Below are 56489 nucleotides of genomic sequence, written 5' to 3' on the forward strand. Positions count from 1 at the left end.
CTCGGTGAGGGCGTAGCGCAGCACGGCCGCCATGCCGGTCTCCGACAGGCCCTTGCCGCGGAATTCGGGGGCGACCCAGACGCCCTGGATCTGGCAGGCCCGCTGTGTGGCGGCGCCGATCTCGGCCTTGAAGACGACCTTGCCGTCGTCGATCCGGGCGAAGGACCGCCCGGAGCCGACCAGTTCGGCGACGCGCGCCTGGTAGAGCAGTCCGCCGTCGCCGGCCAGCGGCGAGATGCCGACCTCCTCGGTGAACATCGCCACGCACGCGGGCATGATCAGGTCCATCTCGTGCTTGCCGATGCGCCGGACGTACGGGTCGGGCTCGACCTCGGTGGCGAAGGAGGACGTGACCATCAGCGGCTGGTGGGCGCGGACCTCGCGGGCCGGGCCCCAGGCGGGCTCCAGGAGGGACCACAGCTCGGCGGTGGGTCCGGCCGGGCCGACGATGGAGGAGCAGCGCCGTCCCTGGCGGCGGGCCCGCTCGGCGAAGCCGCGTACCGCTTCGGGGGTGGCGCAGACGGGGACGAGGTTGGCGCCCGCGTAGCACAGCGACTCCAGCCGGCCGTCCGCGTACCAGCCCCACATCTCGCCGCCGAGCCGCCACGGGTCGAGCCCGGCGATCTGCACGCGGGCGGCGACGAAGGCGTTGGCGACCGGGTCCCGGTCCAGCACCGCCAGCGCGTCGTCGAGCTCCCCCGGTTCGAGAACCTTGGTGGTGGTGGTCGTCAGCACGTGTCGGAAAGCCTCACCTTTACGGGCCTGGGAGGCCAGGCGATAGCAGGTCCTGGAACTTTACCTCCCCGGCAGCGGAGCAGCGGATTCCCTGCGGGTACCCCGCTTCCGGCGCAGGTTACGCACGAGCCCCGCCACCGGTGTGGTCCGGTGGCGGGGCTCGGGAGGTGTGCGGGGCGCCGGGGCCGCGGGGGTCAGCCGGCGATGGCGACGGTGGGTTCGCCGGAGGCCACGCCGTCCTTCTCCATCTGCTCGGCGATCTTCATGGCCTCTTCGATGAGGGTCTCGACGATCTTCGACTCGGGCACCGTCTTGATCACCTCGCCCTTGACGAAGATCTGGCCCTTGCCGTTGCCGGACGCGACACCGAGGTCGGCCTCGCGGGCCTCGCCGGGGCCGTTGACGACGCAGCCCATGACGGCGACGCGCAGCGGCACCTCCATGCCCTCCAGGCCCGCGGTGACCTCGTCGGCCAGCTTGTACACGTCCACCTGCGCCCGCCCGCAGGACGGGCAGGAGACGATCTCCAGGCGGCGGGGCCGCAGGTTCAGCGACTCCAGGATCTGCAGGCCGACCTTGACCTCCTCGGCCGGCGGCGCCGACAGGGAGACGCGGATGGTGTCGCCGATGCCCTCGGAGAGCAGCGCGCCGAAGGCGACCGCGGACTTGATCGTGCCCTGGAAGGCCGGCCCGGCCTCGGTCACGCCCAGGTGCAGCGGGTAGTCGCACCGGGCGGCGAGTTGCCGGTAGGCGTTGACCATCACGACCGGGTCGTTGTGCTTGACCGAGATCTTGATGTCGCGGAAGCCGTGCTCCTCGAAGAGGGACGCCTCCCACAGGGCGGACTCGACGAGCGCCTCAGGGGTGGCCTTGCCGTACTTCTGCAGCAGACGGCGGTCGAGCGAACCGGCGTTGACGCCGATCCGGATCGGCGTGCCGGCGTCGCCGGCCGCCTTCGCGATCTCCTTGACCTTGTCGTCGAACTGCTTGATGTTGCCCGGGTTCACGCGGACCGCCGCACACCCGGCGTCGATCGCGGCGAACACGTACTTCGGCTGGAAGTGGATGTCGGCGATGACCGGGATCTGCGACTTCTTCGCGATCACCGGCAGCGCGTCGGCGTCGTCCTGGGTCGGGCAGGCGACGCGCACGATCTGGCAGCCGGACGCCGTCAGCTCGGCGATCTGCTGGAGGGTCGCACCGATGTCGGAGGTGCGCGTGGTCGTCATCGACTGCACCGAGACCGGTGCGTCCCCGCCCACGGCGACCGGACCGACCTGGATCTGGCGGCTGACCCGGCGGTCGGCCAGCTTGGTCGGTACGTCCGGCATTCCCAGTGAAATGGCAGTCATCTGGCGAGCAACCCCAAGGTATGGATCTAGGTCCCGAGATCGGCGGGCTCCAACCACCGAGATTACGGCACGAGGGTTGCCGCGGGCACATCGAACCCCTCCTGCCCCTCGCAGGGAGGCGGAGGAGCACCCGTGTGCGCGGTTCAGGGGGCCGGTCGCCCGGCCCCCTGCGCACCGTCTACGTCAGCTTCACCGGATTCACCACGTCCGCCACCAGCACCAGGAGCGTGAAGCAGATGAAGATCCCGGCGACCACGTACGCGACCGGCATGAGCTTGGCCACGTCGAAGGGACCGGGGTCGGGGCGCCGGAAGACGCGGGCGAAGGCGCGGCGCACGGACTCCCACAGGGCGCCGGCGATGTGGCCGCCGTCCAGCGGCAGCAGCGGGAGCATGTTGAACAGGAACAGGGACAGGTTGAAGCCCGCGACCAGGAAGAGCATGGTCGCCACCCGCTGCTCCGGCGGGATGTTCAGCGAGAAGACCTCGCCGCCGACCCGGGCCGCGCCGACCACGCCCATCGGGGAGTCCTGCTTGCGCTCCCCACCGTTGAAGGCCGCGTTCCACAGGTCGGGGACCTTGGCGGGCAGGTTGACCAGCGACTGGACGCCCTGTTCGACCATGCTGCCCATGCGGTCGACGGACTGGCCGAAGGACTGCGGGACGATGCCGGTGGCCGGGGTGAAGCCGAGGAAGCCCGCGGTGACGTACTCGCCCGGCACGTAGGAGCCGTGGCCGTCGGTCTTGGCGACCTTGTTCTCGATGAGGTCGGCGTTCAGTTCCAGCCGCTTGCCGTCCCGCTCGACGGTGATCGTCGCGGGTCCCGTGGTGTCCCGGATGCTCTGCTGGAGGCTGGCCCAGTCGGGTACGGGCTTGCCGTTGAACGCGACGATCTTGTCGCCGGGGCGCAGGCCGGCGGCCTTGGCCGGGGAGTCCTTGGCGCCCGCCGTGCACTTGTCGGTCTTGGCGGAGGCCGCGATGACGCAGTCCGAGACCGAGCCGACCTGGGTGGTCTGGGTGTTGATGCCGAAGCCCATCAGCACGCTCATGAAGATCACGACCGCGAGGACCAGGTTCATGAACGGCCCGGCGAACATCACGATGACGCGTTTCCAGGGCTTGCGCGTGTAGAACAGGCGCTTCTCGTCGCCCGGCTGCAGCTCCTCGAAGGCCGCCGAACGGGCGTCCTCGATCATGCCGCGCCAGGGGGAGGTGGACCGGGCCGTTATGGCGCCGTCCTCCCCCGGCGGGAACATCCCGATCATGCGGATGTAGCCGCCGAGCGGTATGGCCTTGATGCCGTACTCGGTGTCGCCCTTGCGGCGGGAGAAGATCGTCGGCCCGAAGCCCACCATGTACTGCGGCACCCGGATGCCGAACATCTTGGCCGTGGACAGGTGCCCCAGCTCGTGCCAGGCGATCGAGAACAGCAGGCCGACGACGAAGACGACTATGCCCAGAATGGTCATCCAGGTCGTCATGCGCGAGCCTCCGATGTCGTACGGGCCGCTCGGGCGGCCAGCTCACGGGCGCGGGCGCGCGCCCAGGTTTCCGCCTGCAAGACGTCCGCGACCGTCAGGGAGGTTCCCCTGGCCGGCTCGCCGTGCTCCGCGACCACCTCGGCGACCGTATCGACAATCCCTGTGAACGGCAGCCCGCCCTTCAAGAACGCGTCGACGCATTCCTCGTTGGCCGCGTTGAAGACGGCGGGCGCGGTGCCGCCCAGGCCGCCGACATGGCAGGCCAGCGGCACGGACGGGAACGCCTCGGTGTCCAGGGGCAGGAACTCCCACTGGTGGGCCTTGGTCCAGTCGACGCCCGGGGCGGCGTCCGGCACCCGGTCGGGCCAGCCGATGCCCAGCGCGATCGGCATCCGCATGTCGGGCGGGCTGGCCTGGGCCAGGGTGGAACCGTCGGTGAACTCCACCATCGAGTGGATATAGGACTGCGGATGGACGACGACCTCGATGCGCTCGAACGGCACGTCGTACAGCAGGTGCGCCTCGATGACCTCCAGGCCCTTGTTGACCAGGGTCGCGGAGTTGATGGTGATGACCGGGCCCATCGCCCAGGTGGGGTGCGCGAGGGCCTGCTCCGGCGTGACGGCCGCCAGCTGCTCCTTCGTACGGCCGCGGAACGGCCCGCCGGAGGCGGTGACGACCAGCTTGCGGACCTCCTGGCGGGTGCCGCCGAGCAGGCCCTGGAAGAGGGCGGAGTGCTCGGAGTCGACGGGGACGATCTGGCCGGGGCGTGCGGCGGCCTTCACCAGCGGGCCGCCGACGATCAGCGACTCCTTGTTGGCGAGCGCCAGCGCGCGGCCCGCGTTCAGGGCGGCGAGGGTCGGCGCGAGGCCGATGGAGCCGGTGATGCCGTTGAGGACGGTGTGGCACGGCGAGGCGGCGACCTCGGTGGCCGCGTCGGGCCCGGCCAGGATCTCGGGCAGCGGCTCCCCCGCCCCGTACCGGGCGGACAGCGCCTCGCGCAGGGCCGGCACCGCGTCCTCGCGGGCGACCGCGACCGTACGGACCCGCAGCCGGTGCGCCTGCTCGGCCAGCAGCGCCACCCGGCCGCCGGCCGCGGACAGCGCGGTCACGCGGAAGCGGTCGGGGTGGCGCAGCACCAGGTCGACGGCCTGGGTGCCGATGGAGCCGGTCGAGCCGAGGAGCACGATGTCGCGCGGCCCGTCCCCGCCGCCGGCGAGCGGTGCGGGGGTGAAGCGCAGATGCGGGTCAGCGAGGGAGTCCGTCATGGACACCATTGTTGCCGGTCCGGGCCGGGCGGTGAGCCACCGGGCACTGTCAGTGGCTCGTGGGACCGTGCCGGTATGGATCGGACGATGTCCCCGCCGGCGCGGCCGGCCGCCGAGCTGACGCCCGCCGAAGCGGCGGAGCGCTGGACGGCGCCGCTGCGCCCGGCGTTCCGCCCGACGCACCCCGACGACCGCCGCGCCCCGCTCGCCGGGCCGCCCGTGGGATATCCGGGCGGCCGTCCCCATCTGCCGGACGACGTGCCGTGGCCGGTGCGGGAGGGGAACGGGCCGCTCGCGTTCGCCGCCTCGGTGTCGCTGCCCGCGCCGGCCGGGGTGTCCGGCGCGGAGCTGGACATACCGCTGCCCGAGGACGGCACGCTGCTGTTCTTCGTGAATACGGCCCGGGGCAGGGCGCCCGGATCAGCGGATCGGCCGGTGGACGTTCTCCTTCTCCGTCGGGCCCGGGGTCGCGTCGGCGATCCACGGGCCGTCGCCGCTCGGGTCCACCACGCCCTCCTCCAGCCAGGCGTATGTGCCGGTCAGCACGCCGGAGACGACCTTGCGGTCCAGGTCGTCGGTGTTGGTCCACAGCCGTCTGAAGAGCTCGTCGACGCGGATGCGGGCCTGCCGGCAGAACGCGTCGGCGAGCTGGTACGCCTCGCGGCCGTGGTCGTCGGTGGCGCGCAGGTGCTCGGCGCGTACGACGGCCGCGCTCATGGCGAAGAGTTCGGCGCCGATGTCGACGATCCGGCCGAGGAAGCCCTGCTTGGTCTCCATCCGGCCCTGCCAGCGGGACATGGCGTAGAACGTGGACCTGGCGAGCTTGCGGGCGGCGCGCTCCACGTACCGCAGGTGCCCGGCGAGGTCGCCGAACTCCGCGTACGTACGCGGCAGCTGGCCGGGGCCCGCGACCAGTTTGGGCAGCCAGCGGGCGTAGAACGTGCCGGCCTTGGCGGCGGCCTTGCCCTTGTCGGACAGCGACTTGTCGGGGTCGATGAGGTCGCCGGCCACGGACAGGTGCGCGTCCACCGCCTCGCGGGCGATGAGCAGGTGCATGATCTCGGTGGAGCCCTCGAAGATGCGGTTGATCCGCAGGTCGCGCAGGATCTGCTCGGCGGGTACGGCGCGCTCGCCGCGGGCGGCGAGCGAGGCGGCGGTCTCGAAGCCGCGGCCGCCGCGGATCTGGACGAGTTCGTCGGCCATCAGACAGCCCATCTCGGAGCCGTACAGCTTGGCCAGCGCGGCCTCGATGCGGATGTCGTTGCGGTCCTCGTCGGCCATCTGGGAGGCGAGGTCGACGACGGCCTCCAGGGCGAAGGTGGTGGCCGCGATGAAGGAGATCTTGGCGCCGACCGCCTCGTGCTTGGCGATCGGCTTGCCCCACTGCTCGCGGGCCGCCGACCACTCGCGGGCGATCTTCAGACACCACTTGCCGGCGCCGACGCACATGGCGGGCAGCGAGAGGCGGCCGGTGTTGAGCGTGGTCAGCGCGATCTTCAGGCCGGCGCCCTCGGGCCCGATGCGGTTCGCCGCAGGCACCCGTACGCGGTGGAAGCGGGTGACGCCGTTCTCGATGCCGCGCAAACCCATGAAGGCGTTGCGGTTCTCGACGGTGACGCCCTCCGCGGCGGCCTCGACGACGAAGGCGGTGATGCCGCCCTTGTGGCCCTCGCTCTTGGGGACGCGCGCCATGACGACCAGGAGGTCGGCGACGACGCCGTTGGTGGTCCAGAGCTTCACGCCGTCCAGGACGTAGGTGTCGCCGTCCGGCACGGCGGTGGTCGCGAGCCTGGCCGGGTCGGAGCCCACGTCCGGCTCGGTGAGCAGGAACGCGGTGATGTCCGTACGGGCGCAGCGCGGCAGAAACGTGTCCTTCTGCTCCTGGGTGCCGAACTGTTTCAGCGGCTGCGGTACGCCGATGGACTGATGGGCGGAGAGCAGCGCGCCGATGGCCGGGCTGGCGGAGCCGACGAGGGCGAGCGCCTTGTTGTAGTAGACCTGCGTGAGGCCGAGGCCGCCGTACTTCGTGTCGATCTTCATGCCGAGCGCGCCGATCTCCTTGAGACCGTCGATGGTCTCGTCGGGGATCTGCGCCTCCCGCTCGATGCGGGCGCCGTCGATCTTCGTTTCGCAGAAGTCCCGGAGCTTGGTGAGGAACTCCTCGCCGCGCTGGGCGTCCTCGGTGGCGGGGGTGGGGTGCGGGTGGACGAGGTCGAGCCGGAAGCGGCCCAGGAACAGTTCCTTGGCGAAGCTGGGCTTGCGCCAGTCCTGCTCCCGGGCGGCCTCGGCGACCTGCCGGGCCTCGCGCTCGGACACATTGCGGGTGGATGGAGCGGTCATGAGGGGCTCACCTCGCCGCGGAGTCGGGTCACGGAGTGGGTCGTCGATCGGTGGGGACCTGGCGCCCCGCGGTCCCGGATTCGGGCGTTCCGTACCGGTCGGCGCCGGGCCGGTGTGCGTACGGGGCTCCCGCCGCCGTCCGGCTACCGGCCAGTGCTACTTGTGAGTCTGTACCCGTTCCCTTCGACTTGCACCAGACTTCGCGGCACGGAACGGGGCGGACGGCTTCCCTCCTGTCCCGCCGCCCCTCAGCGAGCGCCCGGCGTCACCAGCCCCGTTTCGTACGCCAGTACGACGGCCTGTGCCCTGCTGCACAGCCCCAGCTTGGTCATCGTCCGGTTCAGATGCGTCTTGACCGTGGCCTCGCTGATGACCAGCCGCTCCGCGATCTCCGGGTTGGACAGGCCCTTGGCGGTGTGCCGCAGCACCTCCAACTCGCGGGCGGTGAGCGCCTGGAGGGACTCCGGGCCGTCCGGTTCCGGGGCCGGTGCCGCCGGGCGCCGGGCGTACGCCTCGACCAGCCTGCGGGTGACGCTCGGCGCGAAGAGCATGTCGCCGCCCGCGACGGTGGCGATCGCCGACAGGAGCCGCTGCGGCGGAGTGTCCTTCAAGAGGAAGCCGCTGGCCCCGGCGCGCAGCGCCGCGTACACGTATTCGTCCAGGTCGAAGGTGGTCAGCACCACGACGCGCGGGACCGGCCCGCCGGTTTCGGCGGCGGCGCCGAGAATGCGCTCGGTGGCCGTGATGCCGCTGACCCCGGGCATCCGGATGTCCATGAGGATGACGTCGGGCAGGTGCTCGGCGGCCAGCCTGACCGCCTCCTCGCCGTCCGCGGCCTCGCCCACCACCTCGACGCCGGGCGCGGCGCGCAACAGCGCGGCGACACCGGCCCGGATGAGGACCTGGTCATCGGCCACCAGCACCCTGATCATGCTCTGTCGTCCCTTTCCGTGGCGGTGCCGGCCCCGCCGCGGGTCGGACGGGCAGGGTGAGCCGCACCTGGAAGCCGCCGTCCGGGAGAGGCCCGGCCCGCAGGCTGCCGCCGTAAATCCTGGCCCGCTCGCGCATCCCTATCAACCCGTGTCCGGTGGAGAGATGACCGGAAGCCGGTGGCGGTCCGGCGTCCTGGGCCGGTTCGGGGCGGGCGGCGCGTGCGGCGGGAGTGCCGCCGTCGTCCCGTATGCCGACCGTGAGGCGGTCGGTTCCGTAGTCGACGCTCACCTCGACGCGGGCGGCCCGCGCGTGCTTGAGGGCGTTGGTCAGCGCCTCCTGGACGACGCGGTAGGCGCACTGTTCCAGCCCCGGCGGGAACGGCCGCCGCTCCCCCGTCGTACGCAGCTCGACCGCCAGCCCCGCGGCCCGGATCCGCGCGACGACGTCGCCGAGCCGGTCCAGCCCCGGCGCCGGCTCGTAGGCGCCGGCCGCCGCCCCCTCGCCCGTCTCCCGGTCCACGGCGGCCGGCCCGCCCGCCATCTCGCGGGGGTCCACGCGCAGCACGGCCAGCAGCCGCCGCATCTCCTCCAGCGCCTCGCCGCTCGTCCCGGCGATGGTGGTCAGGGCGCGGCGGGCGGTGTCCGGGTCGGAGGAGAAGACGTACCCGGCCAGCCCGGCCTGCACGGAGATCACGGACATGTGGTGGGCGACCACGTCGTGCAGCTCGCGGGCGATGCGCACCCGTTCCTCCGCGACCGCGCGCCGGGCGTTCTCCTCCTGTTCGCGGCGCAGTTGGCCGGCCATCTCGGCGAGCCGGACGTTGCGTTCGGCGGAGGTGCGCGCGAGGTGGCCGAACCAGCACAGGATCACGGGGTACAGGACGCTCTGCCCGAGCGTGGTCGCCCAGGAGCTCTCGTGGCCCGTCGTCCCGGCGAAGTTCCACAGCGCGGCCAGCAGGACCGAGCAGCCGAGGGCGAAGCGCGGCGGGCGGTGCGCGGCCACCGTGTACAGGGCCAGCAGTCCGGCGAGGCTGTTGACGACGGGCCAGTAGTCCAGCGCGATGTAGCCGAACCAGAGCAGCTGGACGGCCAGGCACACCGCGACGGGGGCCCGCCTGCGGGCCACCACCAGCAGGTTGATCAGGCAGGTCAGGACGGAGCCCAGGGCGTCCAGGCGCTGCCATCCCGCGGGCGCGTTCTCGTGGCCGAGCAGCAGGGAGACGGTCGCGAAGCCGACCGCTATGGCCGCGTCAAGGGTGAGCGGCGGGGCGCTCCGCACCCGCCGCCGTACCGCCACGGCCACCCCGCCCATCCACACGGGCGCAGCGTAACCGCAGGCCGCACGGCCGGTCATCGGACCGGAGGAGGCCGTTCGGATACCGCGGAAGTTGTACGTCCGGGCCGGAGCTACCGCAGAAGTCACGGCCCTTTTTCCACCCGTGAAGGGACGCCCCGGCGGGCGGCGGGCGCATACGGTCGTAGGAGAGCACCACGGTACGGGGGAATCACGGGGGAGGCGACGCGCTCCGGGACGCTGTCCCGGAGCGCGTCGCACGTGGTGCGCAGGCCGGTTCTACACGTGGTGCGCGGGCCGGTTTCAGAGGTCCAGGCCGGTCAGCACGAGCACCCGCTCGTACGTGTAGTCCTCCATCGCGAAGCGCACGCCCTCGCGGCCCACGCCGGACTGCTTGGCGCCGCCGTACGGCATCTGGTCCGCGCGGTAGGACGGTACGTCGCCGACGATCACGCCGCCGACCTCCAGCGCGCGGTGCGCCCGGAAGGCGGTCTGCACGTCGTGCGTGAAGACGCCCGCCTGGAGGCCGTACTTGGAGTCGTTGACGGCCGCGAACGCCGCCTCCTCGCCGTCCACCTTCTTCAAGGTGAGGACCGGCCCGAAGACCTCCTCGCAGGCGAGGGTCGCGCCGGCCGGCACGTCCTCCAGCACGGTCGGCGCGTAGGAGGCGCCGTCCCGCTTGCCGCCCGCGAGCAGCTTCGCGCCCGCTTCGACGGCCTCGTCGACCCACGCCTCGACGCGCTTGGCGGCGTCCTCGCTCACCAGCGGGCCGACCTCGGTCGCGTCGTCCGACGGGTCGCCGGTGACCTGCGCGTTGACGGCGGCGACGATCTTCGGCACGAGCCGGTCGTAGACGGTGGCGTCGGCGATCACCCGCTGCACGGAGATGCAGGACTGGCCGCCCTGGTAGTTGGAGAAGGTGGCGATGCGCTGCGCCGCCCAGTCCAGGTCGGCCTCGGAGGCGAAGTCCGCCAGGACCACGGCCGCGCCGTTGCCGCCCAGTTCGAGGGTGCAGTGCTTGCGCGGCACCGACTCCATGATCGCGTAGCCGACCTTCTCGGAGCCGGTGAAGGAGATCACGGGCAGTCGCTCGTCCTGCACCAGCGCCGGCATCCGGTCGTTGGTCACCGGCAGGATCGACCAGGAACCGGCCGGCAGCTCGGTCTCGGCGAGCAGTTCGCCGAGGATCAGGCCGGACAGCGGGGTGGCCGGGGCCGGCTTGAGGATGATCGGCACGCCCGCCGCGATCGCCGGGGCGATCTTGTGGGCGCAGAGGTTGAGCGGGAAGTTGAAGGGCGCGATGCCCAGGACCGTGCCGCGCGGGAAGCGGCGGGTCAGCGCGAGCCGGCCGGCGCCGCCCGCGTCGGTGTCCAGGCGCTGGGCCTCGCCGCCGTTGAAGCGGCGGGCCTCCTCGGCCGCGAACCGGAAGACGGACACGGCGCGGCCCAGTTCGCCGCGGGCCCACTTCATGGGCTTGCCGTTCTCGGCGGAGATGAGCCGGGCGATCTCCTCCGTGCGCTCCACCAGGCGCCGCTGGACGTGGTCCAGGGCGGCGGCGCGTACGTGCGCGGGGGTGGCGGCGAACTCGGCCTGCACGGCGACGGAGGCCGCGACGGCCTCCTCTACCTGCTCCTCGGTGGGCACGCTCACCGAGCCGACGACCCGGCCGTCCCAGGGGGAGGTGACGTCGAAGGCGTCCTCGCCGGTGGCCTGGCGACCGGCGAGCCAAAAGGCGGTGGGAGAAGTCACAGTGGGTCCCGGCCCTTCCGAAGTGGGGGTGGTACGGACGGCCCTGACGGGCCTGGGTCCACCGTAGGGGCGGGGCGCGGCCGAGGCGTTTGTCCGGCGCGTAGTAGTCACCCGGCGTGGTCTTCCGCAATGGCGTACGGGCGGTCGGGGGCGGCCCGGCTACCGCTCCTCGGGAGCGCTCCCGGGCGGTTCCGCCACCGCCGTCGCCTTCAAGGCGAGCCACAGCTCCATGCGCACGTCTGGATCGTCCAGCGAGCGGCCGAGGATCTCCTCCACGCGCCGCATCCGGTAGCGCAGCGTGTGCCGGTGCACGCCCAGGTCGGCCGCCGCCGCGTCCCACTGGCCGTGCCGGGAGAGCCAGGCGCGCAAGGAGGCGACGAGGTCGCCGCGGCCGGTGGCGTCGTGGTCGCGCAGGGCCCGCAACAGGCCGTCGGCGAAAGCCCGCACGGCGTCGTCGGCGAGCAGCGGCAGCACCGAACCGGCCGCCACGTCCTCGTGCTCGACCAGCATCCGGCCGCGCCGGCGGGCGACGGACAGGGCCTGCTCGGCCTGGCGGTAGGCGTTCGCGGCGGCCATCGGCCCGGACGGCGCGGACAGGCCGACCGCCAGCCCCGCGCCGGACCGGCCGGCCTCGGCGCGTGCCGCGCGCCCGCGCGGCAGCGGCTGCGCGCCGAACCTGGCCTCGGCAGCCGCGGCGTACTCGGCGCACGCCTCGGTGGCGGCCCCGCCGTCGGCCGCCAGCACGACCAGCCGGCCGCCCTCCGGCACGGTCAGCACCGCTTCGCCGGTACGGGCCGCCGCCGACTCCATCGCGTCGGCGAGCGCGTCCAGGGCGGGCGGCGCGTCCCCGGTCTCCTCGCCGTCCGCGGCCACCGGCTCGGCGACGACCACCCGGAAGGGGGCGTCCAGGAGCCCGCCGTACAGCCGCCCCGCGACCGCCCGCGCGTGGTCGGGCTCGCCGGCCAGCAGCATGCGCAGCACCGCGGCGCCCAGCCGCTGTTCGGCGTCCTGGAGGGCGCGGGAGCGTTCGGTGGTGAGGGTGAGCAGGGCGACGGCGGAGTGCACGGCGAAGCGTTCGGCGGTGCCCAGGGGCGCGCCGGTGCCGACCGCGAGCACGCCGCGGGCGCGGCGGCCGGTCCCCAGCGATTGCAGCTCGACCCGGTCGTCGCCCTCGGCGTCGCTGACGACCGAGCTGGCGGGGGCCGGGCGCTCGCGCAGCCGTCCCACGTCCTCGCCGAGCCGGGCGGCCCGGCGGGCGGCCCAGTCGGGGGCCGCGGCGACCACGTTGCCGGCCGCGTCGTACAGCGCGGCCCAGCCCCGCAGGTGCGCCGCGAGCCGGGCCAGCAGCTCGGCCGGGCCCTCGGCGCCGAGTGCCGCCCTGGTCAGCTCGCGCTGCGCCTCGAAGCCGGCGGTCACGGCGCGGTACTGGTCGGCGGCGACCGCGGCGGAGACGGCCTTGCTGATGGCGATGAACGGGGTGCGCCTGGGCACGCCCAGCAGCGGCAGGCCCTCCTCCGCCGCGGCCGTGACCAGTGCCTGCGGCACGTCCTCGTAGTTGACGCCGATCGCGAAGCCGATACCGACGACGCCGGCGCCCGCGATCCGCCGCACGTACCGGCGGGTCGCCTCCGGGTCCTCGGCGTCCAGCTTCAAGGCGGTGACGAGCAGCAGCTCGCCGCCTTCCATGTACGGCACCGGGTCGATCAGCTCGCTCGCGTGCGCCCAGCGCACGGGCGTGTCCAGCCGGTCCTCGCCCGCGAGCACCGTCAGCTTGAGCGCGGAGTGGTTGACCAGGGTGGCGAGCGTGTGCGGCATGGGACCTTCGGTGGAGCGTCGGCGGACGGACGGCGGGCTTCCTCTTCGCCGCCCCGTATGAACGGCCGCTGCCGATTCTGCCTCAGCGGCGGAGTGCGGGGGCGGGTTCGTCGCGGGATACGTCCGTACGGGGCCGGTGCGGCACGGCACGCTGACGGCGCCCCGGAAAACCGGTGGACGCGCCCGTCCGGCGCGGGGTCTGATCGGCACCGACCGCTACGGCACCGACGCCCGCCCCGGAGGAGTACCGATGGCCCGCTTCACCACCGTGCCCGGCCTGTTCCCGCCCCCGCAGTACTCCCACACCGCCGTCGTCGAGGCGGGCGAGCGCCTGGTTTTCAGCGCCGGCGCGGTCCCGCTGGACGCGGCGGGCGACCTCGTCGGCCCGGGCGACGTCGCCGCCCAGGCCCGCCAGGTCCTCGCCAATCTGGCCGCTCAGCTGGAGGCGGCGGGCAGCGGCCTGGACCGGGTGATCGCCAGCACGGTGTACGTGGTCGGCGCCTCCTCGGAGGACCTGCGCCCCGTCTGGGAAGAGGTCCGCGCCTCGGCCCTGTCCACGGGGCCGCACACGTCCACGCTCGTCGGCGTCGCCGTCCTCGGCTACCCGGGCCAGTTGGTGGAGATCACGGCCACGGCGGTGGCGCGGGAGGGGTGAGGGCCGGCCCCTCACCCCCGCAGATCCACCAGCACCGGCGGCGCGTGCTCGCCCCGTACCGAGGTCACCGACAGCACCGCGTGGCCCGGCGGGACGGAGTTGGCCAGGTCGGAGGCGGACCAGCGTTCGCGTTCGACGGTGCGGACGGTGACGGCCTTGGCGGTGGCCGCCTTGCCGGTGACCAGGTGGCGGAAGATGTGGAACGCCTTCATCGCGGCGCCCTCCGCGATGATCTGGCGGTCCGTCACGTCCCGCGTCTCCACCCACTCCTTGCCCCACACCTCGGCGAACCGCGCGCCGTCCCAGGTCGTCACGCCCGCGAACGCCATCCGGCAGCCGACCGCGCCCAGCAGCGCGCTGCGCAGGGACTCGGGGACGTCGTCGAGGGAGCGCAGCGTCAGCAGGACGCCCGCGTTGGCGGCGCGCAGCCGTTGCAGGCCGCGCAGCGACTCGGCGGTGACGGTGTGCGACGCGTCGTCGAGGACCAGGCAGGCGAAGAGCGAGCGGTCGGCGCGGGCCGCCGCGCACTCCGTGAACTGGGCCAGCACCAGGCGGGCCAGGATGCGGGACGCCTCGGCGTGGCCGCGTTCGGGCAGGTCGACGCGGACCCGCAGCGGGTGGTCGAGGGAGCGCAGCGAGACCTGGCGGGTGCCGCCCGCAGGGTCGAAGTACGGCGCGAAGGCGGGGCGGTCGAGGAGGGCGACGCGGTCGGCGAGGAGTTCGCCCGCGTCGCCGGGGCGCCCGGACTGCCGTTCCCTGGCGTCGAGTTCGCGCAGCAGCGCGTCCTTTCCCGCGGATTTCAGTGCGGTGCGCAGGGCGGACAGCGCGATGGGCGAGCCGTCGAGGAGTTCCCGCAGTTCCGCCACGGACGGGAAGCGGTCGTGGGCGGCGCGGAACGGGCCGAGCAGCTGGCCGAGCGCGGTCGCGGCGCGCCGGCTGTCGCCGCCGGGCAGGGTGGCGGCCAGGTCGCCGACGAGCGCCTCGGCGAGAATGCCGGCCGCTTCGTCGGGGTCGGTGGTGCCGCCGTACAGGTCGAGGTCGCAGTCCGGGTCCGGGCTGCCGATGCGTACGACCACGTCGAACGCGTCGTCCGGGCCGAGGTCCGACCCGGCGGCGCCGACCGCGACCACCGCGCCGCGCCCGGCCAGCGCCTGGAGGCACATGGCCTCCGTCACCGGCCGCGCCACGCGGGTGGTCTTGCCGCTGCCGGGCGGGCCGACGGCCAGCAGCGAGGTGCCCAGCAGCGCCGGGTCGAGGGCGGAGCCCGTACCGCGGTGCTGGTGCGGGTTGCGCGGGTGGTCGGTGGCGGTGCCGATGCGCACCTGGTGGGCGAGCAGGTCGTGGTGGGCGGAGCGCCGGGGCAGGTCGCGCAGGCCGGAGGGGTGGGCGCAGGCCGCGGCGCCGTGCCGCAGGACGGTGTCGGTGAAGGAGGCGGCGGAGTTGTTGCCGGAGCGCACCGACTGCCAGGCGCGTTCGATGCGGGCCGCGTCGACGTCGTTCATGCGGCCCGCGCGGGCCTCGGCGGCGAGCTTGTCGGCGGCGTCGGGCGCGCCTGCCGCGCGCAGGGCGGGCCACTGGGCGGGGTCCGCCTGCGGCTCGGGGACGGTGTCCGGCCTCTTGTCGCGGGCCCGGCGCAGTACCGGCGCGAGGCAGCGCCGGGCCAGTTCGGGCCAGCGGCCGAGGCGTCCGAAGACGACGACGAGGGCGGCGAGGAAGAGGCCGTAGTAGAGGTACGTGAGCCAGACGTAGATCATCTTGTCGCCGCCGGCCGCGCGCCAGGAGTCGGGCGTGAGCAGCAGCAGCGGGTAGAGCCAGTACGGGCCGAGGTAGCCGTTCCACAGCAGCGACCACAGCAGCCAGCCGCACAGGAACGAGATCAGCGCGCCGGTGACGACCTGCCGGGTGGGGGCCCGGTCGGGGTTCTCGGCGGGCCTGGGGACGTGCCCGTAGGTCCAGACGCCGGGCGCGCCGGCCCGGCGGGGGGCACGCAGCCAGTGCAGGAAGGCGCCGCCCGGGTCCTGCCCGGGCGCGGCAGGCGGTGCGGCCGGTCGCGGCGGCAGGTGGGCCGGCGCGGCCGGCGGCTTCGGCGGGGCCGTGGGGGCCGGTGGTGCCGCGGGGCGGGGTACGTGGTGGTCGGTGCGGGTGTGCGGTGCCTCGTGCTGCGTGCCCTCGGTGTCCATCCGGTGCCCCTCGTCCCCCTTGAGACGTGCGGGCGCGCGGTACGGGTACCGGCCCCGCCTGTGCGCCCTGCTGTTCCCTGTGTACGCCGCCGCTCAATCTACTGGCCGCGGCGCGCCGCTATGTCCGGTGCGGACAACGCAACACGCGCACTTCTCCCGAACGGAACATGCCGACGGTCCGCTCCGCCCCCTAGCCTGCGAGCACAACCCCTTCAGTACGTCCCGTTCCACCCCCAGGAGACTGCCATGACCGAACTGTCCGGAGGCCCGGCCCTCCCCCAGGAGCGTCGCGTCGTCACCGCGATCCCCGGCCCCAAGTCCCAGGAGCTGTGGGCCCGCAAGCAGGCCACCGTGGCCGGCGGCGTCGGGGCGGTGCTGCCCGTCTTCGCCAAGCGCGCGGGCGGCGGCATCCTGGAGGACGTCGACGGCAACTCCTTCATCGACTTCGGCTCCGGTATCGCGGTGACCTCGGTCGGCAACAGCGCGGAGGCCGTGGTGCGCCGCGCCGCCGCGCAGCTCGCGGACTTCACCCACACCTGTGTGATGGTCACGCCGTACGAGCCGTACGTGGAGGTCTGCGAGCAGCTCGCCGAGCTGACCCCGGGCGACCACGCCAAGAAGTCGGCGCTGTTCAACTCGGGCGCGGAGGCCGTGGAGAACGCCGTCAAGATCGCCCGCGCGTACACCAAGCGCCAGGCGGTCGTCGTCTTCGACCACGGCTACCACGGCCGGACGAACCTGACGATGGCGCTGACCGCGAAGAACATGCCGTACAAGCACGGCTTCGGCCCGTTCGCGCCCGAGGTCTACCGGGTGCCGCTGGCCTACCCCTACCGCTGGCTGACCGGCCCGGAGAACTGCGCCAAGGAGGCCGCCGACCAGGCCATCTCGCAGATCACCAAGCAGATCGGCGCGGAGAACGTGGCCGCGATCATCATCGAGCCGGTGCTCGGCGAGGGCGGCTTCATCGAGCCGGCCAAGGGCTTCCTGCCCGCCATCGCGGCCTTCGCGAAGGAGAACGGCATCGTCTTCGTCGCGGACGAGATCCAGTCCGGCTTCTGCCGTACCGGCCAGTGGTTCGCCTGTGAGGACGAGGGCATCGTCCCCGACCTGATCACGACCGCCAAGGGCATCGCGGGCGGCCTGCCGCTGGCCGCGGTCACCGGCCGCGCCGAGATGATGGACGCGGCGCACGCCGGCGGCCTCGGCGGCACCTACGGCGGCAACCCGGTGGCGTGCGCGGCGGCGCTCGGCGCCATCGAGACGATGCGCGAGCTGGACCTGAACGCGAAGGCCCGGCGGATCGGCGAGATCATGAAGCCGCGCCTGGAGGCGATGGCGGAGAAGCACGACATCATCGGCGAGGTCCGCGGCCGGGGCGCGATGATCGCCATCGAGCTCGTGGAGTCCGGTTCCAAGGAGCCGAACCCGAAGGCGACCGCGGCGCTGGCGGCGGCGTGCCACCAGGAGGGCCTGCTGGTGCTGACCACCGGCACGTACGGCAACGTGCTGCGCTTCCTGCCGCCGCTGGTCATCGGCGAGGACCTGCTGAACGAGGGCCTGAACATCATCGAGAGTGCTCTCGCGACGGTGTGACTCGGAGTAACCGACAGCGGGAAGTGAAGAATGTGTGCGGGGCCCATGGCGGCCGGGTGATCTGACTGTCCGGCCCCGCCTCACTGCCGTACGGTTTCTGCAGATGAGAGAAACACCCCGCTCACAGGGGACTGTGAGCGACGCCCGGTCGGCGCTTCCCCAGCTCCGGCCAGGCCGTGCCCTCGTGCACGAATCCGGGGCCCAGCGCCCCGGGAATCCTCACCGATCGGACGGCCGCCCGCCCCAAACCCCCCGGGGCGCGCGGCTCTCCGGTCAGCGCGGCCGCCTCGGAACCACCCCCCCTGTTCCGAGGCGGCCGACCTTCTTCCTCCGGCACCCCCGTCTGGTGGTGGGCGTGCTGTGTGCCGCGCTCTTCGCGGTCCTCGCCTGGCAGGTGTCCGCCGCCGGTCCGCTGCGCGCTCTGGACGAGCGGCTGGGCCGCGCGGTCGCCGGCAGTGCGGTCCCCACCCCGCTCGCGGAGTTCTTCGCCGACCTCGGCAACACGGTCGTCGCGCTGCCGGTGCTGGCGCTCGCCGCGCTGTACGCGGCCTGGTCCGGACGCCGGGCCGGTGTGCCGCGCTGGTGGCTGCCGCCGGTGGCCGCCGTCCTGACGATGGCCTTGGTGCCCGCGCTGGTGGTGCCCGTGAAGATGTGGCTGGCCCGGCCGGGCCCGCCGGAGATGGCCGGCGGCGCACACGACGGCTTCTTTCCCTCCGGCCACGGGGCGACGGCGGCGGTGGCGTACGGAGCGGTGGTGCTGCTGCTGGCCGCGTCACGGAAGCACCCGCGCAGGCCGATGCCGACCGCTGTCGCAGCCGTCGTCGGACTGCTCAACCTGGCGGTCGGCATCGGCCTGGTGCGTCGCGGCTATCACTGGCCGCTGGACGTGCTGGCCAGTTGGTGCCTGGCCGGGGTGCTGCTCACGGTCTGCACGGCGGTGTGCGGGTGCCGTGCAGACCGCCCGCGCGGGCCGGACGGTCAGCTCGCGACGCCGAACAGCTCCGACGCGATGTAGTGGCTCGGGCGCCAGCTCGGGCCCGCCGGGATGCCGACCCGCTCCGCCTCGTGGCGCTTCATCAGCCGGAAGCGGTCGGCGCCGGTCTGTACGACGACGGCGTGCCACGGCGTGAGCCAGTTGTCCGCCGCTTCCAGCAGCGCGATCCCGAACTTCGCCGAGCCGCACGCCTGCGGGTGGATGGAGAGCCGTACGGTCTGCCGGTAGTGGTGGGCGATCAGCTCGCTCCACGCCCGGCTGCGCCGCAGGACGCCGTACGCGCGGCCGCGGCACTCCCGCTGCAACTGGGCCTTGGAGCCGGTCCAGTCCGCGGTGTCCTCGACGAGGAAGCGGATGGTGCCCCGGTAGTGGCCGAGCGCGGGGCCGCCCGCCCGTACCTCGGCGCGCAGCTCCTCGACGCTCTGGGCGAAGTCCTTCTCCAGGAGCACGCGCTTCTCGTCGTAGGTGTGCCCCTCGTAGACCTGGTCCAGGCCGAAGGTGTCGATGTGCCGCAGGCCGTTGGCGTCGATCATGTCGCGCAGCGCCTTGCCGTACGCGTCGATGTGCGCGTCCGGTACCCGTATCAGGTCGCCGAAGACATGGCCGTCGGAGCAGATCAGCAGCCGGGCGCCGGGCGGGTAGACCGCGTCGATCGCGGCGCACAGGTCGTCCAGGAAGCGCAGCGACAGCAGCTCGCCGAGGTCGGGCAGGTGGCCGACGACCTTGGCCGGGTTGGGCGACTTGCAGGGGAAAGCGGGCAGGGTCAGCAGCACCGGCTCGCGGCGGGCGACGAAGTACCGGATCTGGGCGAGCTGTTCGGCGAAGCACTCCTCGGGCGGGTGGCTGTCGTGCCCCTGCTCGCCGGCGGGCCGGCGGTGCGGCAGCAGGAGCTCCAGGATGCGGGCGCAGTACTCCTGTGTGCGGGCCGTATACGCGGCTTCCCCGTCGCCTTCCTCCTGTTCCCGCCCGTCGTGCCGCCCGCGCTGCTCGTACGTCGCGGTCATGCGGTCCCCCGCCGGTCGCCGGCCCCGGTGGCGCCGTGGTGGTCGTGGATGTGGCTGGGCAGCGGTGGGTCGCCGAGGACGTGGACGCGGCGCAGGTGGCGCGGCAGGCCGCGGCGGTACGGCTCCCTGGTGTGCAGCAGGGTGTAGTTGTCGGCGATGACGACGTCGTCCCGCTGCCAGGCGTGGGTGTGGCGGTGGCGGGGGTCGTAGGCGGCCTCGCGGATGGCGGCGAGTTCGGCGGCGGCCGCCTCGCCCTCCAGCCCGTCGATGCGCACGGTGGGCTCGTTGACGATGTGCTCGCCGTCCGGCACCGGTTCGAGGAAGCGCATGACCGGGAATCCGGCGTCGGGGTGTGGCTCGATCAGGGGCGAGACGACGAGCCCGCCGTAGTGGGAGACCTTGGCGTTGCGGTAGCGCAGGGTCAGGCCGCGCCAGCGTTCCAGGGTCTCGGGGGCGGCGTCGGCCAGCACGCGGGTGGTGTCGCAGAAGAGCGTGCCGCCGCCTTCGGCGGGCCCGGGGGCCGCGACGCAGTGGAATATCTGGAACTCGGGCACGTGGTCGACGTACATGCCGTCCCAGTGCAGCGGCATGAAGCCGGTGTCGAAGACGTGGTCCTCGGGGTCCTGGTGGGCGCGGACGTCGAAGACCGTGCCGAACGGCCACTCCATGACCTCGCCCCAGGTGCGCGCGTAGGCGTCGAGCGCCGCGGCGTCGGCGGGGGCGGTGAAGCCCCGTAAGGCGACGAGGTGGTGACGGCGGGCCAGGTGGCGCAGGCGGGGCACGGGGACGGCGGTGACCGGGGTGCCGGGTGCGGTCGCGGTCAGCAGGACGCCGAACGGGCCGGGTCGGGACTGGGTCCAGCGGTTGTCGTCAAGGGCGTCGCCGGCGGTCGTGCCGGGCGCGTGGACGGCTTGGGACGTCATGGTTCCTCTCCGGGAAGCGGCGTGCCGGGCCGGTCGGCCCGGCCGCGGTGCCGGCGACAGCACTTGAGAGTTCAAGATCTTTCCATCTCCGGGTACGGATCGCCGGCCCTTTCGACCCTCCCCGCGCCGCCCCGCGCGGGAAAGCCACGGCCGGTGGCCCGAACCGGCCGTGGCCCGATCGGGCCCGCACCGGCCGCTTCTGCCGCCCCGCCGGCCCGCCCGAAACTCGCCACCAAGGCACGCGCCCCTTCGAGGATGTGAGGACCGGCATGATCGACCTCTTCCAGCCGCAGGCCGGCGACGGTGAACTGGCCGCCGTGGCCGCGGTGTTCGCCGACCGCTGGCTCGGCCACGGACCGCGCAGCACGGCCTTCGAGGCCGCCTTCGCCGCCCACCTCGGCGCGCGCCCCGAGAACGTGCTGTTCCTCAACTCGGGCACCGCGGGCCTGTTCCTCGCCGCCGAACTGCTGGACCTGCGGCCCGGCGACGAGGTGGTACTGCCCTCGCCCAGCTTCGTGGCCGCCGCCAACGCCGTCCTACGGGCCGGCGGCCGCCCGGTCTTCTGCGACGTGGACGCCCGGACCCTCAACCCGTCCGCCGAGGACGTCGAGGCCGCCGTCACCCCCCGCACCAAGGCGGTCGTGGTGCTGCACTACGGCGGCTACCCGGGCGACATCGCGCGCATCGCCGACCGCTGCCGCGCCGCGGGCCTGGCCCTGGTGGAGGACTGCGCCTGCTCGGTGGCCTCCCGCGTCGGCGGGCGGGCCGTCGGCACCTTCGGCGACCTGGCGATGTGGAGCTTCGACGCGGCCAAGGTGCTGACCACCGGCGACGGCGGGATGCTGCACGTGCGGGACGCGGAACTGGCCGTACGCGCGCGCCGGCTGGCGTACCACGGCCTGGTCCAGCCGACCGGGCTGGGCCACGCGAAGGTCTCGCACCGCTGGTGGGAGCTGGACGTGCCGGAGCCGGGCCGCCGGGAGATCGGCAACGACCTCACCGCGGCGATCGGCACCGTCCAGCTGCGCCGGCTGCCCGCGTTCCTCGCCCGCCGCAAGGAGATCGTGGAACTGTACGACCGGGAGCTGGCCGGTTTCGACGCGGTGCGGGTGCCGCCCGCGCTGCCCGCCGGGCACCGGTCCTCGTACTTCTTCTACTGGGTGCAGATGGCCGCCCGCCTGCGCGACCAGGTGGCCTCCGCGCTCTTGCGCGACGGCATCTACACGACTTTCCGCTACGCGCCGCTGCACAAGGTCCCCGCCTACGGGACCGGCGGCCCGGAGCTGCCCGGCGCGGAACAGGCCGCCGCGGAGACGCTGTGCCTGCCGCTGCACCCGGGGCTGAGCGACGCCGACGTGCGCACGGTGGCCGGCGCGCTGCGCGCGGCCGTCAAGTCGGCGCGATGACCGTCCGGTACGAGAGAGGGAGAGCTCAACGATGCGCGTCCTGGTGACCACGTCTCACGGAGCGGGGCACGTCTTCCCGCCGATCGCGCTGGCGCACGCGCTGCGCGCCGCGGGGCACGACGTCCTGTTCGCCACCCCCGGCGCGTCCTGCGCCCATGTGGCCCGCGCCGGGCTGCACGCCTTCGACTCCTCGCCCGCCACCGACACCGAGGAGATCTTCGGGCGGCTGCTGGCCGAGCGGCGGATGTCCTTCGACCGGTTCCGTACGGACTCGCCCGCGGCCGTCACGCTGGCGGCGGAGCTGTTCGCCAAGACGTCCGAGGCCACCGTGGAGCGGACCGCCGAGGTCGCCCTGGCCTGGCGGCCCGACCTCGTCGTGTACACCGAACTCCAGGGCGCGGGGCCGCTGGTGGCGGCCCTGCTCGGGGTGCCGGCGGTCGAGCACACCATCAGCTGCCACCACTTCCGGCAGATCAGCAGCCGCTTCGGTCCGTGGCTGGCCGCCGCCTACCGCCGTCACGGCCTGGCCGGGCGGCCGCCCGCCGCGGCGACGATCGACACCCGGCCGCCCAGTATCGCGGCGTACGACCTGGGCGGCTGGTCCATGCGGGCGCTCCCCTACACCACCGGCGCGGTGCTGCCGCCCTGGTTGCTGGAACGCCCGGCGCGGCCCCGGGTCGCGGTCACCCTCGGCACCCTGCGACCGCAGCTGAGCGGTGTCGGCGAGCTGCGTCCGGTGGTCCGTGCGGCCGGTGCGGTGGACGCCGACTTCGTCGTGGCGCTCGGCGACGCCGACCCCACCCCGCTGGGCGAACTGCCCGCCAACGTACGGGCCGAGGGCTGGCTGCCGCTGACCGCGCTGCTGGAGACCTGCGCCGCGATGATCCACCACGGCGGCAACGGCACCACGCTGGCCGGGCTCGGCGCGGGCGTCCGCCATCTGGTGCTGCCGGGCGGCGCCGACGACTTCGAGGTGGCGCGGGTCCTGCGCCGGCGCGGCGTCGGCATGGTCAGCACGCCGGACGCGGTGGACGCCGGTCTGCTGCGCTGCCTGCTCGCGGACGAGGACATGCTGGCCGTGGCGGCCGAGGTGCGCGACGAGACCGCGGCGCTGCCGTCCCCCGCCGCCATCGTGCAGCGGCTGGAGAAACTGGCGGGGTGACGGCACGCCGCCCGCACCACTCCGCCCTCACACCACGTGCACTTCCGGGACGTACAGGATCCAGCGTCCGCCCCCGTCCCGGAACGCCCGTTCCTTGGCCATGATCTCGTCGGCGTGGTTCCAGGCGAACAGCAGCGCGTAGTCCGGGTAGGGCGCGGCGAAGGCGGCGGGCGGGCGGACCGGGATGCGGGCGCCGGGGGTCAGCCTGCCGTGCTTGGCCGGGGTGGAGTCGCAGATGTACGGGACCAGGCGCGGGCCGAGGCCGCAGTAGGTGGTCACCGTGCAGCTCTTGGCCGTGGCCGCGTAGCCGGCCACGGTGCGGTCCGCGGCGCGCAACCCTTCGAGGAGGGCCACCAGGTCGCTGCGGACGCGGTCCACCCGGCCCGCGAAGGCGGCCAGCGCGGCGGGGTCCGTGAGCCCGCCGGCCTCCTCTTCGGCCAGGATTCCGGCGACCGCGGGGGCGGGAGTGCGGCGGCCCGCGCGGGCCAGGGTGTAGCGGAGCTGGCCGCCGTGTACCGGCAGGCGTTCGACGCCGACGAGCCGGAATCCGAACCGTTCGGCCAGCGCGCGTACGGAGGTCGCGGTGAAGTAGTAGCGGTGCTCGTCGTAGAACTGGTCGAACGCGGTGCGTCGGACGATCTCGCCGAAGTAGGGGTCCTCGAAGACGAATACGCCGTCTGCTGCCAGTAGTTCGTCCAGGCCCGCGAAGAGCCCCGGCAGGTCGGCGATGTCGCAGACGGTGTTGGCGGCGTACACGACCCGGGCGCGGCCTTCGGCGGCGACGGCCTCGCGGGCGGAATCGGCGGTCAGGAAGGCGCGGTGCACCCGTGCCCCGCGGTATCCGGAGTACCCGGACGGCTCGAAGGCGAGGTGGCGCACGCCCGCCTCCGCCACGGTCCGCAGGACGACGCCGTCCGTGCACCCGATCTCCACGGCGAAGGCGTCGCCCTTCCCGTGCAGCTCGGTGCGCAGCAGGCGTCGCGCGGTGCGGCGGAAGTGCTCGCGCATCACCGACGAGCCCGACGAGTGGTACGGGTAGCCCGCGTACGGGCGGTGCTCGTGCGGGACGTCGCCGGTGAGCTGGACGAGGGCGCAGCGCTCGCACGCCCCGGCGGCGAGGCGGTAGCGGACCGTGTCGCCCGCCCCGGCCAGGGCTTCGGCGGGCGTCGGGAAGGCCGAGGACGGCGGGTGGTCGCCGAGGTCGAGGAACGTGCGCAGCGGCGTTCCGCAGACCCGGCACGTCGGTGCGGTCATGCCGGGCTCCCGTCCGGTCCGGTCAGGCCGCGCAGGCAGGCGAGCAGGGTGCGGGCCTGGACGGTCACGTAGTGGCTGTGCCGCAGCAGGGCGCCGAGCTGACGGGGCGTCACCCAGCGGTGGTCCCCGCCGGATTCGTACGTCCCGGGCCCGTCGACCGCCACGATCAGGTAGCGGTTGAGCGCGTGGTGAAAACGGCCGCCCTCCTCCGACAGGAGGGCGTCGAAGAGCACCCGTCCGGGCGGCGCGTCCAGGATCTCGTCGAGGAAGCGCGGCCGGGCCGCGGGCGGCAGCCCGTCGTAGTTCTCCGGTGTGCAGCACACCGTCGCGGTCAGCTCGGCCACGTCCACGCTGCCCGGCTCGGCGGCGGCGTGCACCAGGACGTGCGGCACGCCGTCGACGCGGGTGAGGAGGAAGGCGACGACGCCGGTCCCGCACGGGCGCAGCATGGGCTGGGTCCAGCGCCGCACCTCCCGGCCGCCGGCCCGCACCTCGACCGCGACGATGTCGAAGAAGCGGCCGTCGTCGTGGCTGACGGCGTGCTCGGTGCGGTGCCAGCCGGCCAGGTCGCGCAGCGGTACGGGCCGGGTGCGCAGTGCGGGGCGGCTGCGGACGCCGGTGAGCCAGCGCAGGATGTCCCGCCCGGAGTGCAGCGCGCGGCCCGCGGGCCCCGGCGGCGGTGGCAGGCAGGCGAGCACGCTCCTGGCGTCCATGTTCACCACGTCACCGGCCGCGAGCAGGCCGTGGATCCGGCGCAGCGGTATCCACCGATGGCCCGGCAGCACGTCGACGTCCTCCGTGGTGCGCACGATCATGTTGCGGTTGCTCTTGCGGTAGAACCAGGCACCCTGTTCCGACTGGCGTACGTCCGCGACCAGCCGGCGGGACGGCGGACTGCGGAAGTGGCGCAGGTAGGGCACCGTCCGGCCGCCGTGTGCCCGGGTGAAGTTGGAGCGGGTGGCCTGTACGGTCGGCGCCAGCTGGAGGCCGCCCGCGTTGCCCGGCTCCGGCTTGGCCTGCACGAGGGCGTGCGGCCGGCCGCCGAAGTCCTTGACCAGCAGGCCCAGGACGCCGGTCTCCGGCTGGTTCAGTATGGGCTGCGTCCAGTGCGGGACCGGGCCGCCGGGCGCCGTGACGGCCAGGCCCTCGACGGAGAAGAACGCGCCCCGGTCGTGGACGAGATCGCCCGTGCGGGCGTCGGTGTGCCAGCCCTCCAGGGCGTCCAGCGGAATGCGCCGGGTGCGGGTGTACGTACGCTCGCGGGTCTCGGCGAACCAGCGGCCGAGGTCGCCGGGCAGGGCGGGAGCCGTGTGGTGTGCCGGGCGGGGCAGCGCGGGCGCGGACATCACAGCCCCCTCAGTACGTCGAGCAGCGCCTCGATCACCTTGTCCTGCGCGGCGCGCGGCAGCGACGGGTACATGGGCAGCGAGAAGATCTCGCCGGCCAGCGCCTCGGTGACGGGCAGCGCTCCCTTGGCGTATCCCAGGTGCGCGAACCCGGACATGGTGTGCACGGGCCACGGGTAGCTGATGTTGAGCGCGATGTCGTAACGCTCCCTGAGGACGCGCAGGATGCGGTCCCGTTCGGGGTGGCGGACGACGTAGACGTAATACACGTGCTCGTTGCCGGGGGCCGTGGCGGGCAGCACCAGGCCGCTGCCGGACAGCGCTTCTTCGTAGCGCCGGGCCACCGCGCGCCGCCCCGCGACGTACCGGTCCAGGCGGCGCAGCTTGCGGCGCAGGATCTCGGCGTGCACCTCGTCGAGCCTGCTGTTGTGCCCGGGGGTGCGGACGACGTAGTAGCGCTCCTCCATGCCGTAGTAGCGCAACCGGCGCAGCGCGGCGTCGACTTCGGTGTACGGGGTGAGGACCGCGCCGGCGTCGCCGTACGCGCCGAGGACCTTGGTCGGGTAGAAGGAGAACGCCGCCGCGTCGCCCAGGGTTCCCGCGAGGCGGCCGTGGTGCCGTGCGCCGTGTGCCTGCGCGCAGTCTTCCAGTACGGCCAGGTCGTTGACCTCGGCGACGGCCCGGAGGGGCGCCATGTCCACGCACTGCCCGTAGAGGTGCACGGGCAGCAGCGCGCGCGTGCGGCCGGTCACGGCCGCCGCGAGCTGCCCGGTGTCCATCAGGTACGTGCCGGGGCACACGTCGACGAAGACCGGCACGGCGCCGGCCGCGTCGATGGCCAGCACGGTGGGCGCCGCGGTGTTGGAGACGGTCACCACCTCGTCGCCGGGCCGGACCCCGAGGGCCTGGAGGGCGAGGGTGACGGCGTTGGTGCCGTTGCCGACGCCCACGCAGTGCCCGGTGCCGTGCCAGGCGGCGTACTCGGCCTCGAAGCCGCGCACGCTCGCGCCGAGCACCAGCTGCCCGGAGCGGAAGACCGTGTCGACGGCGTCGAGCACGTCCGCCCGTTCGTCCTCGTATTCGGCCAGGTAGTCCCACACGTGTGTGGTCATAGGTGTGCCGCCTCCTGCCACCAGTGGTGGTTGTCGCGGTACCAGGCCACGGTGTCCGCCAGGCCGCGGTCGAACGCGGTGCGCGGGGTGTGGCCAAGTTCGGCGCGGATCTTGGTCGTGTCGAGCGCGTAGCGCCGGTCGTGTCCCTTGCGGTCGGGCACCCGGCGGACGCTGGACCAGTCGGCACCGCACAGCCGCAGCAGTTCGCCGGTCAGCGCGCGGTTGGTGCGGGGCGTGCCGCCGCCGACGTGGTAGATCTCGCCGGCCCTGCCGTGGTGGAGGACCCGGTGCACGGCCCGGCAGTGGTCGTCGACGTGCAGCCATTCGCGGACGTTGCCGCCGTCCCCGTACAGCGGCAGCTCGCGGCCCTCCAGGAGGCGGGTCACGAAGCTCGGGACGAGTTTCTCCGGGTGCTGGTAGGGCCCGTAGGTGTTGCAGCCGCGGGTCACCGTCACGTCCAGGCCGTGGGTGTGGTGGCAGGCCAGCGCGAACAGGTCGGCGGCCGCCTTGGACGCCGCGTACGGGGACCTCGGCGCCACCGGCTGGTCCTCGGTCCAGGCGCCGCGCTCGATGGAGCCGTACACCTCGTCGGTGGAGACGTGCACCATCCGGGCGACGCCGGTGCGCAGGCAGGCGTCGAGGAGCGTCTGCGTGCCGAGGACGTTCGTCCGGACGAACGCGGGCGCGGTGTCCGGGGCGATCGAGCGGTCGACGTGCGACTCGGCCGCGAAATGCAGTACGGCGTCGTGGCCGGGCAGCAGTGCGAGCAGCAGCGGCAGGTCGCAGACGTCGCCGCGCACGAAGTCCAGGCGGGGGTGGCGGGCGGGCAGGCCGGCGCGGTTCCCGGCGTAGGTGAGCAGGTCGAGGACGGTGACGCGGGTGTGCGGGTCGCGCTCCTCGCCGAAGCCGCCGCCGAGGAGCGTACGGACGTAGTGCGAGCCGATGAATCCGGCGCCGCCGGTGACCAGGAGCCTCATGCGGCCACCTCGACCCGGCAGTGGTCGCCCACCACCAGCCGGTGCCGGCCGCCGCCGGGGCCGATGCGGGCGCCCCGGCCGATCAGCGAGCCGTACAGGCCGCCGACCCGGTCGATGGTGACGCCGTCGAGCGTGACGGAGTCCGCCAGCCCGGCCCGGCGCAGCACGCAGTCGCGGCCGAGGGAGGTGTACGGGCCGATGCGGCTGTCCTCCACCACGGTGCCCGCGCCGACCAGCGCCGGGCCCTCGATCCGCGAGCCGGTCACCCGGGCGCCGGCCTCGACGACGACGGGCCCGGTCAGCCGGCTCGCGGCGTCGACCGTGCCCGCGACCGCGGGCCGTACCTCCTCCAGCAGCCTGCGGTTGCACGCGAGGACGTCCTCGACGCGGCCGGTGTCGCGCCAGTACCCGCCGTACTCCGCCGCCCTGACCTCGGCGCCCGCGGTGATCAGCCACTGCACCGCGTCGGTGATCTCCAGTTCGCCACGCGCCCCCGGCGCGATCGCCGCCACCGCCCGGTGGACGGCGGCGGTGAAGAAGTAGACGCCGACCAGCGCGAGGTCGCTGCGCGGCCGGTCCGGCTTCTCCGTCACCCGCACCACCGCGCCGTCCGCGTCCAGTTCGGCGACGCCGAAGCGGCGCGGGTCCGCCACCTTCCGGACCACGAGCTGGGCGGCCGGGCGGCGGGCGGCGAATTCCGCCGCGAGCGCGCCGACGCCCTCGGGGAGCACATTGTCGCCGAGGTACAGCACGAAATCCTCCGCGCCGAGGAATTCCCGGCCCAGCGCCACGCAGTGCGCCAGCCCCAGCGGCTGTTCCTGGGGCAGATAGGTGAGCCGTACGCCGAGGTCCGAACCGTCGCCGAGGGCCGCGGGGACGTGCCGGTCCCGGGCGCCGACGACGATGCCGATATCCGTCACGCCGAGTTCCCGGATGTTTTCCAGGACGTGCCGCAGTACCGGCTTGCCCGCAATCGGGATCAATTGCTTGGGCATCGAGTAAGTGATCGGGCGAAGACGGCTTCCCGTCCCGCCGGACAGCACCAGAGCCTTCATGGAAAGGAGTGTCGGACCGGTCGCCGCACGGGAAAAGACCCGGCCGGTGGACCGAACCGGCCGTGTCCCTTTCGGTCCACGAACCGGTTTCGGGCGGCAGCAGGAAATACCGGCCGGTGTACTGCTGCCGGCCGGTATCGCGGGTCCCGCGGTGCTCAGGCGGACGACGCGGGCAGGTAGCCCAGCTGGGCGGCGAGCACCCCCGCCTGGAACCGGCTGCGTGCCTTCATGCCCGTCATCGCGTCGGTCGCGATGCGCCGTGCCGTACGGGTCGAGACGCCCAGCCGGCGGGCGACGGTGGCGTCCGTGTGGCCCTCGGCGAGCAGTTGCAGCGCGGCCAGGTGCTGCCGGGTGAAGCCGTCGGCGGTACGGCGGGACGGCGCCGGGCCCAGCCGCTCCGCCGCCGCCCAGACCGCGTCGAACAGCGTGCACAGCGCGGTCGTGACGGCCTGGACCCGTACGGCCACGGCGGCCTGCCGGGTGTCCTGCCCGCCGCTCAGGACGAGCGCGGAGCGCCGGTCGACGACGACCATGCACGTGGGCAGCACGGCGGCGGTGCGGACCTCGGCGCCCGCCGACACGAGCCGTTCGGCGTGCGCCACGGCCGCCGGGTCGTTCCGCGCGCTGTCCAGGCAGACGGTGCGCACCCGCACGCCCCGCGCGAGCAGTTGTTCGTACAGCGGCCGGGAGGCCGGGAGGCCGGGGAATTCACGCGGCGGCCCTGCGGCGAACACCTGCAATTCCTCCTCGGCGTGCACGCCGATTTCCGTCAGGTGGTCGCTGATGCGGTCCACTCCCACCAGCCGGAAATCTCCGTGCTCGGCGACGGAATGCTGGTGGGTGGCGAATTCGGAGACGAGACGGGCGGCCGCGGCACGGCTCTCCTCCACGCGCTGCTGCTGCGCGGCGAGTTCGGCCTGCTGCCGGGCGAGCAGGATGTCCATGCCCAGGCGCGGGCTCACCGCGTAAAGCCGGCGGGGATGCTCCGCCGAAGGGCGCACCAGCGCGAGGCCGGCCAGCCGGTCCAGGGACCGGTCCACCTCCTCCTCGGCGATTCCCGTCCGGCACGCCAATTCGGCCGGTTCGGCGTGCGGCTGGGCCAGCAGGGCACGGTAGACCCGTTCCGCCGTCGGATCGACTCCCAGCCGTCCGAGAAGGTGCTCAGACGTGCGCATGATTTCCCCCCTGAAATACGGCACCCGGTGCGGGCGGCGGGCGTGGTCGCGCCCGGCCCGGCCGGGGAGCCCCGTCGGGCGTCCCACCCCGGAGCACGGATCCGGCACCGGGGACGACTCAACGCGGCGCGGGGAAAGCAGCGACTGTGGCACGGCTCACGGCGCCGCGGCACGGCCCGTCAGGTCTCCCCCGCGAGCCGCGCGGCGGCCTCGTGCATCGCGAGTTCGAGCACCGCGGGTTCGGTGAGCCGGCCCGTGCCGTCCGGGGGGACGAGCCACCGTACGCCGCCCGTCGCGCGCCCTGGGTAGGGCACCACGATCCAGCTGCCGTCGCCCGCCCCGCGTACTCCCGTGCCCAGCCAGCGCGCGGCCGTACCGGGCGGCACGAAGAAGCCCGTACGGGCGTCCCCGAAGTCGCCGAGCACCGGCCCCGGCGCGGCCAGCACGCGGGCCAGCACGTTCAGGGTCGGGCGTCCGAGCGCGCCCGGCACGATCAGCACGTCCCAGAGCCGGCCGGCCGGAAGAAGCGCGACCCCGAGGGGGTTGCGCTCCCATTCCCACCGGCAGGTCTCGGGGTCCGCCGCCGCCATCGCCAGCCAGTGCACTGCGTCCTTGACCCCCGCCGCGTCCATGTCCCCTCGTTTCCGCGGCCCGCCCGGACCGCTTCCTGTCCTGGTGAGAGACGGCGGTGGGGGCATTCTTACGCGGGTTGGGGAGGGTTTTCTCCCGGACTGCCGGCCTGCTGTCAGCTGTCGAAGCCGAGACCGGCCCGGTCCAACGCGCGCAGCCACAGGTTGCGGCGGCCGCCGTGGGTGTCGGCCCGCGTCATCGCCCACTGCGTGAGGCCGATCCCGGCCCAGCGCAGCGGCTCGGGCGGGAACGGCAGCGGCTTCGTACGGACCATCTCCAGCTCGGTGCGCTCGGTGCGCTCGCCCGCCAGGAAGTCGAGCATGACCTCCGCGCCGAAGCGGGTGGCGCCCACGCCCAGCCCCGTGAAGCCGGCCGCGTAGGCGACCCGCCCCGCGTACGCGGTGCCGAAGAAGGCGGAGAAGCGCGAGCAGGTGTCGATGGCGCCGCCCCAGGTGTGGGTGAAGCGCAGGCCCTCCAGCTGCGGGAAGCACTGGAAGAAGTGCCGGGCCAGCTTCTCGTACGTGGCGGGCCGGTGGTCGTACTCGGCGCGGACCCCGCCGTTGAAGCGGTAGACGGCGTCGTAGCCGCCCCACAGGATGCGCTGGTCGGCGGTGAGGCGGAAGTAGTGGAAGTGGTGGTTGCTGTCGGACAGTCCCTGGCGGCCCCGCCAGCCGATGGCGGCGAGCTGCGCCTCCGACAGCGGCTCGGTCATCAGCGCGTGGTCGTATACCGGGACGACGTACGGGCGCACGCGGCGGACCAGGGACGGGAAGACGTTGGTGCCGAGGGCGATGCGGCGCGCGAAGACCCGGCCGTACGGGGTGCGCGCCGCCATCCCCACGCCGTCGGCGGCCAGCGCGGTGGCGGGCGTGTGCTCGTAGATCCGTACGCCGAGGTCCAGGCACGCCTTCTTCAGGCCCCAGGCGAGCCGGGCCGGGTTGAGCATCGCGACGCCCGTACGGTCCCAGAGGCCGGCGAGGAAGGTCGGTGAGACGACGTGCTCGCGCAGCGCCTCGCGGTCGAGGAACTCGATGCCGGCCAGGCCCAGCCGCGCGGCCTGTTCGGCGCCTTCCTTGAGCTCGGCGACCTGGTGGGGTTCGGTGGCGACGCTGATTTCGCCGGCGCGTTCGAAGGCGCAGTCGATGCCGTAGCGGGCGACGGCGTCCTCGATGGCGCCGAGGTTGCGGGCGCCGAGTTCTTCGAGCTTCGCCAGCTCGTCCGGCCAGCGGTCCAGGCCGTTGCCGAAGCCGTGGGTCAGGGAGGCGGCGCAGAAGCCGCCGTTGCGGCCGGAAGCGGCCCAGCCGACTTCCTGGCCCTCGACGAGGACGACGTCGCGGCCCGGGTCGCGTTCCTTGGCGATCAGCGCGGTCCACAGGCCGGAGTAGCCGCCGCCGACGACGAGCAGGTCGGTGCGTTCGTCGCCGACGAGGGCGGGGAGGGCGGCCGGGCGGTCCCGGTCGTCCAGCCAGAAGGAGACCGGGGCGGCGTCCGCGAGGGCGTGGGCGGGGGTGCTCATGGCAGCTCGTGCCATGGTTCTCAGCTCCTCTTCCGGCGTCCGGAGAGCAGTTGCCCTCCCAGGACGCAGAGCACGGCGATGAGGAACATCGCCGTTCCGATGACATTGATTTGAACGGGTGTGCCCCGTTGTGCGGATCCCCAGACGAACATGGGGAACGTCACAGTGGAGCCGGCGTTGAAGTTCGTGATGATGAAGTCGTCGAAGGAGAGCGCGAAGGAGAGCAGCGCGCCCGCCGCGATGCCGGGCGCCGCGATCGGCAGCGTCACGCGCAGGAACGTCTGCGCGGGGGAGGCGTAGAGGTCCTGGGCCGCCTGTTCCAGGCGCGGGTCCATGCTCATGACGCGAGCCTTGACCGCCGTGACGACGAAACTCAGGCAGAACATGACGTGCGCGATCAGGATCGTCCAGAAGCCGAACCTGATGCCCATGTTGAGGAAGAGGGTGGCCAGCGAGGCGGCCATCACCACCTCGGGCATCGCCATCGGCAGGAAGATCAGCGTGTTGACCGACGACCGGGCGCGGAAGCGGTAGCGGGCCAGCGCGAAGGCGATCATGGTGCCGAGGACGGTGGCACCGACCGTCGCCCAGACGGCGATCTGCAGGCTCAGGCCCAGCGATCCGCACAGGTCCGCGACGCCGCACGGGTCGGTCCAGGCGTCCGCGGAGAAGCGCTGCCACTCGTAGTTGAAGCGGCCGTTGGGCTTGTTGAAGGAGAAGACCAGCACGACGAGGTTGGGCAGGATCAGGTACGCCAGCGTGGCGAGGCCCGCCAGCACGACGAGGTGGCGGCGCAGCCACCGGAGCACGGCCATCAGACCAGGTCCTCCGTCCCGGACTTGCGGATGTAGAGCGTGACCATGGCGAGGATGGCCGCCATGAGGATGAAGGAGAGCGCGGCGGCGGTCGGGTAGTCCAGGACCCGCAGGAACTGCGACTGGATGACGTTGCCGATCATCTTCTGGTCCGTGGAACCGAGCAGTTCGGCGTTGATGTAGTCGCCGGCGGCGGGAATGAAGGTCAGCAGCGTGCCGGCCACCACGCCCGGCATGGACAGCGGGAAGGTCACCCGGCGGAAGGTGGTCACGGGGCGGGCGTACAGGTCGCCGGCGGCCTCGTGCAGCCGCGGGTCGATGCGCTCCAGCGAGGTGTAGAGCGGCAGCACCATGAACGGCAGGAAGTTGTACGTCAGTCCGCAGACCACCGCCAGCGGCGTGGCCAGCACCCGCTGCCCCTCGGTCAGTCCGAGCCAGCTGGTCACGTCCAGGACGTGCAGCGAGTTCAGGACGCCGACCACCGGGCCGCCGTCCGCGAGGATCGTCTTCCAGGCCAGCGTGCGGATCAGGAAGCTGGTGAAGAACGGGGCGATGACCAGGACCATCACGATGTTGCGCCAGCGGCCCGCCTTGAAGGCGATCAGGTACGCGAGCGGGTAGCCCAGGACCAGGCAGAGCACGGTGGCGGTGGCCGCGTAGCCGACCGACCGCAGGAACTGCGGCCAGTACTCGCCGAGCGCGTCCCAGTAGGCGGCGAAGTGCCAGGTGACCTTGAAGCCCTCTTCGAGGGAGCCGGTCTGGACGGAGGTGGACGCCTGGTAGACCAGCGGCGCCGCGAAGAAGACGACCAGCCACAGGATGCCGGGGAGCAGCAGCCAGTACGGGACGAGGCGCTTGCGGGTGCGGGGCCTGCGGAGCCGCGGCGCGTCCTCGGAGGCGGGCGGCGGTGCCTCGGTGGTGGTCACGCGGCCTCCTCGCCGGTGTCCGCGCCCGCCCCGATGTCCTGGGAGGCGTCCAGGCCGAAGGTGTGCGCGGGGTTCCAGTGCAGGACCACCCCGGCGCCGGGGGCCAGCCGGGCGTCGCGCTCGACGTTCTGCTCGTAGACGGCGAGCCGGCCGGCGCCCGGGGCCTCGACGACGTACTGCGTGCTGACGCCGATGAAGCTCGCGTCCCGGATGCGTCCCGGCAGCCGGTTGCGGCCTTCGGCGATCGCTCCCGCGTCGTCGGCGTGCGCGAGGGCGATCTTCTCCGGCCGTACGCCCGCCAGCACCTTTTCCCCGGTACGCGCCGTGGTGCGACATCGCCCCGCGGGCATCCGCAGCTTGGCGTCCCCGGCCTTGAGCAGCAGCTCGTCGCCGTCGGCCGCCACCACTTCGGCCGCGATGAGGTTGGAGGTGCCCAGGAAGTTGGCGACGAAGGTGGTGCCCGGGTTCTCGTACAGGTCGGCGGGCGCGCCGAGCTGCTCGACCCGGCCGCCGTTCATCACCGCGACCGTGTCGGCCATCGTCATGGCCTCCTCCTGGTCGTGGGTGACGTGGACGAAGGTGATGCCGACCTCGGTCTGGATGCGCTTGAGTTCGAGCTGCATCTGACGGCGCAGCTTGAGGTCGAGGGCGCCCAGCGGCTCGTCCAGGAGGAGCACCTGCGGATGGTTGATCAGGGCGCGGGCCACCGCGACGCGCTGCTGCTGGCCGCCGGAGAGCTGCTGCGGCTTGCGGCGCGCCATCGGACCGAGTTCGACCAGGTCGAGCATCTCCTCGACCTGCTTCTTCACGGACTTGATGCCGCGGCGGCGCAGACCGAACGCGACGTTCTCGTAGATGTCCAGGTGCGGGAAGAGCGCGTAGTTCTGGAAGACGGTGTTGACCGGGCGCTTGTACGGGGGCAGCGCGGTCACGTCCCTGCCGTCCAGCTCGACGGTGCCGGCGGACGGCTCCTCCAGGCCCGCGATCATGCGCAGTGTGGTGGTCTTGCCGCAGCCGGAGGCGCCCAGCAGCGCGAAGAAGGAGCCCGCCGGGACCGTCAGGTCGAGCGGGTGGACGGCCGTGAAGGAGCCGTAGGTCTTGCTGATCCCGGAGAGGCGGACGTCGCCACCGGAGGTCTGTGTCATGGGTGGTCCCGTGGGTCGGAGGGCGGGGCGGGCACGCGCCGCGCGTGCCGGTCCGGGGGCCTTCTCAGGCGCCCGACAGGTCGGCGAATTTCCGGGCGAATTCCTTGCTCTCCCTGCCGTCGAGGGCGCGGAAGGCATGCGACCTGGCGGTCGTCTCGCGGTCCGGGAGAATCAGCGGATTGTCCGCCAGGTCCCGGTCGATCTTCGCCAGTTCCTCGCGTACGCCGTCGACCGGGCACACGTAGTTGATGTACGCCGCGATCCGCGCCGCCACCTTCGGCTCGTAGCAGTGGTCGATGAGGAGTTCGGCGTTCTTTTTGTGGCGCGCCCGGTTCGGCACCATCAGGTTGTCCGTGGACGTCATGTAACCGGCCTTCGGAACGGCGTAGCCGATGTCCGGGTTGTCCTGCTGCAACTGGACCACGTCCCCGGCCCAGGCCACGCACGCGGCGAGGTCGCCCTTGCTGAGATCGTTGATGTAGTCGTTGCCGGTGAAGCGGCGGATCTGCTTGCCGTCCACGCCCTTCTGGAGCCGGGCGACGGCGGCGTCGAAATCGTCGGCCGTACAGTCCTCGGGGCGCTTTCCCATGTCCAGGAGCGTCAGCCCGACGGTGTCGCGCATTTCCGAGAGGAATCCGACCCGGCCCTTGAGCTTCGGGTCGTCCAGCAATTGGCTGACGGAGTCGACCGTACGCCCTTCGGTGGCCTTCTTGTTGTACGCGATGACCGCCGGAATGCCCGTCCAGGGGTAGGAATGGACACGCCCCGGGTCCCAGTCCGGATCGCGGAACTGCGGCGAGAGATTGGCGTACGCGTGCGGCAGGTTGGCCGTGTCCAGCCGCTGGACCCAGCCGAGCGAGATCATCCGCGCGCACATCCAGTCGGTCAGCACGACCAGGTCCCGGCCGGTGTCCTGCCCGGCGGCGAGCTGCGCCTGGACCTTGCCGAAGAACTCGTCGTTGTCGTTGATGTCCTCGGTGTACTTCACCGCGATCCCGGTGCGCGCGGTGAACGCGTCGAGGGTCGGCCGGCGCTTTCCGTCCTCGCCGACGTCCAGGTACTCCGTCCAGTTGGAGAAGACGACACGTTTCTCCTGCGCTGAGCGGTCCTCGGCGCGGCCGGCGTCCGTACGGCCGGCGGGCGGGATGCCGCAGGCCGCGAGCGCGCCGGTGCCGCCGGACGCCAGCGCCACCGCCGCGCCAGCGCGCAGCAGCGACCGCCGGGTCACGGCCATCCGGCCGTTGGCGAGGCTGCGCCGCACCGCCGCGAGCTCGGGCGGGGACAGGCCCTCGGGCTGCTGGGTCTCTTCCATACGCGGTGCCCTTCCAGGGTGAGCGAGCCCGGTGGTCAGCCGGAGACGACGGCCGTTCCGCGTCAGGCGCGGTCCCCGAAAACCGTCCGGTGCCAGTCCTTCCTGGCGGTCCCGGTGTTGTCGTACATTACGTGCTTGACCTGCGTGTATTCCTCGAAGGAGTACGCGGACATGTCCTTGCCGAAGCCCGACGCCTTGAAGCCGCCGTGCGGCATCTCGCTGAGGATCGGTATGTGGTCGTTGACCCAGACGCAGCCCGCCTTGATCTCGCGGGTGGCGCGTCCGGTGCGGTAGACGTCCCGGCTCCAGGCGGAGGCCGCCAGGCCGTACGGGGTGTCGTTGGCCAGCGCGATGCCCTCGTCGTCGCTGTCGAAGGGCAGCACGACCAGCACCGGGCCGAAGATCTCGCGCTGTACGACCTCGCTGTCCTGCGCGGCGCCCGTGATGAGCGTGGGGCGGTAGTACGCGCCCTTGGCCAGGCCGCCCTGGGGAGCCTCGCCGCCGGTGACGACGGTGGCGTACGACCGGGCGCGCTCCACGAAGCCCGCGACCCGGTCGCGCTGGGCGTGCGAGACCAGCGGGCCGAGGTCGGTGGCCGGGTCGAACGGATCGCCGAGCCGTACGGTCGCCATCAGGTCGGCGACGCCGCCGACGAACGCGTCGTACAGCGGGCGCTGCACGTAGGCGCGGGTGGCGGCGGTGCAGTCCTGGCCGGTGTTGATCAGGGCGCCGGCCACCGCGCCGTGCACCGCCGCCTCCAGGTCGGCGTCGTCGAAGACCACGAAGGGGGCCTTGCCGCCGAGTTCGAGGTGCAGCCGCTTGACGGTGCTGGTGGCGATCTCGGCGACCCGCTTGCCGACCGCCGTCGAGCCGGTGAAGGAGGTCATGGCGACGCCGGGGTGTGCGACCAGGTGCTCGCCGGCCTCGCGGCCCGCGCCGGAGACGATGTTGAGCACCCCGTCGGGGATGCCCGCCTCGGTGGCGGCCTGCGCGAACATCAACGAGGTCAGCGGTGTGATCTCGGCCGGCTTGAGGACGATCGTGTTGCCCGCTGCGATGGCCGGCAGCACCTTCCAGGCCGCCATCTGCAACGGGTAGTTCCACGGGGCGATCGAGCCGACGACGCCGATGGGCTCGCGGCGGACCACGGAGGTGTGGTCGGCGCTGTACTCCCCCGCCGACCTGCCCTCCAGGTGCCGCGCGGCGCCCGCGAAGAAGGCGGCGTTGTCCACCGACCCCGGTACGTCGAACTCCTCGCTGAGCTTGGCGGGTTTGCCGCACTGGAGGGACTCGGCGTAGGCCAGCTCGCCGGCGCGCCCGCCGAGGACGGCGGCGAAGCGGTGCAGGGTGTCCGAGCGCTCGCCCGGGGTCGCGCCCGCCCAGCCGGGGAAGGCGTCCCCGGCCGCCCGTACGGCCGCGTCCACGTCCGCCGTCGAGGCGAGCCGGTAGTCGTACACCTGGTCTCCGGTGGCCGGGTCGACCACCTGCTGGGTCCGGCCGGAACTGCCGTCCCGAAGCTCGCCGGCGATGTACTGCGCGCCCTCGGCGAATCGTTCGTGCACGTCGAATCGCTGAACCATGGTGCTCTCCTCCGCCGGGCGCCGGGGCCGCTCGGCGGCACACCCAGGCGTAGCTCTTTCCGGAATCGATGGCTGATCTTGACAGAGGAGCAAGGCCCCAACAAGGGATTCCGTTGTTGCCTTTTGGTCACGCGACGGATTCTGCGATTTCCGTCGTTGGGCACCCCGACACGTTGTCAGTGCCCGCTGACAGAATCCCGGCATGATGCACGACAGCACGGGGGGAACGGGGATGAACGAGCCACGGAGCGGATCGGCGGGCGCGGCGGCGGCCGACGGGCCGCGGTCGGTCGCGGAGCTGACCGCGGCGACGGCCGCCGGTAAGCGGTTCAAGTACCTCTGCTTCTGGGGCCACACGCCGCGCCGTGACGGGACGCTCGGCGCAAGCTGCCTCAGCCAGTGGTGGCCCTCGCCGTTCACGGTCGACGGCGTGCGGTACGCCACCGCCGAGCACTGGATGATGGCCTGCAAGGCCCGCCTGTTCGACGACACGGAGGCGGAGCGGCGGGCGATAGCCGCCGGGCACCCGAAGCAGGCCAAGGACGCGGGCCGCTCGGTGCGCGGGTTCGACCACGGGCTGTGGGAGCGGCACCGCTTCGCGTACGTGGCGGAGGGCAGCGTGCACAAGTTCGGGCAGGACGACGCCCTGCGCGCCTATCTGCTGGGGACGAACTCCCGCGTGCTGGTCGAGGCCAGCCCGCTGGACCGCATATGGGGCATCGGGCTGGCCGCCGACGACGAGCGCGCGCAGGATCCGGCGCGCTGGCGCGGGCTGAACCTGCTGGGCTTCGCGCTGATGGAGGCGCGCCAGAGGCTGGCGGAGGGGACGGCGTAGGGCTCTAGAAGACGGCGAGGTGCGGGCCGGGCGCGGGCGCGGCCTCGAACGTGTCCGGGCCGTCGTCGTCGGAGTCGGAGCCGGAGCCCGAGCCGCCGGAGCCTGAGCCGCCAGACCCCGAGCCGTCGGAGTAGCCGGGGTGCCAGGGGCCGTCGTCGTAGCCCGGGTCGTCCGCGGCCGACGCCACGATGAAGCCGAGCATGACCACGCTCAGCAGCACCGCCACGGCGCCCAGGATGATCCCGGCCAGCGCGGTCCCGCCGTTGTCCGCCTCGCCCTTGGTCACCTTGGCCCGTCCGACACCGCCGAAGACGATCGCGAGCACACCGAGGAGGAAGCCGAAGAACACGGTGACACCGAGGACCGTGCCCAGGATGCCGAGGATGAGAGCGGCGGTGCCGAAGCCGTTGTTCAGGCCGGTGGGCAGCCAGTACGGCTGGTAGCCGGGCGGCGGGTGCGGACCGGGGTGGCCGCCCGCGTACGGGGCGCCGCCCCAGCCGTACCCGCCGGTGCCGTGCCCGCCGGTGTCGTACCCGCCGGCGCCGTACCCGGCCGTGCCGTACGGCTGCGCCCCGGAGCCGGGTATCGGCGGGACACCGGAAGCGGACGGCGCGTACCCGCCTGCCGCACCGGGCGCGGGCGGCGGCAGCGGTACGTCGTACCGGCCGCCCGGCGCGCCCGTCGCCTCCCGGTCCGTCGCCTTCCGGTTCCCCATCGCCTTCCCGTTCCCCGTCGCCTCCCGGTCCTCCGGCGGCGCCCACGGGTCGCGCGGCTCCGGCCCCTGACTGTCGGACATGACACCCCCACACTCCCCCGCCTTCGCTGTACGGCAATGCTAAGACCTGCGCCTTTCGCGGCGCCGGGCCCCGCATACCATGAACACCGTCCGCGGCCCGCCGGCCCGACCTTCGACCAGGAGGACCCGTTGTCCGATCTCGACGCCTTCATCGCCGGACTGCCCAAGGCCGAGCTGCACGTCCACCACGTCGGATCGGCCTCCCCGCGCATCGTCTCCAAGCTGGCCGCCCGGCACAGCGACTCCCCGGTCCCCACCGACCCCGAAGCGCTCGCCGACTACTTCACCTTCCGCGACTTCGCCCACTTCATCCAGGTCTACCTCTCCGTCGTGGACCTGATCCGCGACTCCGAGGACGTCCGGCTGCTGACGTACGAGGTCGCCCGCGACATGGCGCGGCAGAACATCCGCTACGCCGAGCTGACCGTCACCCCGTACAGCTCCACCCGCCGCGGCATCCCGGACGCCGCCTTCGTCGAGGCCATCGAGGACGCGCGCCGGGCGGCGGAGTCGGAGCTGGGCGTGGTGCTGCGCTGGTGCTTCGACATCCCCGGCGAGGCCGGTCTGGAGGCGGCCGAGGAGACCACGCGCATCGCCTGCGACCTGCGCCCCGAGGGCCTGGTCTCGTTCGGCCTCGGCGGCCCGGAGATCGGCGTGCCGCGCCCGCAGTTCAAGCCGTACTTCGACCGTGCCATCGCGGCCGGCCTGCACTCCGTCCCGCACGCCGGCGAGACCACGGGTCCGCAGACCGTCTGGGACGCGCTCACCGACCTGCGCGCCGAGCGCATCGGCCACGGCACCAGCTCCGCCCAGGACCCGAAGCTGCTGGCCCACCTCGCCGAGCACCGCATCCCGCTGGAGGTCTGCCCGACCTCGAACATCGCCACCCGCGCGGTGCGCACCCTGGACGAACACCCGCTCAAGGAGATGGTGGACGCGGGCGTGCTGGTCACGATCAACAGCGACGACCCGCCGATGTTCGGCACCGACCTGTGCTCGGAGTACGGCGTCGCCGCGCGCCTGCTCGGCCTCGACGCCGCCGGGGTCGCCGACCTGGCCAAGAACGCCGTCGCGGCGTCCTTCATGGACGCGTCCGCCAAGGCCGCGCTGACCACCGAGATCGACGACTACACCGCCGCGTGGCCCCGGTGAGGGCCGCGCGGCCCGGCCGGGCGGGCGCGACCGCCCGGCCGGTCGCCGTCATCGGCCACCGCGGCGCCCCGTACGAGCGCCGTGAGAACACCCTCGCCTCGGTCGGCGCCGCCCTCGAAGCGGGCGCCGACGCGGTGGAGATCGACGTCCGGCTGACCGCCGACCGCGTTCCGGTCCTGCTGCACGACCCGACGCTGGAACGGCTGTGGGGCCACGACCGCCGCCTCGCCTCGCTGACGTACGCCCAGGTGGAGGAGGTGTCGGAGGGCGGCGTGCCGACCTTGCGTGACACCCTCGCCCTCACGGCCAAGTACCCGCACGCACGCGCCCTGATCGACCTCCCCGACCCCGGGGCCGCGCGCGCCGCCGTCACCGAGGTCCACGAGTCGGGCGCCGCCGACCGCGCCTACTACTGCGGCGGCGGCCGCTCCATGCTCGCCGTGCGCGCCGCCGACCCGGCCGCCGAACTCGCCCTCTCCTGGTGCCGGACGGCCCCGCCGCGCCCCGAGCTGCTGGCCCGCGTACGCCCCCGCTGGCTCAACTACCACTTCGGCCTGGTGACCGAAGACCTCGTCCAACGCGCTCATGCCGGCGGCTACTTGCTCGCCGCCTGGACCACCGACACACCCCGCGCGGCGCGCCGCCTCAAGCGGGCGGGCGCCGACGCCATCACCACCAACCGGGTGGCCGCCGTACGCGCCGCGCTCTGACCCGCGCCGCCTCCGGCACCTCAGCGCCTCACCAGCCGCCGCGCCACGAAGTGGGACAGCACGGTGGCCGCCCCGGCGACGGCGAGGCCACCCGCCACGCCCCGTGCGCCCGCCGGCCGCAGCCGCCCGGCGCGCCGTAGCCGGCCGCGTGCCCACACGGCGTACGGGACGACGATGAACGGTGAGGTGGCCGAGCCGGGGGTGTAGCCGCGTACGGCGGCGGCCTGCGCGAGGTGCATGAGCCCGTGCAGCCCAAAACCGTTCACGGCGCCCTGGAAGAAGGCCGAGCGGCCGCCGGTGCGGTGCCCGTGCACCGAGGCGGCGGCCACGATCACCGCCATGGCGCCCACCGCGACCGTGAACTCTCGCTGACCGGTGCCTTCCATGGCCCGCCAGACCCGCTCCGGCACACTGGGGAACCGTTTCCTCAGCTCCGGCAGCCGGGCACGGATCCAGCGCGGCCCGAAGGCCACCTCCTCCGCGTCGTGCAACGCCCAGGCGGCGAACAGCCCAAAGGTGACGGCGGGATGTAGTTGCCGCGTGTCCCGCGGCTGCGTTTCCTGCTGCCGCACGCTCTGCGGCTGCGTGTTCTGCGCCATGACGGCAGAGTCTGGCATGCCCCCAAACCAGCTGCGCACCGGCCCACTTGCCTACGCCCCGCGCTGCTCCCCCACCTGCCCCGCGCCGCCGCACTTGACCTTGTCACCGTGTCAGGCCGTGCACTGGCAGGCGTCCCCGGCGGACCCGTTCCGCCCCTTCCACGACCGAGGACGCCCATGCTCACCTACACAGGCTCCGGCCCGTACTGCTACAGCAACACCCTGGCGATGGTGCTCGGCCCCGGTGCCGCTCCGTCCACCGCCGTCATCGAAACCCTCACCGGATCGCCCTTCGGCGTACAGCTCATCGGCGGCACCGAGCCCATGTTCGACCCCTACGGCTGGGACCCGGAAACCGGTCTGGACGACGCCATGGCCGCGCTCGGCCTGCGCTGCACGCGCACCGCCGGCGGCCCGGCGGACGAGGCGCTGGCCCGGCTCGCTGCCGCGTGCGCCGACGGCCCGGTCCTGGCCGGGCCGCTGGAGATGGGCCTGCTGCTGTACCAGCCGGGTTCCGGCACGGCGTCCGGCGCCGACCACTACGTGGTCGTCCTCGCGGTCGAGAACGGCACCGTTCTCCTCCACGACCCGCAAGGCCACCCGTACGCGACGCTGCCCGCCCCGGTGTTCGCCGCCGCCTGGCGCGCCGAGACGGTGCCGTACACCGACACGCCGTACGTCATGCGGACCGGCTTCGTCCAGGAGCGCGCGACCGACCCGGACGAGGCCCTGCGGGGGTCGCTGCCCGGCGCGGTCGGGTGGCTGGCGGGCCGCGCGGACCTGCCCGTGCCGCCCGGGACGCTGGGCGGGGCACCGGCGGTGGAAGCGCTGGCGGAACGGGCCGCCGCGGGCCTCGCGCCGGAGACCCGGGAGCTGCTGCGGACCTTCGCCGTCCAGGTCGGCGCCCGCCGCCTCAACGACGCGGCGCTGTGCCTGCGCCCGCTGGGCCTGGACGGTCCGGCCGCCGTCCTGACCGAGCAGTCCCGCATCCTCGGCAGCTTGCAGTACCCGCTGGTCGCCGGGGACGACGAGGCCCTGAGCGCGGGGCTGCGGCAGCTCGCCCCTACGTACGAGCGGCTCCGCACGGCCCTGGAAACAGCCATCGCGTAACCGGCCGGCCCACGGCACCGGTGCGGGGCCTCGCAGCCCCTCGCCGCACAGCCATACGCCTCACAGCCCCACGAGGCCGTTCCACTCCTTCGCGAACGCCGGACGCTCCTTGGGGGTGATGTCGCGGGCGATGGCCAGGCGCTCGCGCATCGCGTCGTCCGGGAAGACGAGCGGGTCCTCGGCCAGCGCGGCGCGTTCCTCGTCCTTGGAGGAGGCGAGGACGTCCCGCGCGGCCGGCACCGGGCAGACGTAGTTGACCCACACCGCCAGTTCGGCGGCCGTCTCCGGCTCGTAGTAGTAGTCGATCAGCCGTTCCGCGTTGCGCTTGTGCTCGGCGCGGTCGGGGATCATCAGGCTCTCCGCCCACAGTTCGGCGCCTTCTTGCGGCACCACGAACTCGATGTCGGGGTTGTCCTCCTTGAGCTGGATGACGTCGCCCGAATACGCCTGCGCCGCGAGCACGTCCCCCGAGGCCAGGTCCTTGATGTAGTCGTTGCCGGTGAAGCGCCGGATGTGCTTGCGCGCCACGAGGCGGCGGACCCGGCCCGTCATCCGGTAGAAGTCGTCCTCCGTCCAGCGCGTGATGTCCACGCCGTCGCCCTGCATGAGCATCGCGAAGGACTCGTCGAGCCCGGACAGCAGCGTGACCCGCCCGCGCAGGTCGTCCCGCCACAGGTCCGCGGTGTGCTTGATCTCCCGGCCGAGCTTCCTGCGGTTGTAGGCGATGCCGGTGATGCCCGACTGCCAGGGCACGCTGTGCTTGCGCCCCGGGTCGAAGTGCGGGTTGCGCAGCAGCGGGTCGAGGTGCCGGGTGACGTTCGACTGCCGCGCCCGGTCCATCTCCTGGACCCAGCCGAGCCGTACGTACCGGGCGCACATCCAGTCGCTGATGACGACGAGGTCGCGGCCGGTCGGCTGGTGGTTCATCAGCGCGGGGCCGATCTTGCCGAAGAACTCGTCGTTGTCGTTGATCTCCTCGGTGTACGTCACCGAGATGCCGGTGCGCTTCTCGAACGCCGCCAGCGTCGGCCGCCGCTGCTTGTCCCGCTCGTCGACGTCGATGTAGAGCGGCCAGTTGGCGAAGGTCAGGCGCTTGTCGCGGGCCGAGCGGTCCGGGGCGGCGCGGTCGGCCGGCGCGACGTACGCGGCGGGCACCCCGCACCCGGCCGCCAGCAGGGCCAGCGCCCCGGCCGCACCCGTACCGACCGTGCTCCGTAGCAGCGAACGCCGCGAAAGTTCAGGCATGGCGTGCACTCTCACGTGCCGTGGGCGGCGGCGGCAAGCGACAGAACGTCGGCTGCCGGGCCGCCGCCCACGACGGTGTGCCGGGCGGGCGGGACGTGCTCAGCCGTCGAGCGACGTCATCACGTGCTTGATGCGGGTGTAGTCCTCGAAGCCGTAGCCCGAGAGGTCCTTGCCGTAGCCGGACTTCTTGAACCCGCCGTGCGGCATCTCGGCGACCAGCGGGATGTGGGTGTTGATCCACACGCAGCCGAAGTCCAGCTTCTTCGACATCCGCATGGCCCGCGCGTGGTCCTTGGTCCACACCGAGGACGCGAGCGCGTACTCCACGCCGTTCGACCACTCGACGGCCTGGTCCTCGTCGCGGAAGGACTGGACGGTGATGACCGGGCCGAAGACCTCCTGCTGGACGATCTCGTCGTCCTGCTTGAGGCCGGAGACGACGGTCGGCGCGTAGAAGTAGCCCTCCTCGCCGACCTGGTGGCCGCCCGCCTCGATCTTGGCGTGCGCGGGCAGGCCGTCGATGAAGCGCTTGACCTGCGCCAGCTGGTTGGCGTTGTTCAGCGGACCGTAGAGCACGTCCTCGTCGTCCACCGCGCCGGTCTTGGTGTCGGCGGCGGCCTTGGCGAGCGCGGTCACGAACTCGTCGTGGATGGACTCGTGGACGAGCACGCGGGTGGCGGCCGTACAGTCCTGGCCCGCGTTGAAGTAGCCCGCCACCGAGATGTCCTCGACGGCCTTGGCGATGTCGGTGTCCTCGAAGACCACGACCGGCGCCTTGCCGCCCAGCTCCAGGTGGACCCGCTTGAGGTCCTTGGACGCGGACTCGGCGACCTGCATGCCGGCCCGTACGGAGCCGGTGATCGAGGCCATCGCGGGGGTCTTGTGCTCGACCATCAGGCGGCCGGTGTCGCGGTCGCCGCAGATGACGTTGAACACGCCGCGGGAGTGGCCCAGTTCGTCCAGCACGCTGCCGATGATCTCGGCGATGAGCACCGTCGAGGCGGGCGTGGTGTCGGAGGGCTTGAGGACGACGGTGTTGCCCGCGGCCAGCGCCGGCGCGAACTTCCACACCGCCATCATCATCGGGTAGTTCCACGGCGCGACCTGCGCGCACACACCCACCGGCTCACGCCGGATGATGGACGTGAAGCCGTCCATGTACTCGCCCGCCGCGCGGCCCTCCAGCATCCGGGCGGCCCCCGCGAAGAAGCGGATCTGGTCCACCATCGGCGGGATTTCCTCGGAGCGTACGAGCGCGAGCGGCTTGCCGCAGTTCTCGGACTCGGCGGCGATCAGCTCCTCGGCCCGCTCCTCGAAGCGGTCGGCGATCTTGAGCAGCACCTTCTGGCGCTCGGCCGGCACCAGGTCGCGCCAGGCGGGGAAGGCCGCCTCGGCGGCGGCCATGGCGGCGTCGACGTCCGCGGCGGCGGACAGCGGGGCGGTGGCGTACGCCCGACCCGTGGCCGGATTGACCACCTCCGTGGTCCGCCCGTCGGCGGCGTCCCGGAACTCCCCGTCGATGTAGTTGCGCAGACGACGCAGTTCGGTGGTCACGAGCGACCCCTCCTACTCAGGTGTCCGATGGTTGAGATGCCCACCCTAGTCATGAAGGCAACGTTTTCGACATACCCACCAAGGGTGAACAACGAAATCAGTGGCGCCGCGATCTACAGACAACTAATTTCATCGAATCGGGGTTGCGGGACGGACGAGGCTCGTGCACAGTGAGGTCCGTGGCCACTCGTGACAGAAACGGCACCCAGTCGATCGACTCCGTCTCCCTGGCGATCATCGAGCAGCTCCAGGAGGACGGCCGCCGTCCGTACGCCGCGATCGGCAAGGCCGTCGGCCTGTCCGAGGCGGCGGTGCGGCAACGCGTACAGAAACTGCTCGACCAAGGCGTGATGCAGATCGTCGCGGTCACCGACCCCCTCACGGTCGGCTTCCGGCGGCAGGCGATGGTCGGCATCAACGTCGAGGGCGATCTCGACCCGGTGGCCGACGCCCTGACGGCCATGGAAGAGGTCGAGTACGTCGTCATGACCGCGGGCTCCTTCGATCTCCTCATCGAGATCGTCTGCGAGGACGACGACCACCTCCTGGAAATGATCAACAAGCGGATCCGCACGCTGCCCGGCGTCCGGACCACCGAGAGCTTCGTCTACCTCAAGCTCCGTAAGCAGACCTACACCTGGGGAACCAGATAGCCATGACTGCTGACCTCTCGAAGACGGCCTACGACCACCTGTGGATGCACTTCACCCGCATGTCGTCGTACGAGAACGCCCCCGTGCCGACGATCGTGCGCGGCGAGGGCACGAACATCTACGACGACAAGGGCAAGCGCTACATCGACGGCCTGGCCGGCCTCTTCGTCGTCCAGGCCGGGCACGGCCGCGCCGAACTCGCCGAGACCGCGCTCAAGCAGGCACAGGAACTGGCCTTCTTCCCCATCTGGTCGTACGCGCACCCCAAGGCCGTCGAACTGGCCGAGCGGCTGGCCCACTACGCGCCCGGCGACCTGAACAAGGTCTTCTTCACCACCGGCGGCGGCGAGGCCGTCGAGACCGCGTGGAAGCTGGCCAAGCAGTACTTCAAGCTCACCGGCAAGCCCACCAAGCACAAGGTCATATCGCGCGCGGTGGCCTACCACGGCACGCCGCAGGGCGCCCTGTCCATCACCGGCCTGCCGGGCCTCAAGGCCCCGTTCGAGCCGCTGGTCCCCGGCGCACACAAGGTGCCGAACACCAACATCTACCGGGCGCCGCTCTTCGGCGACGACCCCGAGGCGTTCGGCCGCTGGGCCGCCGACCAGATCGAGCAGCAGATCCTCTTCGAGGGCCCGGACACCGTCGCCGCCGTCTTCCTGGAGCCGGTGCAGAACGCGGGCGGCTGCTTCCCGCCGCCGCCCGGCTACTTCCAGCGCGTCCGCGAGATCTGCGACCGCCACGACGTGCTGCTCGTCTCCGACGAGGTCATCTGCGCCTTCGGCCGCCTCGGCACGATGTTCGCCTGCGACAAGTTCGACTACGTGCCCGACATGATCACCTGCGCCAAGGGCATGACCTCGGGCTACTCCCCCATCGGCGCCTGCATCATCTCCGACCGGCTGGCCGAGCCGTTCTACAAGGGCGACAACACCTTCCTGCACGGTTACACCTTCGGCGGCCACCCGGTCTCCGCCGCCGTCGCCTGCGCCAACCTCGACATCTTCGAGCGCGAGAACCTCAACCAGCACGTACTGGACAAGGAAGAGGCGTTCTTCTCCACCCTGAAGAAGCTCCACGACCTGCCGATCGTCGGCGACGTCCGCGGCAACGGCTTCTTCTACGGCATCGAACTCGTCAAGGACAAGGCCACCAAGGAGTCCTTCACCGACGAGGAGACCGAGCGCGTCCTGTACGGCTTCCTCTCCAAGGCCCTGTACGACAACGGCCTGTACTGCCGCGCCGACGACCGCGGCGACCCGGTCGTCCAGCTCGCCCCGCCGCTCGTCGCCGACCAGCCGGTCTTCGACGAGATCGAGCAGATACTGCGCGCCACGCTCACGGAGGCGTGGGCGAAGCTCTGAGAAGGCCGCGGAGGGGGGCGGCGCATCGCCCCCCTCCGCCCCAGTTCTTCATATAAGCGGCCATTTGAGTGAACCTGAGCCGTGGAACGCGCCGAGCGCCGAATACCGAGGGTCGCCACTCCTTACCGTGCCAGTGACCGATACCCTCCATGGTCGTTCACCCGGTTGGGGGAACGATCGGACGCGACGAGCATGAGGTGCGCAGATGGTGGCCCCACCTGACAACGACGTTCTCTGGGCGCGCGGCCTGCACCACACATACGCCGGCTCCCCCGCGCTCGCAGGCGTCTCCGTCGGTGTGCGCGAGGGCGAGATCCTCGCCGTCACCGGGCCCCGCGGCAGCGGCAAGACCACCCTCCTACGGTGCCTTTCCGGCCAACTTGCGCCCGACAGCGGCGAGATCTGGTTCAACAGTTCACCGGTGCACACCCTCTCGCCGCTCGGCCGCGAACGACTGCGCCTGGACCGGTTCGGCTGGGTCGACACCGAACCGCACCTCGTCCCCGAACTGACCGCCTGGGAGAACGCCGCCCTCCCCCTCCTCCTGCGCGGGAACAGCCACCGCACCGCCAAGCAGACCGCCTGCGAATGGCTGGAGCGGCTGGACGTGGGCATGTGCGCCCGCCAACGCCCCGGCCGCCTCGACCAGTCCCAGCGCCAGCGCATCGCCATCGCCCGCGCCCTGGCCTCGGCGCCGCGGGTCCTGTTCGCCGACGAGCCCACCGCGCCGCTGCACCGCGCCGACGCCGCCCAGGTGCTGCGCACCATCACCACGGCCGCCCGCTCGCACGACATCACGGTCGTCCTCGCCACCCACGAGCCCGAGGCCGCCACCCTCGCGGACCGCACCATGGCCCTCCTCGACGGCCGCCGCACCGGCGCCAAGGCACCCGCCCCCGACGAGGAAAGCAGGGCAGAGTGCTCGCTCTCCGTCTAGCCCGCGGGGCCCACCCCCTCGTCCTGTTCCGCCGCCTGCTCGTCGCTGCCGCCGCCGCGGGCACCGGATTCCTCCTCCTGTCGGCGCTCGGCCACGCCGCCGCCCACCCGGCGACGGCCACCGACTCGTTCGTACGCCTCCTGTGGTGCGCCGTCCCGGCCGCGGCCACCACCCAGCTCGCCGTCTCCGCGGCCCGCACGGACCCCGCCTCCCGCCCCCACCGGGGCATGTCCGACGCCGGTCTCGGCCCGGCCCGCCTGACGGTGATCGCCTCCGCCGCCACCGCCGTGTCCTGCGTACTGGGCAGCCTCCTCGCCCTGCTCGCCTTCCTCGCCGTCCGCGGCGACCTGGGCGGCGCCACGGCCACCGGCTCCGCCACCCGGCTCCTCGGCGCGGGCCACCCGTTCCCCCTCGCGGGCGCGCTGATGCTCCTCGCCGTCGTCCCGCTGACGGCGTCCGCCGCGACCGCGATCGCCCTGCGCCCCGGCAAGGAGAAGCGCGGCCACACCCCAGGCCCCGCGTCCCGGGCCGGCGCCGGCGTCCCCCTCGCCGCCGCCGACGGCGACTCCTCCGCCATGACCACCGCGCTGCCGTGGGGCATGGCCCTGACGGCGGCCGGTCTCGCCCTGGAGACCTACGTCAGCCGCGGCCCCGCCGACCCCGACACGCTTCTCCCCCTTCCAGGACGGCTCATCGGCAGCCCGCCCGGCGTCCTGGCGGGCTGGACGCTGTCCGCCATCGGCCTCGTACTCGCCGGCCCCGGCCTCGCGCAGCTGTCCGGCCGTCTGCTCGCCGCCGGCCGCCCCGGCGCCGTCCGCCTGCTCGCGGGCCGCGTCCTCCAGGACGAGTCCCGGCGTATCGGCCGCCCCCTCGGCGTGCTCTGCGCGGTCGCCTCCGGCACGTACGCGGCGGCGAAGGTGTACGAGGCGGCCCCCACCCGCCCGTTCGGCCCGCTCACCGGACTCGGCGCTGCCCTCGTCCTGGCCTGCGTCACGGCCAGCGCCCTCACCGCGGCCCTGGAGGCCCGCTGGGCCCGCACCCACACCACCGCCGCCCTCCGCCGCCTCGGCACCCCCCGCTCGCTCCTCCACCGCGCCGCCGCCCTGCGCTTCCTGGCCCTCCTCCTCGTCCTGGGCCCCCTGACCTGGGTCATCGCCGAACTCGCCGCCCTGCCGCTCCTCCACTGACCGCCCTCGCCCCCAGGCCGTAAGGCCACCCGCCTACCATGACGGGCGTGCAGCCGAACCCCGAGTCCCCCGCGCCCCACCGCCCCGTCCGACGGCCGCAACGCCGCGGCGACGACCGCGAGATCGAGTCGCTCGCGGAATTCGACCGGGTGCTGGCTTCGGGCAGCCTGACCGGATACCGCGTCCAGTCCGTCGACCTGACCGGCCGCACCTCCGCACTCCTCGAAACGCCGGCCGCCGACGCCGTCTTCCTCGGCTGCCGGATGGCACCGGAGGCCGCCGCGAGCGTCCGGGCGAACGGCGCCCTGGTCTTCCCGCCGATACCCGGCCTGCCGTTCGACCCGTACCGCGGCAGCCTCTACACCCCCGGCGAACTCTTCGCGGGCCTCGGCACCGACACCGGCTACGCGGCCACCGCCGACGCCCGGGCCTACGCCTGGTACCAGCGCACCATGTCGGACGGCGACGTCTTCGCCTCGATGCTGCGCAGCATCCACGACGACGCCGTCTCCGACGCGCTGGACGAACACCTCGCCGGCGCCCGCGTCGTGGGCATCATGGGCGGGCACGCGCTGGAGCGCGGGTCCGCCGCGTACGAGGGCGCGGCCCGGCTCGGGCGGCAGCTCGCCAGGACCGGCCTGACGGTCGCCACGGGAGGCGGCCCCGGCGCGATGGAGGCCGCGAACCTCGGCGCCTACGCCGCCCCCTTCGACGACGCGATGCTCGGCGAGAGCCTCGCCCTGCTCGCCAAGGCCCCGCACTTCGCCCCTTCGGTGACGGACTGGGCACGGGCCGCCTTCGAGGTGCGCGACCGGTGGCCGGACGGCGGCGGTTCGGTCGGCATCCCCACGTGGTTCTACGGCCACGAGCCGCCGAACGCCTTCGCCGCCCACATCGCCAAGTACTTCGTCAACGCGGTCCGCGAGGACGGCCTCCTGGCGCGCTCCAACGCCGGAGTCGTCTTCCTGCCCGGCGCGGCGGGGACCGTACAGGAGATCTTCGACAACGCGACCCCGAACTACTACGGCTCCCGGGGCGAGCCGACCCCGATGGTGCTCGTCGACCGGGCGCACTGGACCGAGCGGCTGCCCGCCTGGCCGCTCCTGCGGGCGCTCGCCGCGGAACGGCCGATGGCCGCGAGGATCGCCCTGGTCGACTCGGTGGAAGAGGCCCCGGAAGCGCTGGCCCGCCTCGGCGGAACCGCCGGCTCCGATCCCGCGGCATCTGCTCGACCGTCCGAGGCAACTCACGCCCCCGAAACCACGTCTCGCTAGTCAGGTAATGCACAGGTAAAACCAGGCAGTGCGCGAAACGGAGTTCTTGGTGCTCATCGGTCTTCTGACGGCAGTAGCGGCCTCGGCCTGCTACGGCACGGGGTCGGTCCTGCAAGCGGTGGGATCGCGCAAGTCCGCGCGCCGGGAGGCGGCCGCCGCGTCCACCACCGGCGTCACCGCACACGGCGGCCCCAGCCTCTCTTCCACCGCCAAAGCCGCGGTGACCTGGGAATTCATGGTCGGCACGGTGCTGGACTTCGTGGGCTTCGGCCTCGGCGCGCTGGCCGCGCGGCTGCTGCCGCTCTTCCTCTCCCAGACCGTCATCAGCGCCAACCTCGTGATCACCGCCGTACTGAGCATCAAGCTGCTCGGCATCCGGCTGAACCCGCGCGAGTGGGTCTCCATCGGCGTGGTCTGCTCGGCGCTGGTCCTGCTCGCCACCGCTGCCGGGCCGGAGGGCGGCGGTGACGCCTCGACGACCACCCACTGGTGGCTGCTGGCCGCCTCGGTCCTGCTCATCGGCGGTGGCACGCTGGTCGTCCGGCTGCTCGGCAGCCGCGCCGCGATCCTCGCCGGCCTGCTGTCCGGCCTGGGCTTCGGCGCCCTCGGCGTCGGCGTGCGCGTCCTGAACGGCGTCGACCCGTTCCACCTGCCCACGCTCCTGGCCGACCCGGCCTTTTACGCCATTCTCGTCGCCGGCATCGGCGGCATGTACCTGCACACGGTCGCCCTCCAGATCGGCTCGGTCAACGGCGCCACGGCGGCCCTGGTGGTGGGCGAAACGGTGGTGCCGGGCATCCTCGGGGTGCTGTGGCTGGGCGACTCCTCCCGTCCGGGCTTCGCCTGGATGGCGGTGCTCGGCTTCGTCGTGGCGGTGGCCGGCGCCGTCGCCGTCGCCTGGTTCGGCGAGCCGGAGGACGGCGGTACGGCCGCGGCCGTACCGGCCCCCGCGGAGGAGGCGAAGACGCTGGACGGGCCGTCGGCGGGGAGCGACGCCCGGCCCACGGCGGGCAGCCGCACCACCTCCTCGTAGCGCGCCCGGCGTCCCTACGGGTGGGCGTCCCTCAGCGGTTCAGGACCACGACGTCCTCGGCCGTGAAGGTGACGCCCACCCGCGCTCCGTCTTCCGGGGCGTCCCGCAGCGCGCAGGCCGCCTCCAACTGCGGTCCGGCGTCCGGCTGGAGGAGCAGCGCGACGTGGGTACCGCGGAACGTACGGGCCGCTACCGTGCACGGCAGCCCGTCCGCGGCAGCCGTGATCCCCACTCCGGCCGGGCGCACCAGCAGGCGGCACGGGCCGTCCGGCGTGCCGTCCGGAACCGGGACCTTGCCCCACGGGGTGCCGGCGGACCCGCCCCGCACGGTCGCCTCCACCACGTTGTCGAAGCCCAGGAAGCGGGCGACGAACTCGGTGGCGGGACGCTGCCAGACCTCCAGCGGAGTGCCGCTCTGCGCGATCCGGCCCTCCTGCATGACCACCACCCGGTCGGCCAGCGCGAAGGCTTCACCCTGGTCGTGCGTCACGGCCAGCACGGTCGTACCCAGCTCGCCGAAGACTCTCCGCAGTTCGACGACCAGGCGCTCCCGCAGGCCGCGGTCGAGCTGGCCGAGCGGCTCGTCCAGCATCAGCAGCCGCGGCCGCGGCGCGAGTGCGCGGGCCAGCGCGACCCGCTGCTGCTCGCCGCCGGACAGCGCCGCCACGGCGCGCCGCTGGGCGCCCGGCAGGCCGACCAGGTCCAGGAGTTCGGCAACCGTACGCTCCTGTTCGGCACGTGACGCGCCGCGCATGCGCAGGCCGAAGGCCACGTTGCCGCCGACGTCGCGCTGCGGGAAGAGCTGGTGGTCCTGGAACATCAGCCCGACGCCACGGCGGTGTGTGGGCACGCCCGACTGGTCCCGGCCTTCCAGGAAGACGCGCCCCGCGTCGGCGGCCTGCAACCCCGCCACGACCCTCAGAAGAGTGGACTTGCCGCTGCCGCTGGGCCCCAGCACGCACACGATCTCCTGCGCGGCGACGCTCAGGCCGACCGCGTCCAGTGCCGGGCGCTGCCCGGCGCGGAAGCGGACGGTGACGTCGTCCAGCCGCAGCAGCGCCTCGTCCGCCGCGCCAGTGTGTTCCGCCATCTAAAACTCTCCGGCCTGGTCGGTACGGATGCGCTCCAGCGCCAGCAGCGCGCCGGCGCACACCACCATCAAGATCGTCGACAGGGCCATCGCCTGTCCGTAGTTCAGTTCCCCCGCGCGTCCCAGCAGCCTCGCGACGGCCACCGGCAGGGTCGGTGCGTCCGGCCGGGCGATGAAGACCGTCGCGCCGAACTCGCCGAGCGACACGGCGAAGGCGAAGCCGGCGGCGATCAGCAGCGCGCGCCGTACCAGCGGCAGGTCGACCTCCCGCCACACCCGCCACGGCGAGGCCCCCAGCACCGCCGCCGCCTCCCGCAGCCGGCCGTCCACCGCGCGCAGCACGGGCAGCATGGTCCGTACGACGAACGGCACCCCGACCAGCGCCTGCGCCAGCGGTACGAGCCACCAGGACGACCGCAGATCGAGCGGCGGCTTGTCGAGAGTGATCAGGAAGCCGAAGCCGACGGTCACGGCCGACACCCCGAGGGGCAACATCAGCAACGCGTCGAATCCCCGCACCAGCCTGCCGCCGCGCCTGGTCAGCGCTGCCGCCGCCAGCCCGCCCACCACCAGGGCGATCAGCGTGGCGGCCGCCCCGTAGGCGAGCGAGTTCCACAAGGCGTTCAGGGGGGCGACGGCGAAGGTGCTGTCCATGGAGGCAGCGGACTGCAGCGCCCGGTAGAACGTGAACCCGTACCCGTCAGGACCGGCGAAGGACCGCTCGATTAGCACCGCCAGGGGCGCCACCAGCAGCACCGCGATCACGGCGAGCGTCCCCCACAGCAGCGCCCACTGGCCGGCGCCACGGGGCCGCCGCACCGTCTGCGCCGGGTCGACGAGCGTGAGCGCGGACTCCCGCCGCCGTACGGTCCAGGTGTGCAGCGCCAGGAGTACCAGCACGGCGGCGAACTGGAGCAACGTGAGGACGGCGGCGGTCGGCAGGTCCAGGAAGTCGGCAGTCTGCCGGTAGATCTCCACCTCCAGGGTGGAAAACCTCGGCCCGCCCAGGATCTGCACCGCTCCGAAGGAGGTGAAGGTGAAGAGGAAGACCATCAGGGCGGCGGCCGCGACGGCCGGTCCCAGCGCGGGCAGCGTCACCCGCCGCCACGCGGTCCAGCGCGACGCGCCCAGCACCCGGGCCGCTTCCTCCTGCCGTGGGTCGAGCTGCCCCCAGAGGCCGGATACGGTCCGCACGACCACGGCGTAGTTGAAGAACACGTGCGCCAGCAGGATCGCCCACACCGAGGTGTCCAGCCGTACGCCCCACAGGTCGTCCAGCACTCCGCCGCGCCCGACCAGCGCCAGGAACGCCGAGCCCACCACCACCGTCGGCAGGACGAACGGCACCGCGACCACGGACCGCAGCACCTGCTTTCCGGGAAAGTCGAAGCGCGCGAAGACATACGCGCCGGGGAGCGCGAGCAGCAGCGTGAGCGCGGTCGAGGCCGCCGCCTGCCAGACCGTGAACCACAGGACGTGCAGGACGTCCGGGTCGGACAGCACCTCGCCGGCCCGGCCCAGCTGCCACTGCCCGCCGTCCTTGAGCCCGCGCCCGACGATCGCGGCGACCGGGTAGGCGAAGAAGAGCGCGAAGAAGGCGAGCGGCAGGGCCATCAGGGCGAGCCGCACCGCCGTCCCCCGTGAGCGCCGCGCCCGCTTCGCGGGGCCGGTTACTTCAGAACGAGCGAGGACCACTGCTTGATCCACTGTTCGCGGTTGGCGACGATCTTCTCCGGTGCCACCGTCTCCGGCTTGTCGATCTTCTGGCCGTACTTGGTGAACAGCTCCGGCACCTTCGCGTCCGTACGCGCCGGGTTGACGAACATCTGGAGCGGCACGTCCTCCTGGAACCGCTTGCTCAGCAGGAAGTCCAGCAGGGCCTTGCCGCCCTTCTCGTTCTTGGCGCCCTTGAGCAGCCCCGCGAACTCGACCTGCCGGAAGCAGGTGCCGGCCGCGACGCCGGTGGGCGCCTGCTTCGGCTCCGGCTTCTTGCCGAGCACCTCCACCGGCGGGCTCGACGCGTACGAGACCACCAGGGGCTTGTCCCCCTTGCCCTTGCCCGCTGCCGAGCCCGAGAACCGCTCGTTGTACGCCTGCTCCCAGCCGTCCACGACCTCGACGCCGTTGTCCTTGAGCTTCTTCCAGTAGTCCTGCCAGCCGGACTCGCCGTACTTGGCGATGGTGCCGAGCTGGAAGGCGAGCCCCGGCGACGACGTGGCGGAGTTCTCGGTGACCAGCAGGCCCTTGTACTCGGGCTTGAGCAGGTCGTCGAACGTCTCGGGCGGCGCGATCTTGTGCTCGGCGAAGTAGGCGCGGTCGTAGTTGACGCAGGTGTCGCCGTAGTCCACCGGCGTCACCCGGTGCTCCGCCTTGTCGAGCTGGAGTTCCCCCGGGACGCTCGCCAGGCCCTTGGCCTCGTACGGGCTGAAGATGCCCTCCTTCAGGCCACGCGACAGCAGCGTGTTGTCGATGCCGAAGAAGACGTCGCCCTGCGGGTTGTTCTTCGACAGGATCGCCTGGTTGACGGCCTTGCCCGCGTCACCGCCCTTGAGCACGTTCACCTTGTAGCCGGTCTGCTTGGTGAACTCCTCCAGGACGGACTTGGAGGCGTTGAAGGAGTCGTGGCTGACGAGCGTCACGGTCTTCGGGTCCGCACTGCCGCCGCTGCCGCCCGAGCCGCACGCGGCGAGCGCCGTCATGCCGGCCGCGACCGCCAGCGCGGTGACGGTGATCCTTCTGGTGGTGCTCACTGGATTCCTCCTGGCTGGCCAGGAAGAGACGCGGCCCCACCCGGCACTTCGCGAGGAAGGCCGGGCGGGGCGCAACAGCATGAGTGACGACCGAACTTCCTACCCGGAATGACCCGGGCGAGGTTCAAGGGTCTGCGGCACCCCGTGTCCGTGACGCTCGGTCCGTGACACTGCCGCACTCTCAGCGCTGTGGCGCTCCCCTGTCGGAATGTGCATTTGTTCGATCACACCGTACCAGCGGGCGGTCAGCGCTCCGAGGCCGCGAGCTGCCCGCAGGCGCCGTCGATCTCCTGCCCGCGCGTGTCGCGGACGGTCACCGGCACCCCGTGCGCGGCGATGGCCTCCACGAACGCCTTCTCGTCCTCGGGACGGGACGCCGTCCACTTCGACCCGGGCGTCGGATTCAGCGGGATCAGGTTCACATGGACCCGCTTGCCCTTGAGCAGGCGGCCCAGCAGGTCACCGCGCCACG

At 72.9% G+C, this 56489-nt stretch carries 48 protein-coding genes, 1 pseudogene and 1 riboswitch (2 of these 50 cut by a window edge); of the genes and pseudogenes, 16 read left to right on the plus strand and 33 right to left on the minus strand.

Annotated elements, in window-relative coordinates; all coding sequences use genetic code 11:
• The 4 genes from ACH4OW_RS27210 to dxr all read right to left on the minus strand — a co-directional run.
• On the minus strand, positions 1 to 735 hold the 5' portion of the coding sequence (locus tag ACH4OW_RS27210; RefSeq protein WP_360137659.1) for a GNAT family N-acetyltransferase. The gene continues 111 nt to the left of window position 1, outside the view; the window shows 735 of its 846 coding nt (coding positions 1-735); the start codon lies at positions 733 to 735; its stop codon lies beyond the left edge, outside the window.
• A 194-nt stretch (positions 736 to 929) separates the two neighbouring features.
• Entirely contained in the window at positions 930 to 2087 is a 1158-nt protein-coding gene (ispG, locus tag ACH4OW_RS27215; RefSeq protein WP_398030428.1) for a flavodoxin-dependent (E)-4-hydroxy-3-methylbut-2-enyl-diphosphate synthase, read from the minus strand.
• A gap of 178 nt (positions 2088 to 2265) precedes the next feature.
• Entirely contained in the window at positions 2266 to 3567 is a 1302-nt protein-coding gene (locus ACH4OW_RS27220) for a site-2 protease family protein (RefSeq protein ID WP_360130999.1), read from the minus strand.
• Entirely contained in the window at positions 3564 to 4835 is a 1272-nt protein-coding gene (gene dxr, locus ACH4OW_RS27225; RefSeq protein ID WP_398030429.1) for a 1-deoxy-D-xylulose-5-phosphate reductoisomerase, read from the minus strand. The genes ACH4OW_RS27220 and dxr overlap by 4 nt, the downstream gene beginning before the upstream one ends.
• Positions 4836 to 4922: 87 nt before the next feature.
• Between dxr and ACH4OW_RS27230 the strand changes: the two are divergent.
• Positions 4923 to 5228, plus strand: a pseudogene (locus ACH4OW_RS27230) (DUF1963 domain-containing protein); the annotation flags it as partial.
• A 27-nt stretch (positions 5229 to 5255) separates the two neighbouring features.
• Here ACH4OW_RS27230 and ACH4OW_RS27235 read toward each other — a convergent pair.
• The 5 genes from ACH4OW_RS27235 to ACH4OW_RS27255 form a co-directional block, all read right to left on the minus strand.
• Complete coding sequence (locus ACH4OW_RS27235) at positions 5256 to 7175, minus strand: acyl-CoA dehydrogenase family protein (protein ID WP_398030430.1); 1920 nt, start codon at positions 7173 to 7175, stop codon at positions 5256 to 5258.
• Positions 7176 to 7423: 248 nt separating this feature from the next.
• Positions 7424 to 8107, minus strand: a complete 684-nt coding sequence (locus tag ACH4OW_RS27240; RefSeq protein WP_398030431.1) for a response regulator — start codon at positions 8105 to 8107, stop codon at positions 7424 to 7426.
• Positions 8082 to 9419: a sensor histidine kinase gene (locus tag ACH4OW_RS27245; RefSeq protein ID WP_398030501.1), complete on the minus strand. Its 1338-nt coding sequence runs from the start codon at positions 9417 to 9419 to the stop codon at positions 8082 to 8084. The genes ACH4OW_RS27240 and ACH4OW_RS27245 overlap by 26 nt, the downstream gene beginning before the upstream one ends.
• Positions 9420 to 9704: 285 nt before the next feature.
• On the minus strand, positions 9705 to 11150 hold the full coding sequence (locus ACH4OW_RS27250) for an aldehyde dehydrogenase family protein (protein WP_360131010.1): 1446 nt from the start codon (positions 11148 to 11150) through the stop codon (positions 9705 to 9707).
• Between the two features lie 159 nt (positions 11151 to 11309).
• Positions 11310 to 12965 (minus strand): PucR family transcriptional regulator, encoded by a 1656-nt coding sequence (locus ACH4OW_RS27255; RefSeq protein WP_360131013.1) that lies wholly within the window; start codon positions 12963 to 12965, stop codon positions 11310 to 11312.
• Between the two features lie 250 nt (positions 12966 to 13215).
• On the opposite strand from ACH4OW_RS27255, the gene ACH4OW_RS27260 reads away from it, so the two are divergent.
• Positions 13216 to 13620: a RidA family protein gene (locus ACH4OW_RS27260; RefSeq protein ID WP_398030432.1), complete on the plus strand. Its 405-nt coding sequence runs from the start codon at positions 13216 to 13218 to the stop codon at positions 13618 to 13620.
• 11 nt (positions 13621 to 13631) lie between these two features.
• On the opposite strand, the gene ACH4OW_RS27265 is transcribed toward ACH4OW_RS27260, so the two are convergent.
• Positions 13632 to 15800: an ATP-binding protein gene (locus tag ACH4OW_RS27265; protein WP_398030433.1), complete on the minus strand. Its 2169-nt coding sequence runs from the start codon at positions 15798 to 15800 to the stop codon at positions 13632 to 13634.
• A 246-nt stretch (positions 15801 to 16046) separates the two neighbouring features.
• Between ACH4OW_RS27265 and gabT the strand changes: the two genes are divergently transcribed.
• Together gabT and ACH4OW_RS27275 are read left to right on the plus strand one after the other, a co-directional pair.
• Entirely contained in the window at positions 16047 to 17396 is a 1350-nt protein-coding gene (gabT, locus tag ACH4OW_RS27270; protein WP_398030502.1) for a 4-aminobutyrate--2-oxoglutarate transaminase, read from the plus strand.
• Between the two features lie 346 nt (positions 17397 to 17742).
• Entirely contained in the window at positions 17743 to 18411 is a 669-nt protein-coding gene (locus ACH4OW_RS27275) for a phosphatase PAP2 family protein (RefSeq protein ID WP_398030434.1), read from the plus strand.
• Here ACH4OW_RS27275 and ACH4OW_RS27280 read toward each other — a convergent pair.
• Both ACH4OW_RS27280 and ACH4OW_RS27285 read right to left on the minus strand, forming a co-directional pair.
• A complete protein-coding gene (locus tag ACH4OW_RS27280) occupies positions 18375 to 19394 on the minus strand; it encodes an L-tyrosine/L-tryptophan isonitrile synthase family protein (protein WP_398030435.1) in 1020 nt (339 codons plus the stop codon). The genes ACH4OW_RS27275 and ACH4OW_RS27280 overlap by 37 nt on opposite strands.
• Positions 19391 to 20317 carry a TauD/TfdA dioxygenase family protein gene (locus ACH4OW_RS27285; protein WP_398030436.1) on the minus strand — a complete coding sequence of 309 codons (927 nt, stop codon included), beginning with the start codon at positions 20315 to 20317 and terminating at the stop codon, positions 19391 to 19393. The genes ACH4OW_RS27280 and ACH4OW_RS27285 overlap by 4 nt, the downstream gene beginning before the upstream one ends.
• Positions 20318 to 20586: 269 nt before the next feature.
• Between ACH4OW_RS27285 and ACH4OW_RS27290 the strand changes: the two genes are divergently transcribed.
• Together ACH4OW_RS27290 and ACH4OW_RS27295 are read left to right on the plus strand one after the other, a co-directional pair.
• Entirely contained in the window at positions 20587 to 21723 is a 1137-nt protein-coding gene (locus ACH4OW_RS27290; RefSeq protein WP_398030437.1) for a DegT/DnrJ/EryC1/StrS family aminotransferase, read from the plus strand.
• 43 nt (positions 21724 to 21766) lie between these two features.
• Positions 21767 to 22885 (plus strand): glycosyltransferase, encoded by a 1119-nt coding sequence (locus tag ACH4OW_RS27295; protein WP_398030438.1) that lies wholly within the window; start codon positions 21767 to 21769, stop codon positions 22883 to 22885.
• Positions 22886 to 22912: 27 nt separating this feature from the next.
• Here the strand turns inward: ACH4OW_RS27295 and ACH4OW_RS27300 are convergent, their stop codons facing one another.
• From ACH4OW_RS27300 to ACH4OW_RS27360, 13 genes are all read right to left on the minus strand, one after another.
• Entirely contained in the window at positions 22913 to 24139 is a 1227-nt protein-coding gene (locus tag ACH4OW_RS27300; protein WP_398030439.1) for a methyltransferase domain-containing protein, read from the minus strand.
• The gene (locus ACH4OW_RS27305; RefSeq protein ID WP_398030440.1) at positions 24136 to 25485 is read right to left on the minus strand and encodes an NDP-hexose 2,3-dehydratase family protein; all 1350 of its coding nucleotides are present in this window, start codon (positions 25483 to 25485) and stop codon (positions 24136 to 24138) included. Before ACH4OW_RS27305 ends, ACH4OW_RS27300 begins: the two co-directional genes overlap by 4 nt.
• A complete protein-coding gene (locus ACH4OW_RS27310; protein ID WP_398030441.1) occupies positions 25485 to 26597 on the minus strand; it encodes a DegT/DnrJ/EryC1/StrS family aminotransferase in 1113 nt (370 codons plus the stop codon). Before ACH4OW_RS27310 ends, ACH4OW_RS27305 begins: the two co-directional genes overlap by 1 nt.
• Entirely contained in the window at positions 26594 to 27574 is a 981-nt protein-coding gene (gene rfbB / locus ACH4OW_RS27315; RefSeq protein ID WP_398030442.1) for a dTDP-glucose 4,6-dehydratase, read from the minus strand. The genes ACH4OW_RS27310 and rfbB overlap by 4 nt, the downstream gene beginning before the upstream one ends.
• Positions 27571 to 28629, minus strand: coding sequence for a glucose-1-phosphate thymidylyltransferase (locus ACH4OW_RS27320; protein WP_360131051.1), 1059 nt, complete (start codon positions 28627 to 28629; stop codon positions 27571 to 27573). The genes rfbB and ACH4OW_RS27320 overlap by 4 nt, the downstream gene beginning before the upstream one ends.
• Before the next feature lie 155 nt (positions 28630 to 28784).
• Positions 28785 to 29804, minus strand: coding sequence for a helix-turn-helix domain-containing protein (locus ACH4OW_RS27325; RefSeq protein ID WP_398030443.1), 1020 nt, complete (start codon positions 29802 to 29804; stop codon positions 28785 to 28787).
• A gap of 179 nt (positions 29805 to 29983) precedes the next feature.
• On the minus strand, positions 29984 to 30436 hold the full coding sequence (locus ACH4OW_RS27330; protein ID WP_398030444.1) for a hypothetical protein: 453 nt from the start codon (positions 30434 to 30436) through the stop codon (positions 29984 to 29986).
• 113 nt (positions 30437 to 30549) lie between these two features.
• A complete protein-coding gene (locus ACH4OW_RS27335; RefSeq protein WP_398030445.1) occupies positions 30550 to 31965 on the minus strand; it encodes an NAD(P)/FAD-dependent oxidoreductase in 1416 nt (471 codons plus the stop codon).
• Between the two features lie 5 nt (positions 31966 to 31970).
• The gene (locus ACH4OW_RS27340; protein ID WP_360131063.1) at positions 31971 to 32765 is read right to left on the minus strand and encodes an ABC transporter permease; all 795 of its coding nucleotides are present in this window, start codon (positions 32763 to 32765) and stop codon (positions 31971 to 31973) included.
• Positions 32765 to 33691 carry an ABC transporter permease gene (locus ACH4OW_RS27345; protein ID WP_398030446.1) on the minus strand — a complete coding sequence of 309 codons (927 nt, stop codon included), beginning with the start codon at positions 33689 to 33691 and terminating at the stop codon, positions 32765 to 32767. Before ACH4OW_RS27345 ends, ACH4OW_RS27340 begins: the two co-directional genes overlap by 1 nt.
• Positions 33688 to 34836, minus strand: a complete 1149-nt coding sequence (locus ACH4OW_RS27350; RefSeq protein ID WP_398030447.1) for an ABC transporter ATP-binding protein — start codon at positions 34834 to 34836, stop codon at positions 33688 to 33690. The genes ACH4OW_RS27345 and ACH4OW_RS27350 overlap by 4 nt, the downstream gene beginning before the upstream one ends.
• 64 nt (positions 34837 to 34900) lie before the next feature.
• Positions 34901 to 36148, minus strand: a complete 1248-nt coding sequence (locus ACH4OW_RS27355; protein ID WP_398030448.1) for a PotD/PotF family extracellular solute-binding protein — start codon at positions 36146 to 36148, stop codon at positions 34901 to 34903.
• A 62-nt stretch (positions 36149 to 36210) separates the two neighbouring features.
• Entirely contained in the window at positions 36211 to 37728 is a 1518-nt protein-coding gene (locus tag ACH4OW_RS27360; RefSeq protein WP_398030449.1) for a gamma-aminobutyraldehyde dehydrogenase, read from the minus strand.
• A gap of 232 nt (positions 37729 to 37960) precedes the next feature.
• Here ACH4OW_RS27360 and ACH4OW_RS27365 point away from each other — a divergent pair, with 232 nt between their 5' ends.
• Positions 37961 to 38563, plus strand: a complete 603-nt coding sequence (locus ACH4OW_RS27365) for an NADAR family protein (RefSeq protein WP_398030450.1) — start codon at positions 37961 to 37963, stop codon at positions 38561 to 38563.
• A 4-nt stretch (positions 38564 to 38567) separates the two neighbouring features.
• On the opposite strand, the gene ACH4OW_RS27370 is transcribed toward ACH4OW_RS27365, so the two are convergent.
• Positions 38568 to 39359, minus strand: a complete 792-nt coding sequence (locus ACH4OW_RS27370) for a DUF4190 domain-containing protein (RefSeq protein WP_398030451.1) — start codon at positions 39357 to 39359, stop codon at positions 38568 to 38570.
• Between the two features lie 36 nt (positions 39360 to 39395).
• On the opposite strand from ACH4OW_RS27370, the gene ACH4OW_RS27375 reads away from it, so the two are divergent.
• On the plus strand, positions 39396 to 40511 hold the full coding sequence (locus ACH4OW_RS27375) for an adenosine deaminase (protein WP_398030452.1): 1116 nt from the start codon (positions 39396 to 39398) through the stop codon (positions 40509 to 40511).
• The gene (locus ACH4OW_RS27380; protein WP_398030503.1) at positions 40508 to 41221 is read left to right on the plus strand and encodes a glycerophosphodiester phosphodiesterase; all 714 of its coding nucleotides are present in this window, start codon (positions 40508 to 40510) and stop codon (positions 41219 to 41221) included. Before ACH4OW_RS27375 ends, ACH4OW_RS27380 begins: the two co-directional genes overlap by 4 nt.
• Positions 41222 to 41241: 20 nt before the next feature.
• Here the strand turns inward: ACH4OW_RS27380 and ACH4OW_RS27385 are convergent, their stop codons facing one another.
• The gene (locus tag ACH4OW_RS27385; protein WP_398030453.1) at positions 41242 to 41820 is read right to left on the minus strand and encodes an HXXEE domain-containing protein; all 579 of its coding nucleotides are present in this window, start codon (positions 41818 to 41820) and stop codon (positions 41242 to 41244) included.
• Between the two features lie 177 nt (positions 41821 to 41997).
• Between ACH4OW_RS27385 and ACH4OW_RS27390 the strand changes: the two genes are divergently transcribed.
• A complete protein-coding gene (locus tag ACH4OW_RS27390) occupies positions 41998 to 42930 on the plus strand; it encodes a hypothetical protein (RefSeq protein ID WP_398030454.1) in 933 nt (310 codons plus the stop codon).
• 60 nt (positions 42931 to 42990) lie between these two features.
• On the opposite strand, the gene ACH4OW_RS27395 is transcribed toward ACH4OW_RS27390, so the two are convergent.
• Together ACH4OW_RS27395 and ACH4OW_RS27400 are read right to left on the minus strand one after the other, a co-directional pair.
• A complete protein-coding gene (locus tag ACH4OW_RS27395) occupies positions 42991 to 44175 on the minus strand; it encodes a spermidine/putrescine ABC transporter substrate-binding protein (protein ID WP_398030455.1) in 1185 nt (394 codons plus the stop codon).
• Positions 44176 to 44274: 99 nt separating this feature from the next.
• Complete coding sequence (locus ACH4OW_RS27400; protein WP_398030456.1) at positions 44275 to 45729, minus strand: gamma-aminobutyraldehyde dehydrogenase; 1455 nt, start codon at positions 45727 to 45729, stop codon at positions 44275 to 44277.
• Between the two features lie 179 nt (positions 45730 to 45908).
• Between ACH4OW_RS27400 and ACH4OW_RS27405 the strand changes: the two genes are divergently transcribed.
• The 6 genes from ACH4OW_RS27405 to ACH4OW_RS27430 all read left to right on the plus strand — a co-directional run bounded on the left by ACH4OW_RS27405 (position 45909) and on the right by ACH4OW_RS27430 (position 52177).
• Positions 45909 to 46382, plus strand: coding sequence for an Lrp/AsnC family transcriptional regulator (locus ACH4OW_RS27405; protein WP_003980199.1), 474 nt, complete (start codon positions 45909 to 45911; stop codon positions 46380 to 46382).
• A 2-nt stretch (positions 46383 to 46384) separates the two neighbouring features.
• Entirely contained in the window at positions 46385 to 47746 is a 1362-nt protein-coding gene (locus tag ACH4OW_RS27410) for an aspartate aminotransferase family protein (RefSeq protein WP_398030457.1), read from the plus strand.
• A 205-nt stretch (positions 47747 to 47951) separates the two neighbouring features.
• Positions 47952 to 48683, plus strand: a complete 732-nt coding sequence (locus ACH4OW_RS27415; protein ID WP_360131097.1) for an ATP-binding cassette domain-containing protein — start codon at positions 47952 to 47954, stop codon at positions 48681 to 48683.
• Positions 48665 to 49870 carry a hypothetical protein gene (locus ACH4OW_RS27420; RefSeq protein ID WP_398030458.1) on the plus strand — a complete coding sequence of 402 codons (1206 nt, stop codon included), beginning with the start codon at positions 48665 to 48667 and terminating at the stop codon, positions 49868 to 49870. The genes ACH4OW_RS27415 and ACH4OW_RS27420 overlap by 19 nt, the downstream gene beginning before the upstream one ends.
• A 122-nt stretch (positions 49871 to 49992) precedes the next feature.
• A complete protein-coding gene (locus tag ACH4OW_RS27425; protein ID WP_398030504.1) occupies positions 49993 to 51144 on the plus strand; it encodes an LOG family protein in 1152 nt (383 codons plus the stop codon).
• A gap of 49 nt (positions 51145 to 51193) precedes the next feature.
• Positions 51194 to 52177 (plus strand): hypothetical protein, encoded by a 984-nt coding sequence (locus ACH4OW_RS27430; protein WP_398030459.1) that lies wholly within the window; start codon positions 51194 to 51196, stop codon positions 52175 to 52177.
• 31 nt (positions 52178 to 52208) lie between these two features.
• Here the strand turns inward: ACH4OW_RS27430 and ACH4OW_RS27435 are convergent, their stop codons facing one another.
• The 4 genes from ACH4OW_RS27435 to rlmN form a co-directional block, all read right to left on the minus strand.
• Positions 52209 to 53267 (minus strand): ABC transporter ATP-binding protein, encoded by a 1059-nt coding sequence (locus tag ACH4OW_RS27435; protein WP_360131103.1) that lies wholly within the window; start codon positions 53265 to 53267, stop codon positions 52209 to 52211.
• Complete coding sequence (locus tag ACH4OW_RS27440; RefSeq protein WP_398030460.1) at positions 53268 to 54896, minus strand: ABC transporter permease; 1629 nt, start codon at positions 54894 to 54896, stop codon at positions 53268 to 53270.
• A 41-nt stretch (positions 54897 to 54937) separates the two neighbouring features.
• Positions 54938 to 56017, minus strand: a complete 1080-nt coding sequence (locus tag ACH4OW_RS27445; protein ID WP_398030461.1) for a thiamine ABC transporter substrate binding subunit — start codon at positions 56015 to 56017, stop codon at positions 54938 to 54940.
• A gap of 78 nt (positions 56018 to 56095) precedes the next feature.
• Positions 56096 to 56229, minus strand: a riboswitch (TPP riboswitch).
• Between the two features lie 33 nt (positions 56230 to 56262).
• Positions 56263 to 56489, minus strand: partial view of a 23S rRNA (adenine(2503)-C(2))-methyltransferase RlmN gene (rlmN, locus tag ACH4OW_RS27450; protein ID WP_360131112.1) — the final stretch only. 880 nt of this gene lie beyond the right edge of the window; 227 of the gene's 1107 nt are visible here — the last part of the coding sequence; the start codon falls outside the window, past its right edge — the gene reads right to left on this strand; its stop codon occupies positions 56263 to 56265.

It is taken from the genome of Streptomyces sp. NPDC017056 (assembly GCF_044332485.1).
Classification (GTDB): Bacteria; Actinomycetota; Actinomycetes; order Streptomycetales; family Streptomycetaceae; genus Streptomyces.

Excerpts from the sequence above, each read along its gene's own strand:
- ispG (WP_398030428.1), bottom strand. The coding sequence starts at position 2,087 with ATGACTGCCATTTCACTGGGAATGCCGGACGTACCGACCAAGCTGGCC.
- ACH4OW_RS27220 (WP_360130999.1), bottom strand. The coding sequence starts at position 3,567 with ATGACGACCTGGATGACCATTCTGGGCATAGTCGTCTTCGTCGTCGGC.
- dxr (WP_398030429.1), bottom strand. The coding sequence starts at position 4,835 with ATGACGGACTCCCTCGCTGACCCGCATCTGCGCTTCACCCCCGCACCG.
- ACH4OW_RS27235 (WP_398030430.1), bottom strand. The coding sequence starts at position 7,175 with ATGACCGCTCCATCCACCCGCAATGTGTCCGAGCGCGAGGCCCGGCAG.
- ACH4OW_RS27240 (WP_398030431.1), bottom strand. The coding sequence starts at position 8,107 with ATGATCAGGGTGCTGGTGGCCGATGACCAGGTCCTCATCCGGGCCGGT.
- ACH4OW_RS27245 (WP_398030501.1), bottom strand. The coding sequence starts at position 9,419 with ATGGGCGGGGTGGCCGTGGCGGTACGGCGGCGGGTGCGGAGCGCCCCG.
- ACH4OW_RS27255 (WP_360131013.1), bottom strand. The coding sequence starts at position 12,965 with ATGCCGCACACGCTCGCCACCCTGGTCAACCACTCCGCGCTCAAGCTG.
- ACH4OW_RS27260 (WP_398030432.1), top strand. The coding sequence starts at position 13,216 with ATGGCCCGCTTCACCACCGTGCCCGGCCTGTTCCCGCCCCCGCAGTAC.
- ACH4OW_RS27265 (WP_398030433.1), bottom strand. The coding sequence starts at position 15,800 with ATGGACACCGAGGGCACGCAGCACGAGGCACCGCACACCCGCACCGAC.
- gabT (WP_398030502.1), top strand. The coding sequence starts at position 16,047 with ATGACCGAACTGTCCGGAGGCCCGGCCCTCCCCCAGGAGCGTCGCGTC.
- ACH4OW_RS27280 (WP_398030435.1), bottom strand. The coding sequence starts at position 19,394 with ATGACCGCGACGTACGAGCAGCGCGGGCGGCACGACGGGCGGGAACAG.
- ACH4OW_RS27285 (WP_398030436.1), bottom strand. The coding sequence starts at position 20,317 with ATGACGTCCCAAGCCGTCCACGCGCCCGGCACGACCGCCGGCGACGCC.
- ACH4OW_RS27290 (WP_398030437.1), top strand. The coding sequence starts at position 20,587 with ATGATCGACCTCTTCCAGCCGCAGGCCGGCGACGGTGAACTGGCCGCC.
- ACH4OW_RS27300 (WP_398030439.1), bottom strand. The coding sequence starts at position 24,139 with ATGACCGCACCGACGTGCCGGGTCTGCGGAACGCCGCTGCGCACGTTC.
- ACH4OW_RS27305 (WP_398030440.1), bottom strand. The coding sequence starts at position 25,485 with ATGTCCGCGCCCGCGCTGCCCCGCCCGGCACACCACACGGCTCCCGCC.
- ACH4OW_RS27310 (WP_398030441.1), bottom strand. The coding sequence starts at position 26,597 with ATGACCACACACGTGTGGGACTACCTGGCCGAATACGAGGACGAACGG.
- rfbB (WP_398030442.1), bottom strand. The coding sequence starts at position 27,574 with ATGAGGCTCCTGGTCACCGGCGGCGCCGGATTCATCGGCTCGCACTAC.
- ACH4OW_RS27320 (WP_360131051.1), bottom strand. The coding sequence starts at position 28,629 with ATGAAGGCTCTGGTGCTGTCCGGCGGGACGGGAAGCCGTCTTCGCCCG.
- ACH4OW_RS27325 (WP_398030443.1), bottom strand. The coding sequence starts at position 29,804 with ATGCGCACGTCTGAGCACCTTCTCGGACGGCTGGGAGTCGATCCGACG.
- ACH4OW_RS27330 (WP_398030444.1), bottom strand. The coding sequence starts at position 30,436 with ATGGACGCGGCGGGGGTCAAGGACGCAGTGCACTGGCTGGCGATGGCG.
- ACH4OW_RS27335 (WP_398030445.1), bottom strand. The coding sequence starts at position 31,965 with ATGGCACGAGCTGCCATGAGCACCCCCGCCCACGCCCTCGCGGACGCC.
- ACH4OW_RS27340 (WP_360131063.1), bottom strand. The coding sequence starts at position 32,765 with ATGGCCGTGCTCCGGTGGCTGCGCCGCCACCTCGTCGTGCTGGCGGGC.
- ACH4OW_RS27350 (WP_398030447.1), bottom strand. The coding sequence starts at position 34,836 with ATGACACAGACCTCCGGTGGCGACGTCCGCCTCTCCGGGATCAGCAAG.
- ACH4OW_RS27355 (WP_398030448.1), bottom strand. The coding sequence starts at position 36,148 with ATGGAAGAGACCCAGCAGCCCGAGGGCCTGTCCCCGCCCGAGCTCGCG.
- ACH4OW_RS27360 (WP_398030449.1), bottom strand. The coding sequence starts at position 37,728 with ATGGTTCAGCGATTCGACGTGCACGAACGATTCGCCGAGGGCGCGCAG.
- ACH4OW_RS27365 (WP_398030450.1), top strand. The coding sequence starts at position 37,961 with ATGAACGAGCCACGGAGCGGATCGGCGGGCGCGGCGGCGGCCGACGGG.
- ACH4OW_RS27370 (WP_398030451.1), bottom strand. The coding sequence starts at position 39,359 with ATGTCCGACAGTCAGGGGCCGGAGCCGCGCGACCCGTGGGCGCCGCCG.
- ACH4OW_RS27375 (WP_398030452.1), top strand. The coding sequence starts at position 39,396 with ATGCTAAGACCTGCGCCTTTCGCGGCGCCGGGCCCCGCATACCATGAA.
- ACH4OW_RS27385 (WP_398030453.1), bottom strand. The coding sequence starts at position 41,820 with ATGGCGCAGAACACGCAGCCGCAGAGCGTGCGGCAGCAGGAAACGCAG.
- ACH4OW_RS27390 (WP_398030454.1), top strand. The coding sequence starts at position 41,998 with ATGCTCACCTACACAGGCTCCGGCCCGTACTGCTACAGCAACACCCTG.
- ACH4OW_RS27395 (WP_398030455.1), bottom strand. The coding sequence starts at position 44,175 with ATGCCTGAACTTTCGCGGCGTTCGCTGCTACGGAGCACGGTCGGTACG.
- ACH4OW_RS27410 (WP_398030457.1), top strand. The coding sequence starts at position 46,385 with ATGACTGCTGACCTCTCGAAGACGGCCTACGACCACCTGTGGATGCAC.
- ACH4OW_RS27415 (WP_360131097.1), top strand. The coding sequence starts at position 47,952 with ATGGTGGCCCCACCTGACAACGACGTTCTCTGGGCGCGCGGCCTGCAC.
- ACH4OW_RS27435 (WP_360131103.1), bottom strand. The coding sequence starts at position 53,267 with ATGGCGGAACACACTGGCGCGGCGGACGAGGCGCTGCTGCGGCTGGAC.